General features: G+C 64.8%; 49 protein-coding genes and 1 riboswitch (2 of these 50 running past the window's edge). Of the genes, 26 read left to right on the top strand and 23 right to left on the bottom strand.

The features are described from left to right. The 5 genes from bioB to cyoE form a co-directional block, all read left to right on the top strand. A protein-coding gene (gene bioB / locus SALB1_RS01990; RefSeq protein ID WP_109992336.1) for a biotin synthase BioB crosses the window boundary here: on the top strand, positions 1-803 show its 3' portion. It extends 235 nt beyond the left edge of the window; only the last 803 of its 1038 coding nucleotides appear in the window; the start codon falls outside the window, past its left edge; the stop codon is at positions 801-803. An 18-nt stretch (positions 804-821) separates the two neighbouring features. Next, positions 822-2018, top strand: coding sequence for an 8-amino-7-oxononanoate synthase (bioF, locus tag SALB1_RS01985; protein ID WP_109992335.1), 1197 nt, complete (start codon positions 822-824; stop codon positions 2016-2018). A gap of 44 nt (positions 2019-2062) precedes the next feature. Further along, on the top strand, positions 2063-2755 hold the full coding sequence (gene bioD / locus SALB1_RS01980) for a dethiobiotin synthase (RefSeq protein WP_109992334.1): 693 nt from the start codon (positions 2063-2065) through the stop codon (positions 2753-2755). Positions 2756-2973: 218 nt separating this feature from the next. After that, on the top strand, positions 2974-3717 hold the full coding sequence (locus tag SALB1_RS01975) for an SURF1 family protein (protein ID WP_109992333.1): 744 nt from the start codon (positions 2974-2976) through the stop codon (positions 3715-3717). Positions 3718-4177: 460 nt separating this feature from the next. Next, positions 4178-5092 (top strand): heme o synthase, encoded by a 915-nt coding sequence (gene cyoE / locus SALB1_RS01965; RefSeq protein ID WP_109992331.1) that lies wholly within the window; start codon positions 4178-4180, stop codon positions 5090-5092. Positions 5093-5115: 23 nt separating this feature from the next. Here cyoE and SALB1_RS01960 read toward each other — a convergent pair whose 3' ends face one another. After that, entirely contained in the window at positions 5116-5475 is a 360-nt protein-coding gene (locus SALB1_RS01960; protein ID WP_109992330.1) for a YqcC family protein, read from the bottom strand. A gap of 50 nt (positions 5476-5525) precedes the next feature. Beyond that, positions 5526-6134, bottom strand: coding sequence for a hypothetical protein (locus SALB1_RS01955; protein WP_109992329.1), 609 nt, complete (start codon positions 6132-6134; stop codon positions 5526-5528). Between the two features lie 190 nt (positions 6135-6324). Between SALB1_RS01955 and SALB1_RS01950 the strand changes: the two genes are divergently transcribed. From SALB1_RS01950 to SALB1_RS01940, 3 genes are all read left to right on the top strand, one after another. Next, positions 6325-8154: an assimilatory sulfite reductase (NADPH) flavoprotein subunit gene (locus tag SALB1_RS01950; RefSeq protein ID WP_109992328.1), complete on the top strand. Its 1830-nt coding sequence runs from the start codon at positions 6325-6327 to the stop codon at positions 8152-8154. 63 nt (positions 8155-8217) lie between these two features. After that, complete coding sequence (locus SALB1_RS01945; protein WP_109992327.1) at positions 8218-9972, top strand: NADPH-dependent assimilatory sulfite reductase hemoprotein subunit; 1755 nt, start codon at positions 8218-8220, stop codon at positions 9970-9972. Continuing rightward, the gene (locus SALB1_RS01940) at positions 9941-10558 is read left to right on the top strand and encodes a DUF2059 domain-containing protein (RefSeq protein WP_109992326.1); all 618 of its coding nucleotides are present in this window, start codon (positions 9941-9943) and stop codon (positions 10556-10558) included. The genes SALB1_RS01945 and SALB1_RS01940 overlap by 32 nt, the downstream gene beginning before the upstream one ends. Here the strand turns inward: SALB1_RS01940 and SALB1_RS01935 are convergent. Next, positions 10555-11256, bottom strand: a complete 702-nt coding sequence (locus SALB1_RS01935) for a TetR family transcriptional regulator (protein ID WP_255414476.1) — start codon at positions 11254-11256, stop codon at positions 10555-10557. The two genes, SALB1_RS01940 and SALB1_RS01935, sit on opposite strands and share 4 nt — an antisense overlap. Before the next feature lie 344 nt (positions 11257-11600). Here SALB1_RS01935 and SALB1_RS01930 point away from each other — a divergent pair, with 344 nt between their 5' ends. After that, the gene (locus SALB1_RS01930) at positions 11601-15080 is read left to right on the top strand and encodes a mechanosensitive ion channel domain-containing protein (protein ID WP_109992324.1); all 3480 of its coding nucleotides are present in this window, start codon (positions 11601-11603) and stop codon (positions 15078-15080) included. Positions 15081-15386: 306 nt separating this feature from the next. Next, on the top strand, positions 15387-16370 hold the full coding sequence (locus tag SALB1_RS01925; RefSeq protein WP_109992323.1) for an IS110 family transposase: 984 nt from the start codon (positions 15387-15389) through the stop codon (positions 16368-16370). A 31-nt stretch (positions 16371-16401) separates the two neighbouring features. Here the strand turns inward: SALB1_RS01925 and SALB1_RS01920 are convergent, their stop codons facing one another. From SALB1_RS01920 to SALB1_RS01875, 10 genes are all read right to left on the bottom strand, one after another. Further along, positions 16402-17991 carry a glucan biosynthesis protein gene (locus SALB1_RS01920; RefSeq protein WP_109992322.1) on the bottom strand — a complete coding sequence of 530 codons (1590 nt, stop codon included), beginning with the start codon at positions 17989-17991 and terminating at the stop codon, positions 16402-16404. Between the two features lie 37 nt (positions 17992-18028). After that, entirely contained in the window at positions 18029-18904 is an 876-nt protein-coding gene (gene rpoH / locus SALB1_RS01915) for an RNA polymerase sigma factor RpoH (protein ID WP_304572135.1), read from the bottom strand. Positions 18905-19040: 136 nt separating this feature from the next. Further along, positions 19041-20024 carry a permease-like cell division protein FtsX gene (gene ftsX, locus SALB1_RS01910; protein ID WP_109992321.1) on the bottom strand — a complete coding sequence of 328 codons (984 nt, stop codon included), beginning with the start codon at positions 20022-20024 and terminating at the stop codon, positions 19041-19043. A 2-nt stretch (positions 20025-20026) separates the two neighbouring features. After that, entirely contained in the window at positions 20027-20692 is a 666-nt protein-coding gene (ftsE, locus tag SALB1_RS01905; protein WP_109992320.1) for a cell division ATP-binding protein FtsE, read from the bottom strand. Between the two features lie 70 nt (positions 20693-20762). Next, positions 20763-21725 carry a signal recognition particle-docking protein FtsY gene (gene ftsY / locus SALB1_RS01900; RefSeq protein ID WP_109992319.1) on the bottom strand — a complete coding sequence of 321 codons (963 nt, stop codon included), beginning with the start codon at positions 21723-21725 and terminating at the stop codon, positions 20763-20765. Between the two features lie 339 nt (positions 21726-22064). Next, positions 22065-24116: an LssY C-terminal domain-containing protein gene (locus SALB1_RS01895; protein WP_109992318.1), complete on the bottom strand. Its 2052-nt coding sequence runs from the start codon at positions 24114-24116 to the stop codon at positions 22065-22067. Between the two features lie 18 nt (positions 24117-24134). Next, positions 24135-25451, bottom strand: coding sequence for a glutamate-1-semialdehyde 2,1-aminomutase (hemL, locus tag SALB1_RS01890; RefSeq protein WP_109992317.1), 1317 nt, complete (start codon positions 25449-25451; stop codon positions 24135-24137). Positions 25452-25561: 110 nt separating this feature from the next. Then, positions 25562-26191: a thiamine phosphate synthase gene (gene thiE / locus SALB1_RS01885; protein ID WP_109992316.1), complete on the bottom strand. Its 630-nt coding sequence runs from the start codon at positions 26189-26191 to the stop codon at positions 25562-25564. After that, entirely contained in the window at positions 26188-26970 is a 783-nt protein-coding gene (locus SALB1_RS01880; RefSeq protein WP_109992315.1) for a hydroxymethylpyrimidine/phosphomethylpyrimidine kinase, read from the bottom strand. Before SALB1_RS01880 ends, thiE begins: the two co-directional genes overlap by 4 nt. 641 nt (positions 26971-27611) lie before the next feature. Next, the gene (locus SALB1_RS01875) at positions 27612-28373 is read right to left on the bottom strand and encodes a metallophosphoesterase (RefSeq protein ID WP_109992314.1); all 762 of its coding nucleotides are present in this window, start codon (positions 28371-28373) and stop codon (positions 27612-27614) included. Between the two features lie 41 nt (positions 28374-28414). Here SALB1_RS01875 and SALB1_RS01870 point away from each other — a divergent pair, with 41 nt between their 5' ends. Together SALB1_RS01870 and SALB1_RS01865 are read left to right on the top strand one after the other, a co-directional pair. After that, positions 28415-29083, top strand: coding sequence for an O-methyltransferase (locus tag SALB1_RS01870; protein WP_109992313.1), 669 nt, complete (start codon positions 28415-28417; stop codon positions 29081-29083). After that, complete coding sequence (locus SALB1_RS01865; RefSeq protein ID WP_109992312.1) at positions 29080-29691, top strand: DUF938 domain-containing protein; 612 nt, start codon at positions 29080-29082, stop codon at positions 29689-29691. The genes SALB1_RS01870 and SALB1_RS01865 overlap by 4 nt, the downstream gene beginning before the upstream one ends. A 64-nt stretch (positions 29692-29755) precedes the next feature. Here SALB1_RS01865 and SALB1_RS01860 read toward each other — a convergent pair whose 3' ends face one another. After that, on the bottom strand, positions 29756-30709 hold the full coding sequence (locus tag SALB1_RS01860; RefSeq protein WP_109992311.1) for a D-2-hydroxyacid dehydrogenase: 954 nt from the start codon (positions 30707-30709) through the stop codon (positions 29756-29758). Between the two features lie 163 nt (positions 30710-30872). Here SALB1_RS01860 and SALB1_RS01855 point away from each other — a divergent pair, with 163 nt between their 5' ends. Next, entirely contained in the window at positions 30873-31364 is a 492-nt protein-coding gene (locus tag SALB1_RS01855; RefSeq protein ID WP_109992310.1) for a MarR family winged helix-turn-helix transcriptional regulator, read from the top strand. A gap of 223 nt (positions 31365-31587) precedes the next feature. Here SALB1_RS01855 and metF read toward each other — a convergent pair whose 3' ends face one another. The 3 genes from metF to metK form a co-directional block, all read right to left on the bottom strand. Next, on the bottom strand, positions 31588-32460 hold the full coding sequence (gene metF / locus SALB1_RS01850) for a methylenetetrahydrofolate reductase [NAD(P)H] (RefSeq protein ID WP_109992309.1): 873 nt from the start codon (positions 32458-32460) through the stop codon (positions 31588-31590). 119 nt (positions 32461-32579) lie between these two features. Further along, complete coding sequence (ahcY, locus tag SALB1_RS01845; RefSeq protein WP_109992308.1) at positions 32580-34001, bottom strand: adenosylhomocysteinase; 1422 nt, start codon at positions 33999-34001, stop codon at positions 32580-32582. Positions 34002-34100: 99 nt separating this feature from the next. Continuing rightward, the gene (gene metK / locus SALB1_RS01840) at positions 34101-35270 is read right to left on the bottom strand and encodes a methionine adenosyltransferase (RefSeq protein WP_109992307.1); all 1170 of its coding nucleotides are present in this window, start codon (positions 35268-35270) and stop codon (positions 34101-34103) included. Positions 35271-35444: 174 nt separating this feature from the next. Here metK and SALB1_RS01835 point away from each other — a divergent pair, with 174 nt between their 5' ends. Both SALB1_RS01835 and SALB1_RS01830 read left to right on the top strand, forming a co-directional pair. Beyond that, on the top strand, positions 35445-36008 hold the full coding sequence (locus SALB1_RS01835; protein WP_109992306.1) for a thioredoxin family protein: 564 nt from the start codon (positions 35445-35447) through the stop codon (positions 36006-36008). 125 nt (positions 36009-36133) lie between these two features. Beyond that, positions 36134-36787, top strand: a complete 654-nt coding sequence (locus SALB1_RS01830; RefSeq protein ID WP_109992305.1) for a TetR/AcrR family transcriptional regulator — start codon at positions 36134-36136, stop codon at positions 36785-36787. Between the two features lie 35 nt (positions 36788-36822). On the opposite strand, the gene SALB1_RS19390 is transcribed toward SALB1_RS01830, so the two are convergent. The 5 genes from SALB1_RS19390 to ribB form a co-directional block, all read right to left on the bottom strand. Further along, positions 36823-36951: a hypothetical protein gene (locus tag SALB1_RS19390; RefSeq protein ID WP_255414475.1), complete on the bottom strand. Its 129-nt coding sequence runs from the start codon at positions 36949-36951 to the stop codon at positions 36823-36825. Positions 36952-36960: 9 nt separating this feature from the next. Beyond that, on the bottom strand, positions 36961-37722 hold the full coding sequence (locus tag SALB1_RS01825; RefSeq protein ID WP_255414474.1) for a metal-dependent hydrolase: 762 nt from the start codon (positions 37720-37722) through the stop codon (positions 36961-36963). A 17-nt stretch (positions 37723-37739) separates the two neighbouring features. After that, complete coding sequence (locus tag SALB1_RS01820; RefSeq protein ID WP_158590585.1) at positions 37740-38666, bottom strand: alpha/beta fold hydrolase; 927 nt, start codon at positions 38664-38666, stop codon at positions 37740-37742. Positions 38667-38808: 142 nt separating this feature from the next. After that, a complete protein-coding gene (locus SALB1_RS01815; protein ID WP_109992303.1) occupies positions 38809-39603 on the bottom strand; it encodes a MerR family transcriptional regulator in 795 nt (264 codons plus the stop codon). 96 nt (positions 39604-39699) lie between these two features. Further along, the gene (ribB, locus tag SALB1_RS01810; protein ID WP_109992302.1) at positions 39700-40356 is read right to left on the bottom strand and encodes a 3,4-dihydroxy-2-butanone-4-phosphate synthase; all 657 of its coding nucleotides are present in this window, start codon (positions 40354-40356) and stop codon (positions 39700-39702) included. A gap of 85 nt (positions 40357-40441) precedes the next feature. Continuing rightward, a riboswitch (FMN riboswitch) is annotated at positions 40442-40592 on the bottom strand. Positions 40593-41541: 949 nt separating this feature from the next. On the opposite strand from ribB, the gene tkt reads away from it, so the two are divergent. The 6 genes from tkt (at position 41542) to SALB1_RS01780 (ending at position 49166) form a co-directional block, all read left to right on the top strand. Next, positions 41542-43542: a transketolase gene (gene tkt, locus SALB1_RS01805; protein ID WP_109992301.1), complete on the top strand. Its 2001-nt coding sequence runs from the start codon at positions 41542-41544 to the stop codon at positions 43540-43542. Between the two features lie 45 nt (positions 43543-43587). Beyond that, on the top strand, positions 43588-44598 hold the full coding sequence (gap, locus tag SALB1_RS01800) for a type I glyceraldehyde-3-phosphate dehydrogenase (RefSeq protein ID WP_109992300.1): 1011 nt from the start codon (positions 43588-43590) through the stop codon (positions 44596-44598). 329 nt (positions 44599-44927) lie between these two features. Beyond that, positions 44928-46106, top strand: a complete 1179-nt coding sequence (locus tag SALB1_RS01795; RefSeq protein WP_109992299.1) for a phosphoglycerate kinase — start codon at positions 44928-44930, stop codon at positions 46104-46106. 9 nt (positions 46107-46115) lie between these two features. Next, positions 46116-46964 (top strand): MoxR family ATPase, encoded by an 849-nt coding sequence (locus tag SALB1_RS01790; RefSeq protein WP_109992298.1) that lies wholly within the window; start codon positions 46116-46118, stop codon positions 46962-46964. 20 nt (positions 46965-46984) lie between these two features. Further along, positions 46985-48169 (top strand): VWA domain-containing protein, encoded by a 1185-nt coding sequence (locus SALB1_RS01785; RefSeq protein WP_109992297.1) that lies wholly within the window; start codon positions 46985-46987, stop codon positions 48167-48169. Positions 48170-48458: 289 nt separating this feature from the next. Then, the gene (locus SALB1_RS01780; protein ID WP_109992296.1) at positions 48459-49166 is read left to right on the top strand and encodes a vancomycin high temperature exclusion protein; all 708 of its coding nucleotides are present in this window, start codon (positions 48459-48461) and stop codon (positions 49164-49166) included. Between the two features lie 8 nt (positions 49167-49174). Here the strand turns inward: SALB1_RS01780 and SALB1_RS18930 are convergent, their stop codons facing one another. Continuing rightward, complete coding sequence (locus SALB1_RS18930; protein WP_158590584.1) at positions 49175-49822, bottom strand: TetR family transcriptional regulator; 648 nt, start codon at positions 49820-49822, stop codon at positions 49175-49177. A 114-nt stretch (positions 49823-49936) separates the two neighbouring features. Between SALB1_RS18930 and SALB1_RS01770 the strand changes: the two genes are divergently transcribed. The 5 genes from SALB1_RS01770 to SALB1_RS01750 form a co-directional block, all read left to right on the top strand. Next, positions 49937-51163, top strand: a complete 1227-nt coding sequence (locus SALB1_RS01770) for an efflux RND transporter periplasmic adaptor subunit (RefSeq protein ID WP_158590583.1) — start codon at positions 49937-49939, stop codon at positions 51161-51163. 6 nt (positions 51164-51169) lie between these two features. Next, positions 51170-54391, top strand: coding sequence for an efflux RND transporter permease subunit (locus SALB1_RS01765; RefSeq protein WP_370453239.1), 3222 nt, complete (start codon positions 51170-51172; stop codon positions 54389-54391). Then, positions 54384-55919, top strand: coding sequence for an efflux transporter outer membrane subunit (locus SALB1_RS01760; protein WP_109992293.1), 1536 nt, complete (start codon positions 54384-54386; stop codon positions 55917-55919). The genes SALB1_RS01765 and SALB1_RS01760 overlap by 8 nt, the downstream gene beginning before the upstream one ends. A 116-nt stretch (positions 55920-56035) precedes the next feature. Beyond that, positions 56036-57154 (top strand): ABC transporter permease, encoded by a 1119-nt coding sequence (locus SALB1_RS01755; protein WP_109992292.1) that lies wholly within the window; start codon positions 56036-56038, stop codon positions 57152-57154. A gap of 46 nt (positions 57155-57200) precedes the next feature. Further along, positions 57201-57671: the 5' portion of an ABC transporter ATP-binding protein gene (locus SALB1_RS01750; protein ID WP_109992291.1), read on the top strand. It continues 330 nt past the right edge of the window; only the first 471 of its 801 coding nucleotides appear in the window; the start codon lies at positions 57201-57203; its stop codon lies off the right edge, out of view.

The raw sequence follows: 57671 nt of genomic DNA, 5'->3' as shown, positions 1-57671 counted from the left end.
GCGAGGCCTTGCTGCCGACCGAGCAAGTGGTGGATGCCGCCAAGCGGGCCAAGGCGGCCGGCGCGACGCGTTTCTGCATGGGCGCGGCCTGGCGCAGCCCGAAGGACAAGGATCTGGCGAAGGTCATCGAGATGGTCGAGGCGGTCAAGGCCGAAGGACTGGAGACCTGCGTCACGCTGGGCATGCTCAAGGCGCGTCAGGCCGAAGCGCTGGCGGCGGCCGGTCTCGACTACTACAACCACAATCTCGATACTTCGCCCGAGTACTACGAGCAGATCATCTCCACGCGCACCTATCAGGACCGGCTCGATACGCTGGACCATGTGCGCGACGCCGGCCTCAAGGTCTGCTGCGGCGGTATTGTCGGCATGGGCGAGCAGCCGGGTGATCGTGCCGAGATGCTGCGCCAACTCGCCAATCTGCCCGCGCACCCGCAGAGTGTGCCGATCAACAACCTGGTCCAGGTCGAGGGCACGCCGTTGCACGGGACCGACGCCATCGATGCGCTGGATTTCGTGCGCACGATTGCGGTGGCCCGGATCATGATGCCGGCGTCCTATGTTCGCCTGGCGGCGGGCCGCGAGGAGATGTCGGAAGCGGTGCAAACACTGTGTTTTCTGGCCGGTGCCAATTCCATCTTCTATGGCGAGGAACTGCTGACCACGGCCAACCCCGCGCACCGCGCCGACCTGGCCCTGCTGGACAAGCTCGGCATGCGGCCCGAGGCAAGCCCTAAGTACACCGAACTGGAACCGGGGCAGGCCCCCTGCGCCGACCGGTCGCCCCAGGCCGCGCGCGCCTGAGGCGCGGGCGGGCGCACGATGACAGGATCCCTGCACCGGGTCTGCCGGCAACGTCTGGCAGCCATCGACGCCGCCGGCCGCCGGCGACGCCGGCGTGTGATCGACGGCGGACACGGCGTGCAGGTGTGCGTCGACGGACGGCGCGCGCTCAATTTCTGCAGCAACGATTATCTCGGGCTGGCCACGGATCCGCGGCTGGCTGCCGCGCTGAGTGCTTCGGCCCGCGTTGTCGGCGCCGGTTCCGGCGCCTCGCAGCTCGTGACCGGCTATAACACCGAGCACGCGGCACTCGAAGCCGATCTGGCCGACTGGCTCGGGCGCGAGCGTGCGCTCGTGTTCTCGACCGGGTACGGCGCCAATGTCGGCGTGATCGCGGCCCTGTTGGGCAAGGGCGACCATATCGTCGCCGATGCGCTCAATCATGCCTCGTTGATCGATGGCAGCCGGTTGTCGGGGGCGGCCAAGCACATCTATGCGCATGGCGACGCCGCGGCGGCGGATGCCGCACTCGCCGGCGCGCGCGACGGCCATCGGCTGCTGGTCACGGATGCGGTGTTCTCCATGGACGGGGATACCGCGCCGCTGGTCGAGCTGGCGCAAGTAGCCCGGGCCCGCGATGGCTGGCTGATGGTCGACGATGCGCATGGGATCGGCGTGTTTGGCCCGGACGGCGCCGGGCGTGTCGCCGAGGCGGGGCTGGACAGCGGCGCGGTGCCGCTGCTCACGGGCACGCTCGGCAAGTCGATCGGTGCGGCCGGCGCCTTCGTGGCCGGCGACGATGACATTATCGAAGCCATTCTGCAGACCGCACGCTCGCTGATCTTTTCCACCGCCATGCCGGCCGCCGTCGCCGCCGCGGCCCGGAGCGGGCTGTCGATCATTCGCGCGGAACCGGAGCGGCGCGCGCATCTGCATGCGCTGGTCGCGCGTTTTCGCACCCGCGCCGCCGACACCGGGTTGTCGATTGCCGCATCCGACAGTCCGATCCAGCCCGTGATCGTGGGCGAGGAACGCAAGGCGCTGGCGCTCAGCGACGCCTTGCTGGCACGCGGTTATCTGGTGGGTGCGATCCGCCCGCCGACGGTCGCGCCCGGCACCTCGCGCCTGCGCATCACATTGAGCGCGGCGCACGACTTGTCCGATGTTGACGGCCTGATCGACGCGCTCGCCGAGTCCTGGCAGGCGTTGTCGGGGGCCGTCGGTGTCTCGCCATGAACACGCCGCGCCGTTGGCGCGCCTCCATGAGCCACGCTTGACCCATGACCGCACGCACGCTTTTCGTCACCGGCACGGATACTGAAATCGGCAAGACACGAATCGCGACCGCCGTACTGCGCGGGCTGGTCGCGGCCGGGCACCGGGCGGTGGGCTACAAGCCCGTGGCCAGCGGTTGCACCGTCACGCCGGACGGTTTGCGCAACGACGACGCGCTGGCGCTGATGGCGGCGGGCTCGCCGGGATTCACCTACCGGGAAATCAATCCTTGCGCGTTCGAGCCGGCGATCGCACCGCATATCGCGGCCGCCGACGCCGGCACGCCGATCGCGCGCGCCACGCTGGATGCCAGCCACGCGCATCTGGCCGGGCGCGCGGACTGGGTGGTGGTCGAGGGTGCCGGTGGCTGGCATGTCCCGCTCGGCGACGACTGGGATTTCGCCGACTGGGTTGCCGGTCACGGCTGGCCGACAGTGCTGGTGGTCGGCATGCGGCTGGGCTGCGTGAACCACGCGATACTGTCCGCCCGCGCGATTGCGACGCGGACGCGGTTGCTCGGCTGGGTGGCGAATACGCTGCCGCCACGCCAGCCGCGACTGGACCAGAACCTGTCCTGGCTGGCGTCCGCCATGCCGGCGCCGTGTCTCGCCCGGGTGCCCATGCAGCCGCCGGCCGACCACGCGATCGACCCGGGTGCCTGGGTCGACCGGGCAGAACAGGCACTGTCGATGGATTGAGGCACAATGGCTGTGCTGAGGTGCGCGTCGCTTCGACCGGCCGCGCAGCAACCTGACGACTGCGGCGACTCCATGTCTTCAATATCTCGTCATTCCATGCCCGGCCCGCCGGCGTGCGGCACCGCCTGCGGTGGGCGGCTGGGCTGCGTCTCAGGGCCATTGCGGCAGGCCGACACGGACCGCGGCCGGGGCATGAGACGGGCCGGGTCGAGATCGACATGAATATTGGATCCTTTCGCTTTGCGCCGCCTTGGTGGGGCGTCGCGATCACGGTGGTGGGGATGGCGATTCTGTCGGCGCTCGGCGTCTGGCAGATCGAGCGCGCGCATTACAAGGAGCGCCTGGTGGCCGAGCATGCGGCGGCCCGCCGCGCCGGCCCCCAGCACCTGCGGCTCGACGCCGCCGCTGTGGACAGCGGGCGCGGGCCACGCCATGGCTATCGTTATATCGTCAGCGGTCATTACGATGCGGCGCATCAGCTGTTGCTGTCGGATCAGGTCCAGGGCACACGGAGCGGCTATCGCGTGTGGACGCCGCTGGTGCTGGACTCGGGTGTGCGCGTCATGGTCGATCGGGGTTGGGTGCCAAAGACCGGCGACCGCAGTGCGCCGAAACCGAATCCGCAGGCGCCGGCCGGGCGGGTGACCGTCCGCGGGTACTGGCAAGGGTTTCCGCAGCCGGGTCTGCGCCTGGGCCACGATCGTCAGTGCAGTCTGACCGGCTGGCCGCGGGCCCTCAATTATCCGCCGGCGGCCACCGTGCGTTGCCAGTACGGGGCGCCGGTGGCGAACGGGTTGTTGTTACTCAACCCGAAGGCGCCGGGTGGCTTCCTGCGGGATTGGGACGAGGACGCCATCGGCCTGCGGCCCTGGGCGCATTATGTGTATGCCTCGCAGTGGTTCCTGATGGCGGTGATCGCGTTGATCATCCTCGTTGTCGTCAATACGCGGCGCCGTGCTTGAACACAGCGCGTCTGGCGCGGGCGTCGCGGTGCTTCGCCGCTGGCCGCTGCGCCGGCTGCATGATTTGGGCAATAATAAGAAATTGTGAATGTCGTCGGGCAACCGGATATGGTGAATTGCCGTATGTGATTGATGTCGGCGATTGGGATCGGCTGGCCCCGGCGGTGCCCGCTGGCGGTCATTCGCGGCGATTGACGCCAGAGTCGCCTGGCATGGTCGATCGAGCGGGGGCTGCCCAGCTCGCCCCGCATCGGGGCCGCCTGCGCTGATAACCCTATGTGACACGCCATGATGATTCGCCCGCCATACGATCCGAACCGGCGCTGGTCGGTGGTATCGCTTTCGATGCTATCGCCGGCCATGGCATCGATGCGGGCGGATAAATCCGGCAGGGCGGCAGCCGCCTTGTTAACATGGGCGCCGGCCGCCATCGCCTATGTCCAATGGAGTGCGCGCGATCATGTCTAGCTCTTCCTCCGCCGTTTACCAGCCGACGCTGTCGCAGCGGATCACGGATTATTACGAGCTGTGTAAGCCTCGGGTCGTGCTGCTGATCGTGTTTACGGCGATGGTCGGCATGTTCCTGGCTACGCCCGGCATGGTCCCGATCAGCGCGCTGGTGTTCGGTACCCTCGGTATCGGCCTGATGGCGGCGTCGGCCGCCGCCGTGAACCAGATGATCGATGTGCAGGCCGATTCGCGCATGAAGCGCACGCGCAAGCGGCCGCTGGTCACCGGGCATCTGGACACACGCCAGTCGGCGATCTTTGCCTTCGCCATCGGCATGGCGGGCATGGTGATTCTGCTCACGCTGGTGAATGCGTTGACGGCCTGGCTGACGTTGTTCGCCTTGGTCGGCTATGCCGGCATCTACACGCTGTACCTCAAGCGCGCCACGCCGCAGAACATCGTGATTGGCGGGGCCGCCGGGGCCGCACCGCCGATTCTCGGCTGGGCCGCGGTCACCAACTCGGTGACCGCGCATTCGCTGGTTCTATTCCTGATCATCTTCATCTGGACGCCGCCGCATTTCTGGGCGCTGGCGATCGAGCGGGCCAAGGAATACGCCGAAGTCGATATTCCCATGCTGCCGGTCACGCACGGCATCGAGCACACCCGTACCCAGATTCTGGTCTACACGGTGATCCTGTTCGCCGTGTCGCTGCTGCCGTTCGCCACCGGCATGAGCGGCTGGCTGTATCTGTTCTGTGCGATTGCCTTGTCCGGCTGGTTCCTGGTCTATGCCGTACGCCTGAAATGGTGGCCGAAGCCGGGCCTCGGCATGAAGACATTCGGCTATTCCATTGTCTATCTGATGGCGTTGTTCACCGCGCTGCTGGTGGATCACTATATTCCGGCGATCATCGGTTCGTAGGCTCTCGGCCGGCGCGGGCGGACTCAGTTCGCTTCGCGCGCGACCAGACGATCGAACGCCGCCAACACCTCGATGACGTGCCGCTCGGCGTCGGCGGGGCTGGCGCCAGTGAGTTTGGCTTCTGCCATCACGGCGATGCCGCTGGCGGCCGGCAGCGGCCCGCCGGCCTCGATCAGGTCACGCATGCGCGGCACGAAGATGAACTGCAGCCACTGGGTGAAGGTCAGGGTATCGGCGCAGAAAGGTGTTCGGCTGGCCATGGCGGCCGGGGCCGGGGCCGGTACCTCGTCATGCCACAGTCGGCCGTCCCTCATGGCCTGCTCGAGGGCCAACACGCAGTCGGCCGCCTGGGAGAGTGCGTGCGAATCGGTGGGCGATGTCATCTTGAAAACCGATCGAATCAAATAGGGGCCCGGCGCGTATCGTGAAGGCCCTAGAAGGGCCACCACCAGTGGCCCGGATGCTCGAGCTCGGAGCGGCAACCCGCCAACTGGCGGCCGTAACGATGGGCTCGGCTCTGTACGCGCCTGGCGGTACGCATCAGCCACGGCTTGTGCCGATAGACGCCCCGACGATAACCGCCCGCGCCCACGTAATAGGCCAGGTATTGGCTGTAGGCGTCCGATTTGGAGATGCCCAGAATCCGATGGCTCTGCTCGACATACCAGCCGACGAAATCCGTGGCATCGCCAAAATCGTCGCGGTCGGCGAACGGGTGCCCGGTTTGCGACTTGTAGTGGTTCCAGGTGGAATCCAGTGCCTGGGTATAGCCGTACGCTGAACTGATATGCGTCCACGGTATAATCCAGAACAGATGGTTGCGCGGCGGGCGAGCGTCCCCAATGTACCGGGATTCCTGGTAGATGATCGACATCTGCACCGGGATCGGTGCGCCCCAGCGTTTGTAGGCGTGGTCGGCGTCCTGGTACCAGCCGTGCTTTTGCTTGAACACACGGCACAGATTGGACGGGTTGCTTGGCGGCGCCGTCACACAACCGGTGAGTACGAGGACGGGCAGGCACAACAATAGAAGCACTCGCATGGCGGGGAGCCTAGCAGAGCCATTTGCGCCTGGGTATGACGCCCGGTGCCGCAACCCGTGCTGGCGCACTCCCGAACTGCACAGAATATATTTTTAAGTTATATAAAAATATAAAAACAAAGGTTTTAATTTTTAGGCGGTCGCGATAGCCTTTGCCTCCGCCTCCGGCTACGCGGTATTCGAAATGGCAATGAATGCAGTGACTATCGATGAACACAGCAGCCCGCTGAACGCTCAGCAGGCGGCTCAGCTGACGTCGCTCATCCAGAGCCTGAGCCCGGCGCAGGCGACCTGGATCAGCGGCTATCTGGCGGGGCTGAACGCGACGGCCACCGTCGGCGAGGTGGCGCAGCCCCAACCGGGCGCGCCCGCCGCTGCGAGCGCCGAGCCGTTGACGGTGCTTTACGGCTCGCAGACGGGCAATGCCGAGGATATCGCCGAGCAGCTCGTTGCCCGCGCCGAAGCGGCCGGGCTCAGCGCGAAGGCCGTCGACATGCTCGACTACAAGCCGCGTGACCTGAAGAAGGAAAAGAACCTCGTCATCTGTGTGTCCACCCACGGCGAGGGTGACCCGCCGGACAATGCCGAGGAACTGCATGAATTCGTTCATGGCAAGAAGGCGCCGAAGCTGGCGGGCGTGAATTTCTCCGTGCTGGCCTTCGGCGACTCGAGCTACGAGCATTTCTGCCAGACCGGCCGCGATTTCGACGCCCAGCTGGAAAAACTCGGTGCGACCCGCGTGGTTGACCGCATGGATCTGGATGTCGATTTCGACGAGGCGGCGGAAGCCTGGATCGGCGATGTGGTGGCCAGGTTCAAGGAAGAAATGGGCGGCGCCGAGGCGCCCGGCGGTCACAGCAATGTCACGGTCATGCCGGGTGCGAGCGAGCAGCCGGCGGTGAGCCAGTGGAGCCGCAAGAATCCGTATTCGGCCGAGTTGCTCACCAATGTCGTGCTCAATGGCCGCGGCTCCGAAAAGGAAGTGCACCACATCGAACTGGATACCGAGGATTCCGGGCTGATCTGGGAACCGGGCGACTCGCTGGGCGTGATCCCGTCCAACGATCCGCAGGTGGTGGCCGAGTTGATCGGGGCGCTCGGCGCGAACGCCGACGATGAAGTGACCGGCCTGGACGGTGAGGTCACCCTCGAGCATGCGCTGACGCACCAGTACGAGATCACGACGCTGACGCGGCCGTTCATCGAGAAATACGCCGAGCGTGCGGCGAATGACGAGCTCAACGCCTTGCTCGCCGAGGACGCCCGTGCACAGCTGGCCGAATACGTGGACGGCCGTTTCATCATCGACCTGGTAGAGGACTACCCGGTGGCGGACATGACCGGCGCCGACTTCGTGCGGCTGCTGCGCAAGCTGCCGCCGCGGCTGTACTCGATCGCCTCCAGCCATGCCGCGAACCCGGACGAGATCCATCTCACCGTGGCCGCGGTGCGCTACCGGGCCCATGGGCGCGAACGCCACGGCGTGGCCTCGGTTCATCTGGCCGATCGCAGCGAAGACGCCAAGTTGCCGATCTATATCGATCACAACAAGAACTTCAAGCTGCCGGCCGACGATGCGCCGATCATCATGATCGGCCCGGGCACCGGCATTGCGCCGTTCCGCGCCTTTATGGAAGAGCGTGAGGAGCGCGGCGCCACCGGCAAGAACTGGGTGTTCTTTGGCGCGCAGCATTTCCGCACCGACTTCTACTACCAGACCGACTGGCTGCGCTGGCGCGACGACGGTGTGCTGACGCGCATGGATGTGGCGTTCTCGCGCGACCAGGCGGAAAAGATCTATGTCCAGCACAAACTGCGCGCGGCCGGCGCCGAGGTGTTCGACTGGATCGAATCCGGTGCGTCCGTCTATGTTTGTGGCGATGCCAATGCGATGGCGGCGGATGTGCACGATGCGCTGATCGACATCATCGCCGAGTATGGCAATCTGGATGCCGAAGGCGCGGCCGGGTATCTCAAGACCCTGCAGAAGGAAAAGCGCTATCAGCGCGATGTCTACTGATCGACCCGGTCAGCCGATATCCGAGCCTCGAAGAGCGCCGATTTGCAATAGCGAGTGAACGCCATGAGCGACACCAGGAACCTGTCCCCCGTCGAACACATCAAGCTGGCCAGCAACTATCTGCGCGGCACCATTGCCGATGGCCTGGCCGATGAGCTGACCGCCTCGATCGCCGAGGACGACACCCAGCTGACCAAGTTCTATGGCTTCTACCAGCAGGACGATCGCGACATCCGCGCCGAGCGCAAGGCCTCGAAACTGGAACCGCACTACCAGTTCATGCTGCGTCTGCGCCTGCCGGCCGGTGTGGTCACCGGCGCGCAGTATCTGGAAATCGACCGCCTGGCGCATGAGTATGCCAATGGCACGTTGCGGCTGACCACGCGTCAGACCTTCCAGTTCCATCATGTGGCCAAGAAGCATCTGCGACCGCTGCTGCAGGATGCCTACAAGATCGGGGTGGACGCCCGAGGCGCCTGTGGCGACGTCAATCGCAACGTGATGGCATCGGCGTTTCCGGAGAAATCGGCGGTGCATGCGGCGATTCACGAATGGTCGACCCGGCTGTCCGAGCATCTGGCCTGGAAATCCCGGGCCTACGAAGAGATCTTTCTCGAGCAGCCGCCGTCCGGCGAAGCGGACCACGAGCCGATTTACGGCAAGTCCTACCTGCCGCGCAAGTTCAAGATCGCCATCGCCGTGCCGCCGGAGAATGACGTCGATGTGTTCGCCAACGACATCGGCCTGATCGCGATCATCGAGAACGGCGAGTTGATCGGTTTCAATGTCGCCATCGGCGGCGGCATGGGCACCACCCATGGCGAGACGGCGACCTATCCGCGGCTGGGTACGGTGATCGGTTTCGCCGGCCTGGATGATGTGCTGAAGACGGTCGAAACGCTGGTCACGATTCAGCGCGACTACGGCGATCGCGAGAACCGCAAGCATGCGCGCTTCAAGTACACGATCGACGATCATGGCCTCGATTTCATCCATGCGCAGCTGGCAGAGCGCGCCGGTATCGAGCTCGAGGATGCGCGCGATTATCATTTCGAGCGCAACGGCGATCCGCTGGGCTGGCAGCAGTCCGACGATGGCGCCTGGCATCTGACGCTGTTCATCGAGAATGGCCGTATCGCCGATTTCGACGACAGTGGCCGGGCTCATCATGGCCAGTATCACGGCCGGCCCGGCTACAAACTGATGACCGCGCTGCGCGAGCTGGCCAGGATACACAAGGGCACGATCCGACTGACCGGCAACCACAATATCGTGTTCGCCGGCATCGAAGAGGCCGACAAGCCGGCGATCGAGGCCTTGGTCGCCCACTATGGCCTCGACGACGGACGCGAGCGGTCGCCGTTGCGCCATGCCTCGATGTCCTGCGTGGCGTTCCCGACCTGTGGCCTGGCCATGGCCGAGTCCGAGCGTTATCTGCCCGAACTGGTCGACAAGCTGCAGGGGGTGATGACGGACGCCGGTGTAGGCGAGGTGCCGATCGTCATCCGCATGACCGGTTGCCCGAACGGTTGCGCCCGTCCCTTTCTCGGCGAGATCGGATTCGTCGGCAAGGCGCCGGGCAAGTACAACCTGTATCTCGGCGCGGCCTTCGACGGTTCACGTCTGAATAAGCTTTATCGCGAGAATATCGGTGAGGACGAGATTCTCGCCGAGTTGACCCCGTTGATCGAGCGCTTTGCCGCCGAACGCGAGGACGGTGAGCATTTCGGCGATTTCGTGATCCGCAGCGGCGTCATCGCCGCGACCACCGAGGGGCGCAACTTTCATGACAACGTGGGTCCTGCCCGGGCGGCCTGACCGCCGTAGGCATTTGCAGCGGGCCAGCGCCATTGCGCTGCTGGCCGCCATCATGGTGTCGGCAGCGGCTCACGCCGGCACGGGATCGGATGTCCCGCCCCGCGCGGCGGCTGTCGGCTCGCCCCCGGCGCACGCCGCAGGCAGCGACGCGCGCAAGGAACAGCTGATTCGGACGCTGGTCGAGCTGACCGATACGCCGGAAGTACAGGCGCTGTTCTCGCAGGAACTGGTTGATCGTGTGTCGCGTGCGATCGCCATGTTCGGGCCGACGCTCAACCCGCGGACGATGGGCGTGATCCAGCAGCAGACCCGGGCGGTGGTGTCCGAGCATATTCGGGACGGCGACGCGCTTTATTCCGTACTGGCCCCGGTCTACGAAAAGCACTTCAACCTGATCGAACTGAGCCAGCTGGTGCGGTTCTATCGCTCGCCGCTGGGCCAGAAGCTGGTCGACACCTCGCCCGAGCTCATGGCGGAGACGATGGATCTCGGTTCGCAATGGGGCTTGTCGCTGGTGCCGGAGATCGTGCAGCGCGTGCGCGCACAGCTTGACGATTCGGCCGCCCGGCCCCGCGGCGGCGACTAGCGTTCGCGCGCGACCCGCGGCGTCTCCGGGGTTGGCGTGCGACGCGTGTCCCGGCTGTTCCAGCGGCCCACGCCGAGGAAGATCAGGCGAAGCTGTTTTTCGGCCCGCAGCATGAGCGCGTCGTCCGCGGCGGCGTCCGGCGACACATCCAGGATTCGCTCGGAGACCGCGATGATCGCGTTGACCACGAGTTCGGCAATCATGCGCAGATCGTCGATATCGATATGGCCGAATTCATCGAACTGCGCCAAATCATCGGCGAGTTCGTCGATCAGCGCGCTGATATGTCCGTGGATGGCGGCGCGCATTGCCGCGCTGCCGGCGTAACGCTCCTTGATCAGGAACTGAAACAGCAGTCGATGATCGCGAACGTGTGACGCAAACAGCTGGACCGAATAACGCGTCAAGCCATCAACGGGCATCGACGGCAGGTCGGCATCGCCGAGCATGCGTCGCAGCTCGGCGAAGGTATCCTCCACCAGTGCCATGCCGAGTGCGTCCATGTCCTGGAAATGCCGATAGAACGCCGTGGGCACGACGCCGGCCCGACGTGCGATCCGGCGCAGGGACAACGCGGAGAAGTTGCTTTCGCTGGCCACGAGTTCCAGTGCGGCCTCCATCAGGGCAGCACGCGCCTCGCCCCGGCGCGGCGGGGTGCGAACGGCGACGGTGGGGGGGTTGGAATCGTAGCGAGCCATGGACGTGTTTGTAACAGATTCGACAGCAAAACCCCATGTCGCGATGGGCCCGGGCCGAGCCCCGCGGCGCGACACGGCCGTATTGTGCATTGCAGCAATCGGCGCCCACAAGCCAGCGGGCGACGGTCATTGTCTGCCCACAGTCACCATGTAAGCGGTCCGCAGGCGATGAAAGCGCGACAGTATTCGGGCGCCACCCGTGTCCGCTTGTATCCCTTTAAATTTCGTATCGCTCGCGAGCGGGACAGGCCGTAGACTATGTTGCTTTGAATCGTACCGAGCGAGTCAATAGCGCTGTGTTGCATTGCCGTCATTTTCAGCATGGCCCCCGGGTGGGAGTCGTCATGTTGCTGTGCTGGGTCGTCCTGGTGTTCGGGCTGGCCGCGTCCGCGGCGGCCGTGGCGGCCGCCGGTAGTGGTGACAAACCCAAGGATTACGCCAGCCAGATCCAGCATCTCAAGGCACAGATCAAAACAGCGAAATCGCGCAAGGATCTGTCGGAAGGTGTCCGCGCCCACGCGGTGCAAACCTACCAGGACGCGATCTCGGCGCTGCAATCGGCCGAGGCGGATCGCAAGCAGGCAGCGAAGCTGCGCCAGGACGCGGCCCAGGCACCGAAAAAGATCGAGCAGGCACACCAGGCGCTGGCCGATCTGCAGAAGCCGGCGCCGCTGGATCAGCTCAGCAATCTTTCGCTGGACGAACTGTCGTCGCGCGCCGACAAGCTGCGTACCGAGCTGTCGGATGCCCAGGCCGATCTGTCGGATCTGCGGGATAAATTGACGCGTGCCGCTCAGCGGCCGGAGTCGGCGCGCCAGTCGCTGGCCGAAGCGCGCAACAAGCTGCAGTCGCTGGCGAGCGCTAACGCCGGTGGCCCGAGTCCGGGCCCGAAGGCCAGTGTGCTCGCCCAGGCCCAGAGCGAGCTGAATGCGGCGCGTCGGGATGCGCTCAATGCCAAAATCGAGCGCCTGCATGAGGAGCTGACCGGCCTCGACAACCATGAGCAGCTGCTCGAGGCGCGCCGCTCATTGGCAGAAGCCAAAGTCGCCCATCTCAACGAGTCGCTGGCCCGGATCCAGACCGCGCTGAGCCGTAAGCAGAATGCCTCGGCGCAATCGCTGCAGAATGCCAGCGAGGATAAGTTGAGCGAACTGCGGAGTTCGCTGGCGCCGATCACCAAGGCGGCCCAGCGCAATGTCGAGCTGACCCACAAGCTTGCCAAGATCACCCGGGAAACCCAGGAGCTCAGCCAGCGCCAGAGCAACCAGCGCGCCCGGGTGGAGAATCTGGAGCGCCGTTTGAACCTCGTTCAGCGCCAGCTCGAGATCGGCGGCGGTTCGGTCGCGCTGGGCGATGTGTTGCGCAACCAGCGGCGCCGTCTGGCGAATCCTACGCTGCCATTCCTGTCCGGCTCGGGGTCGTCGAATCAGCCGGATATCTCATCGGCCGAATTGAAGCGCTTCCAGCTGCAGCAGGATCGCGCGGAACTCGACAATCCCGATGCCATGGCCAACCGGATGGCGGAGAAGGCGGGCGTCAAGCTCAGCGCCGGCCAGCGCGAGTCGCTGGTCAATCTGCTCAAGCAGCGGCGTTCGATTGTCGACATGCTCATCGATGCCCAGGGCCGATTCGTGAACATCGGTCGCGATCTGAAGAGCCTGTCGCAGCAGTACCAGAGCACGTTGTCCTCGTTCAATCGCCTGCTCGACGAGCGTCTATTCTGGCTGCCGTCGTTTCATGCCATTCGGCTCGACTGGCCGGCGCGGGTGGCGGCCGGCATGCCCTGGCTGATCGATCCGGGCAGCTGGAAGCAGACGGTGTCGGCGCTTGCGGCCGGTGTGATCGCCCAGCCGATCTGGGCGGGTCTGGGTGCGCTGGTGATCGCGCTGTTGATTGCGATTCGCCGGCCGCTGCGGTACCGGTTGCAGCGGCTCGGCGAGCCGGTCGGCAACGTCAGCCACGACACCATGTGGCTGACGTTGCGGGCGACCTTGATCACCGTGCTGTTGTCGCTGCCGAGCATGCTGATCTTCTTTCTGGTCGCGTTTCTGTTGCGGCATGCCCCCGAGGCGTCGAAGTTCAGCCAGGCGGTGGCCGCGGCCGTCTTCCAGCTCGGTTTCTTGCTTGTTTTCATTGAACCGTTCGCCAACGTCTGCCGCGAGAACGGCTTGGCGGACCGCCATTTCCACTGGCCGGGCAGCGCCCGCCGCGGACTGTATCGCAATCTGCGCTGGGTGATGATTGCGCTGATCGCGCCGGTGGTCATCATCAGCATGACCGAGGCCTTCGACGACGATGTCAAGCGCGAGACGCTGGGCCGGGCGGCCTTCATGTTCGGCGAACTGTCGATCGCCATCTTCGCATGGCGGGTGTTGCACCCAATGCGTGGTGCGTTGGCCGATGTGATGACCGCCGACGACGGCAGTGCCTGGCGGCTGGGTTATTTCTGGCTGCCGTTGGCGACTGGCGTGCCGCTGGCCCTGTGCGGTTTGGCCGGGCTGGGCTACTACTACACGGCATTGCAGCTGCAGTCGCGCTTTTTCTATTCCATCGCCGCGCTGGGCGGCTCGGTGGTCGTCTACAGCCTGATCGTGCGCTGGCTGACCGTGGTTGAGCGGCGCCTGGCGCTGGCCCGGGCGCTGCGCAAGCGCGAAGAGGCCCGCGAAGCCCGTGCGACGCGCGAGGCCGCGGCGGTGTCCGGTGAGGGTGCACCGGAGACCCTCGAGAGTCTCGAGATCGATCTGGTCCAGATCAGTGAACAGACCCGTGGCCTGATCAAGGTGGTGATTACGCTCATGATCGGCACCGGCTTGTGGCTGATCTGGTCCGGCACCCTGCCTGCGTTGCAGCTGCTCGATAACATCAATCTCTGGCAGCATGCGACGCATGTCGGCGGCCAGACCCAGGTCACCAACGTCACGCTGGGCGCATTGCTGCTGGCGGTGGCGGTGGCGGTGGTCACGGCGCTGGCCGGGCGCAATTTGCCGGGCTTTCTGGAAATCACCGTCCTGCGCCGGTTATCGATGGATGCGGGCAGCCGCTACGCGATGGCCACGCTGTTCCAGTACGCCATCGTAATCTTCGGCGTACTGGTGGCGGTCAATCTCATCGGCCTGCACTGGTCCTCCATCCAGTGGCTGATTGCGGCCATCGGTGTCGGTCTTGGCTTCGGTCTGCAGGAAATCTTCGCCAATTTCGTCTCGGGTCTCGTGATTCTGTTCGAGCGCCCGGTCCGCGTCGGCGATACGGTGACCGTGGGCACGCTCACCGGCACCGTTTCGCGCATCCGTATCCGGGCCACCACGATCACCGATTGGGACAACAAGGAACTGGTGATCCCGAACAAGACGTTCATCACCGAGACCGTGATCAACTGGACGCTTACCGACGATATCACCCGCCTGATCATCAAGGTGGGCGTGTCCTACGATGCCGATGCCGATCTGGTCGAGAAGCTGATCTACGAGGCGATCCGGGCGGAGCCGGTGGCGCTGGAGACGCCGGCGCCCTCGGTGTTCATGGTCGGCTATGGGGATAGCGCTGTCCTGTTCGAGGCGCGCGTGTTCTATCACGATCTTTTCAATCTGCTGCCGCTACAGCACGCGCTGTATCGACGCATCCATGAGTTGTTCGATGCCAACGGCATCGAGATCGTGTTCCCGCAGCGGGATCTGCACATTCGCTCGATCGACGAGACCGTCACGCGTCAGTTCGCGGGCGGCCGGCGTCCGCGCAAGCGTCTGGCGCCGGCCGAGACGCGCCCGCGCGATGCGGGAGAAGCGGATGCGGGTGACGCGCCGGACGGCGGCGTGCCGGAGGCCTAGCCGCAAACCCGCGTTTCAGCGCGCTCGCGCAGACTCACTACGCCGCACTCGTGGCGCTGTCTTGCGGCAAAACAGCGCCGCTTGGCGTGGACTCGCACGAAACGGCAACAGACCCTTGTGTCTTGCCGAAGCTGACTGATTAGCTACCAGTCAGCGGTGCTCGGTCGGGTGAGCATCCACAGACCCTGAAGCTTATAGCTTGCGCGTTAGATCATGCCCCCGACCGATTTTTCATCTCGCAAACGTGAATGGGTTCCAAGTCCCCGCGGGCGCGGTGAGACTGCACGAACAAGGAGAAGGCACGAGATGACCGTCTACATCGGCATTGACGTCAGTAAACGCAAATTCGACTGTGCTTGGCTGCGGGATCCTGATCGGGTCAAGGTCAAGACCAAGGTCTTTGGCAACGACACCGCGGGGCACGCGGCTGTATTGGACTGGCTGGCGCAGCAGACCGGCACGCCGGCCGATCAAATCCACATCATCATGGAAGCGACCGGGATTTATCACGAAGCCTTGGCTCAGGCGCTTTATGAGGCCGGTTTGGGCGTGTCCGTGATGAACCCCGCGCAGGTCCGGGAGTTTGCCAAAAGCCTGGGAGTGCGCGGCAAGAACGACCGGAAAGACAGCGTCGTTCTGGCCCGCTATGGGGCGGCTCGTCGCCCGCGGCTGTGGCAACCCGAACCTGCGGCGGTGCGTGGACTCAAAGCGCGTCTCGCCCGTCTTGAGGCGCTCGATAAGGATATTCAACGCGAGCGCAATCGCCGGGAAAAGGCCGAGGTCGTTCAGGCCGAAGAGATCATCGCGTCGATCGATACGGTGCTCGACGCGCTACGGGCCGAACGCGATCGGTTGACGCGCGATATTGACGATCATATCGATCGCCATCCCGCGCTGAAAAAAGATCGCGCTTTATTAGAGTCGGTGCCCGGCATTGGCCCCACCGTATCGCGGCGCCTGCTGGCCACACTGCGAAGCCGCGACTTCACCAGTGCCCGCCAAGCCGCGGCCTTCATCGGCGTCATCCCGGTGCCGTGGGATTCGGGAAGTTCGGTCCATGGACCGCCGCGTCTATCCAAGGCCGGTAATCCTAAACTGCGACAACTGCTCTATATGGCCGCCATCGTCAGCACCAAACACAACCCGGATATCGCGGCCCAGTATCAACGCTTAACAGCACGCGGTAAAAGCGATATGAGCGCCCTCGGCGGCGCCATGCGCAAGCTCGTCCATCTCGCGTATGGCGTGCTTAAGCACCAGACGCCCTATCAACCCCAAGGCGCTACATGAGCCCCTTGGTGCGGAGGCGGCAAGATGGTATCTAGCTCAGCAGCGGGCGCGGGTAGTACGAGTACACCCAGGTCTCGGTCAGCGGCGTATCGCCGCGCATCAGGCGGCAGCGTAGGACCGCGGCTTCCGCCGGGCCGGGCGGCTTGTCGCCGAGCCAGTCGATGAACACGCGCCAGCCGGGCTCGTTCGCGCCGATGGCGACAACGTAGGGGTTGTCGATGCGGCCCCGGCTGGCTGAGGCATCGATGTGGATATCGTTGCCCGGCTTGCCGGCAATCGGGCCGCCGATGAAATCGATCACGAACTTGCGATCGACGGGACTTCGATCGCGGTACGTGCCGGGGCGGCCGGCACGGCCGGTACGCGTGGCACGGACATGCGCCAGATCGCGCGGAAACGGTGCCTGGTCGGTCCACGACAGTTTGTAGTCGAGCGCCCAGCGCGCATTGGCGGTGGCCGGCTGGTCCGGAATCCAGAAGGCATTGATGTTGTCGTTGATCTCGTCGTGGGTCGGGAGTTCGAACAGGGCGACATGCCCCGCGCCCCAGTGGCCGGCCGGCTCGATCCACGCGCTCGGCCGCCGCTCGAAGGCGACGCCCGAGTCCTGGTAATGATCGAAGTCCCGGTCACGCTGCAGCAGGCCGAAGCCGCACGGATTTTCATCGGCAAACAGCGAGATATCGGGCCGCGGCGGGTTGTTCAGGGCGCGCCAGATGCGTTCGCCCCGGCCGGTGGCGATCGCCAGTCCGTCGCTGTCGTGCACCTCCGGACGCCAATCGGCGCCGCGCCGGGCATTGGTTTCGGAGAACCAGAACATGCTGGTCAACGGTGCAATGCCGAGCCGGTCAATGGCCTTGCGCTGGAACAGCCGGCTGCGGATATCCATGATCACGTCGCCCGGCCGCCGGCAACGCATCTCATAGGCGCCGGTGAGGTGTTCGCCTTCCAGCAGGGCCCAGATCGTGATCTCGTCGTCACCCGGCGCAGGGCGTTGGAGCCAGAAGCGGGTGAAATCCGGAAACGATTCGGGCCCGGGCTCGCCGCTGTTGACGGCTACGCCGCGCGCCGACAGGCCGTACTGGTTCTCGGTCCCGGGGCTGCGGAAATAGCTCGCCCCCTTGAACGCCAACCATTCGCGATGATCGCTGCGGGCGTCATGCAGGCGGAATCCCGCGTAGCCGAGATCGTCGGGCATACGCCGCGCCATGGTGGGGTCGGGATAGGCGAACATGCGGGGATCGTAGTCGAGGTGGCGGGCGCGACCGTCGCTGACGATATTGATGTCGACCGGCACGCGCGTGCCGTCGTCGAGATGAAAGAATTCGACCGTGAACGGCAGATCGGTGTCTGCCCACAGCTGGTGACCTTTGCGGGTCTCGATGCCCATGAAGGTCTGGTAGCCGATTTCGGACAGCAGCTTGCCGTAGCGCGGTCGCGGCGGCACATAGGGCAGGGTGGCCAGATGGCCGGCGTGGTTGATCAGTCGCTGGAAGGAGAAAGGCGTGCCGCCAGACAGCGGCGCCCCCGACGCGGTGGCCCACGCCACCGGCAGGCGGCCGATCGAGCCGGCGCCCGCCCAGGCCGCCGTGGCCTGCAGCAGGCGGCGTCGACGCCGGTCCATGCGAAAACTATAAGCGTGGCCGCGGGAAAGCCGGCCGTTACGCCTCGGCCATGGCGTTGCGCAGCTTCTTGATTGCCGCGACCTCGAGCTGACGAATGCGTTCGGCGGACACTTGATACTTGTCGCCGAGTTCCTGCAGCCCGATCTTGCCGTCCTCGCGCAGCCAGCGGGACTCGAGAATATCGCGGCTGCGTTCATCCAGATCGGTCATCGCCCGTTCGAGATTGGCATGCTGATAGGTCTGCCAGTTGTCGTTCTCGATATCGGAGGCTGGATCGTCACCGTCGTCGGAGGACAGATAGTCTTCCGGCGCATAGGCCGTTTCCTCGCCTGCGGATGGCAGAGCATTGAACGACTGGTCACCGCCGGACAGCCGGCGCTCCATTTGCAGCACGGTCTCCGGCTTCACGCCGAGATCGCCGGCCACGGCCTCGACCTCGGCATGATTCATCCAGCCGAGCCGCTTCTTCGAGCTGCGCAGGTTGAAGAACAACTTGCGCTGCGCCTTGGTCGTCGCCACCTTCACGATGCGCCAGTTGCGCAGGATATATTCGTGAATCTCGGCACGGATCCAGTGCACGGCAAACGAAATCAGGCGGACGCCGACATCGGGGTCGAAGCGTTTGACCGCCTTCATCAGGCCGATGTTGCCTTCCTGGACCAGGTCGGCCAGCGGCAGGCCATAGCCGGAATAGCCGCGGGCCACATGGACCACGAAGCGCAGGTTGGACAGAATCAACTTCTGGGCCGCCTGGATATCGCCGTCGTCGCGCAGACGCCGTGCCAGTTTCTGCTCATCCTCCTGATCGAGAACGGGAATACTGGATACTGCCTGAAGATAGGCTTCGATACTGGCCGACGATAGCGTCGGCAGGTTCATCTTCGCCGGAGACAGGGAAATATCGTTGGCCATGAATTTAGCCTCCTTGGGCCAATGGCATATACCCCCATTTTAGCAAATTCGGGGGCGCTCAGTGCATAATATTCAACTATGCGGTAAGACCCTGATCCGGCTTCGGGGTTCCCCGGATCCGGGGCAATCCGACGCGTTATTTCGGCTCGATCGCGGCCAGTTGCCGGTTGACGGTGATCGCGCAGCCCAGCCAGCCCAGCGCGATGCCGAGCACCAGCAGCCACAGGCTTTCACGCAGGCTCAGCCCCTTCAGATTGAGGCTGCCCTGATAGGACGCGGTGAGCGTGGACAATGGCCCGCCCAGTGCCAGATAACAGGCGGCGAGCACCACGAGCGCGACGAGCGCACCGAGCAGGCCATACCACACGCCGCTGTAGAGAAACGGCCGTCGGATGAAGGCGTTACTCGCGCCCAGAAGTTTCATCACCTCGATTTCCTGGCGCCGGTTCTCGATATCCAGGCGAATGGTATTGCCGACGATGAACAGCACGGCCGCCGACAACAGGGCGCCGATCACCCAGGAGGCGCGTGAAATCAGCGCGAGAATGGCGGTCAGCCGCCGCAGCCAGGCCTGATCGAGCGCCGCATGATCGACGTCCTTGCGCTGCGACAGTTGCGCCACCAACTGGCTGACCGCGGCCGGTGGCAGGGTGGCCTTCGGCGTGACCTCGATCACGCCGGGCAGAGGGTTGGAGCCCAGGGCATTCAGCGCGGCGCCGAAACCGCTGGCGCGCTTGAACTGGCGCAGCCCCTGCTTTGCAGAAATGAATCGGGTCGCTGTTATGCCGGCTTTGCCGGCCAGGTTGTCGGCCAGGTGCTGGCCGGCGTCGGCGGAGACATCCTGCTGCAGATACAGCGAGATGCGTACCGACTGATGCCAGTTCGAGGCCAGTGTGTCGAGATTCTTGACCAATACGTACAAGCCGGCCGGCAAGGCCAGCGCGATGCCGATGACCAGCACGGTGAGCAGACTGGCGACCCAGCGCCGGTGCAACCGGCCGAGACTTTCCAGCAGGCAACGGGCATGCGAGGCGGCCCAGCTGGCGAGCCGGCCGCTTCGGCGGCCGCGCGCAGCCGGGCCGCCACGGCGCGAACTGCTGCCGGGCTGCGACTCGGGCATGCTCAGCCGGCCTCCAGGTGGCCGTGTTCGAGGGCGATCCGCCGATAACCCATGTGTTCGACCAGGTCGATGGCGTGGGTGGCGATCATGATGCTGGTGCCGGTCTCGTTGAGTCGCGTGAACAGCCGCATGATGTCGGCCGACAGCTCCGGGTCGAGATTGCCGGTCGGCTCATCGGCCAGCAGCAGATGCGGCCGGTTGACCACGGCACGGGCGATGCCGACGCGCTGCTGCTCACCGCCGGACAGGGTGATCGGAAATTTTCTCTCGTGCGAGAGCAGGCCGACCGTGTCCAGCGCCGCCCGCACGCGCCGGGCGATCTCGCCATGCCCCACGCCGCGGATAACCAGCGGCAGTGCGACGTTGTCGAACACCGTGCGATCGTGCAGCAGGTTGTAGTTCTGGAAGATCAGCCCGACGCGCTGGCGATAACGCGGGATATGCACGCGCCGCACCCGGGCCAGATCCGTGCCGTTGATCACCACGCGCCCGCGTGTCGGGCGCTCGATCAGCCCGATCAGTTTCATCAGTGTGGACTTGCCGGCACCGGAGTGGCCGGTTAGAAACGCCATTTCGCCGCGCGCCAGGCGCAGCGAGACGCGATCCAGCGCGAGCTTGCCGCCGGGGTAGCGCTTCACCACGTTGTCGAAGGCGACGATATCGGTCATCGGAGAGGGGCCGTCGGTCGTGCCGCAATCCTCGGGCAGGCCCGCGTCTTTGGCAAGGCCGCGGGCGCGGCTACGCTTGCCGATCGAACAGTGCGTCCATGAAATGCTCGGCCTCGAATACGCCCAGATCGGCGACCGTTTCGCCCACGCCGATAAAGCGCAGCGGCAGTCCCAGTTTCTGGCAGATGGCGAACACTACGCCGCCGGAGGCCGAGCCGTCGAGCTTGGTCACCGTGATGCCGGTCAGCCCGACCGCGTCGTTGAAGGCCACGGCCTGCTGCAGTGCGTTGCCGCCGGTGGTGGCGTCGACCACCAGCATGATTTCGTGCGGCGCGTCGGCGTTCTGCTTGGCCAGCACGCGCTTGATCTTCTTGAGCTCCTCCATCAGGTGGCCCTGGGTATGCAGCCGCCCGGCCGTGTCCGCGATCAGCACGTCGACGCCGCGCGCGGTAGCGCGCGAATAGGCGTCAAAGACCACCGAGGCCGAATCGGCGCCGCTGCCCTGCGAGACCACGGGCACGTTGTTGCGCTCGCCCCACTCGGTGAGCTGTTCGACCGCCGCCGCGCGAAAGGTATCGCCGGCGGCGAGCATCACCGACTTGCCGGCATCCTGCAGTTTCTTCGACAGCTTGCCGATGGTCGTGGTCTTGCCGACGCCGTTCACGCCGACCATGAGGATCACATAGGGCTTGATGTCGTCCGGGATCGCCAACGGCGCCTCGCAGGGCGCCAGGATATTGCCCAGATGTTCGCGCAGCGACTTGCCGAGATCCTTGGATGTGCGCAGTTGGCCGCCGTCGTAGAGCGTCTGCAGCCGATGCATGACCTGGCCGGTGGCGTCCACGCCGACGTCGGCCAGCAGCAGCTGGGTCTCGAGTTCGTCGAGCGCGTCCTGGTCCACGGTCTCGCCGGGCAACAGGTTGCGCAGATCGTAGGTGAGCCACGAATTGCCCTTGTTCAGGCTGGCGCGCATGCGGGTCAAAAAACCCGGCTGCTTGAGCTTCGTGGTCTTCGGGGCGTCGGGCTTGGCCATGGTCGTCGCTATCTCGACTGCAATCGGTGGAAGGTGGATACGGCGGGCGTGGCGTGCCACGGCAACCGCCCCAGGGCCTGTTGCCGCTTCACACGGCACCGCGCCGGCGGCCATTTTTGCGCAAGACAAGGCGCAACGAGCGTAGTGTAGCCTCGCTACATGAGCGAGTTGCAACGCCGGATTGCGCAAAAATGGCCGCCGGCCCTTCGGGTTGTGGCCCCAAATCGCGCCATCCGGCGTTGCAGGGCTTGACCGCAGAATGACTGCGGCCGGCGCCCTGCGCCTTGGCTGACACGATTTGGCGCCGCAACGCGGCGTCGCGTGAAACGGCAACAGGCCCTAACGCGGCGCTACTGTAGCATCGCCCCCGGGGGCTGCGGCCCACATCAGGACCAGCGGGTCGTGGGCATGCGTTACCTGTCGGTAGCCAACCTCGTGTGCGGCGAGATTGGCGCTCATGAACGCAGCCGCCGCGGCGTAATCGGTTTCATCGCGGGCCGTGGTCAGCATCTGCAGTTCGTGGCCGACGCGCTGGCCATCGATCATGCCGACCCAGATCGGCGCGCCGTCGACGGCAGTGACCCGTGCGCTCGACCAGAGCCGCAGAACCCAGCGCCGGCCGGGGCTGCCCGCCACGGGATGGGTCACCACCAGCACCGGCCGGCGGCCGTCGTGTACCCGCGGCAGTACCGGCAGCGTATCGATCGGCGTGTCCGGGGCCAGGCTGCGGAGCGCGGTGTCGGCGCTGATCCGGGCCGGCGGGCGCCAGCCGGCATGCGCCAGCGCGGCGCGCAACGCGCCGATATGTCCGGCGGCCTGAAGATTCAGCGGCGCGCCGCCGCGCCCGCGGAGGGTCTGGATATGGGCGGGCAGGCAGCGATAGCCGCCCTCGGCCCAGTTGTCGACGTGCCGGGCCGGGCCGCTCAACGGCGGGCCGACGCGACCGGGCAGGTCGTGCAGGGCGCCGCCGGGCAGCAGTACCAGCAGCCCGGCGAACACGACACAGCTGACCAGTGCCATGAGTACCGGCCGCCCGCGGACCGGGCGCGGCCGCTGGCGCCGGAAGCCGATCATCAGCAGATTGAGCCACACGAACGCCACGCCCAGCCCGATCAGGCTGTCGCTGGCCCAGTCCAGGCCCAGATACAGCCGGGCCAGCGCGATCAGCACGATGCCGGCGACCGTGGCCGAGTCGTAATACGGCCGCAGGTCGATCGGCTGGCGCGTGCGCACGATCATGCCGGCCAGCCCGTAGACGGTGGCACAGAGCACCAGATCCTGGCCGCCGCCGGCGAGGTACAGCGGGTCCCCCGCGGCCAGCTGGAAGAATACGGCGGGCGGTGGAATCGCGAGTAGCCAGCGCAACAACAGCGTGGCGGCCGCGGAAAATGCGACCGCGACGATCCAGTGGGCCGCGGCCCGCCAGTTGCCCATCACCGACAGCGTGATCGCGATCAGGGTTGCGAACGGCAGATAGATCAGTGGTGAGCCCAGCTCGGCGACCCAACGCGCGAACGCATCGGTCGGTGTGTTGTGCAGGCTGCCGATCAGATAGAACGCCAGCGCATCGAACGTAGTCGGATAGCGCGGGCCGGCCCAGCCCCAGAGCGCCAGGTAGACCACGGCGATCGCGCCCATCAGCAGGGCCGCCGCCACGGCCAGTGCCGGGATCTCGGGCTGGCGCGGATCGGCCAGCGCGGGGCCGAGCAGGCCCAGTCGGCGATGCCGGCGGCTCCAGTTCATCAAGCGCTCGGCATAACGTCGGCCGGCGCTGCGCCCGGCCACGACCGCAAGGCGCGCAAGGCTGGTTGCCACCCAAACGATCGCCGAGGCGCCGACCAGCAGAATCGCCAGCCGGGTCGCGACCTGGGCTGCCAGGTCGAGCGAAGCACCGAACACCACGCCCGGGCCGATATAGATCGGCGCCCAAAGCGCGGTAGCGACCACTTCCATGATCGCGAATCGGGTCACCGACAACCCCGCCGCGCCCGCCACTGTGGGCATGACCGGGCGCAGGGCGCCGATGAGCCGGCCGAGCACGATGCCCTTGCCGCCGTGCCGGGCGAAGAATGCCTCGCCGCGGGCGACGCCGCCGGGAATGCGCGCCAGGCCGGGCAGGTCGTGCAGCCGGCCACGATAACGCCGACCCAGCGCATAGCTCGCACTGTCGCCGGCCAGTGTGCCGGCGATGGCGGCGGCGAAGGTGGCCGTGGCCGACAGGGCCTGACTGCCGATCAGTGCCCCGAAGGTGAACATGAAGATGGCGCCGGGAATCAGGAGACCGAACAGGAACAGCGACTCGGCGACGGCCACGGTGAAGACCACCGCCAGAGCCAGCGTCGGATGGGCCGCGACCCAGGCCAGGATCGCGGTGATGAGGGCATGGGCCACGCGGGCGGGTCCGCGGGCTTAGCCAGCGGCCACGGCGGCGAACGCCTTGTCCGCGGCGGCCAGCGTCGCCTCGAGCGCCGCGTCATCATGGGCGCGCGAGACAAACGCGGCTTCGAAGGCCGCCGGTGCCAGATAGACGCCGTTGTCGAGCATGCCGTGGAAGAAGCGCGTGAACGCGTCCAGATCGCAGGCGGCGACTTCGTCGAAACGCGTGACCCGTTCGGCCGCGGTGAAGAACATGCCGAACATGGCGCCGGCGGCCTGGGTCATGAATGGCACGCCGTGCTGCTTCGCGCGCGCTTCCAGGCCCGCACGCAGCGCCGCCACTCTGGGCTCGATGGCGGCATGCACCGAACCGTCGCGAATCTGCGAGAGCGTGGCGATACCGGCGGCCATGCCCAGGGGGTGGCCGCTCAATGTGCCGGCCTGGTATACCGGCCCGCTCGGCGCCAGCGTTTCCATCACCGCGGCCGGCCCACCGACCGCGCCCACCGGCATGCCGCCGCCCACGATCTTGCCGAGCGCGGTGACGTCCGGGGTGACGCCGTAATACGCCTGCGCGCAGCCGGGATGAACACGAAAGCCGGTCATCACCTCGTCGAAGATCAGCAGTGCGCCGTGCGCATCGCAAAGATCGCGCAGGCCTGCCAAAAACCCGTCGACCGGCGGCACGCAGTTCATGTTGCCGGCCACGGGTTCGACCATGATCGCGGCGATCTCGCTGCCGTGTTCGGCGAACGCCGTCTCGACCGATGCCAGGTCGTTGTAGGTGGCCACGAGCGTGTCCTCGACCACCGAGGCCGGCACCCCGGGCGAGCCCGGAATGCCGAGCGTCAGCGGCCCGGACCCGGCGTTGACCAGTAGGGCATCGACATGGCCGTGGTAGTTGCCGGCGAACTTGAGGATCTTGTTGCGTCCGGTATACCCGCGGGCCAGGCGGATGGCGGTCATCGCCGCCTCGGTGCCCGAATTGACCATGCGCACCGACTCGATCGAGGCCACCATCTCGCTGATCAGCTCGGCCAGTTCGACCTCCAGCCCGGTCGGCGCGCCGAAGGACAGGCCCTTGGCGGCCTGCTTCTGCACGGCCTCGACCACGGCCGGGTCGGCATGGCCGAGAATCATCGGACCGAACGAGCCGACGTAGTCGACATAGTCGTTGCCGTCGACATCGGTGATCCAGGCGCCCTTCGCGCGATCGATGAACACCGGCGCGCCGCCGCCGACGCCGTTGAAGGCGCGGGCCGGCGAATTGACACCGCCGGGCGTGACACGTCGGGCGCGATCGAACAGTTCGACCGAACGGGGGCCGGGGCGGGCGTGCTGAGAGCTCATCGAATACTCCAAATAACGGATCCTGCGATCATTCTAGAACCTGTTGCGGTTTGCGCCGAGACCGGGGCGCCAGGACCGCGCGGCGCGGGCCGGGCAACGCATGCCCGGGGTCAGCGATTGGGCGGCTGCGGCGCGAACAGATGCGCCAGTTCGGCGGCCGCGGCGCCCGGATCGGCGGCCTCGAACAGGCCGGCGGAAACGGCGATCAGGTCGGCGCCGGCCGCGATCAGGGCGGGTGCATTGCCGGCGTGAATCCCGCCGATGGCGACCACCGGCACGCCGAGTTCGCGGGCGGCGGTCAGCACGCGTGTTTCAGCCGGTGGCGCATCCGGTTTGGTGGTGGAGGCAAAAAAACGGCCGAAGCTGATATAGCTGGCGCCGGCGGCAATGCCCGCCCGGGCGCGCGTGATTCGATCCTGGCAGCTGATGCCGACGATCGCCCGTGGCCCGAGCGCGGCCCGCGCCTGACTGACGCTGCCGTCGGTCTGGCCCAGATGGACACCGTCCGCGCCGGTTTCCACGGCCAGCCGCCAGTCGTCGTTAATGATCAGCTTCGCCCCGTGGGCACGGGTCAGAGCGGCCAGTTCGGTCATCAGGCCACGATCCGGCGCGTGCGGGCGCTTGTCGCGATACTGCAGCCAGATCGCGCCCGCCGCGAGTACCGCATCCACGGCGTCGAGCCGGTCGCCGTCGAGCCCGGCGCGATTGTAAATGGCATACAGGCCGCGGGTGGCGCTCATCGGTCGCCTCCTGGCCAGCGCCCCGGAATCGACTGGCCGGAACCGGCGCTGAAGCTCCGCGCCAGGGCGCGCTCGGTGTAGGCCTGGGCATTGGCCACGGCATCGCCGAGTGATTCTCCCAGCGCCAGCCGCGCCGCCAGACTCGCGGCCAGCGTGCAGCCGGAGCCATGGAAGCGACCCGCCAGGCGCGGCCAGGTATAGCGCTCGATCGCCCCGCCGGGCGTGTACAGGCGGTTAACGACTTCGGCCTCGTCGCCGTCATCGCCGCCGGTGATCAGCACATGACAGCCGGCCGCCACCAGCATCGCGCCGCAACGGTCGATATCGGTTTCGCCCGCGCACAGGCGGCGCGCCTCATCGCCGTTCGGCGTGATGAGGGTCGCCTGCGCGAACAACGCATCGCACATGGCCCGACCCACCGGGTCACCGGCGAGTTCGCCGCCGCCGGCCGCGACCAGAACCGGATCGACCACCAACGGCACGCCGGGCAGGCGGGCTGCCAGCTCGGCGACGATCCGAACCTGGCTGGCCGTGACCAGCACGCCGGTCTTGATTGCGGCGAATGGCATGTCGTCGAGCAGCGTATCGATACAGGCGGCGAAGAAATCTTCGGCCACCGGCGCGACGCCGTAGACGTTGCGTGTGTCCTGGCGGGTGAGCGCCGTGATCACGGCGGCGCCGTGCGCGCCCTGCGCGGCCACCGCTTCGATGTCGGCGTGCAGGCCGGCGCCGCCACTCGGATCATGGCCGGAGAGAATGAGAACGTTGGGACGAGTCATGGGCGCAGTGTAGAGCCTTGCGTTGGATCGCCCGTATTCTGCCGGATGTCGGAACGCCTGTGCGCGCCCGGTACGACAAGTGCACGGGCATTCCTGAAGAACGGGCCGTGCCGAGCGAGTGCGGTCGCGCTGAATGCCACGAAAAAAACCGCGACAAGGCCGGATGCCCGCGCGGAATTTCGAAGTTACATGGCGCGGGCCCGGCCCCGGGCCGCTGGACTACGCGACGGATGGTTTGTTATGCACAATCTTCGAGCGCCCATTCGACGTCGGTCGTATATTTTTCCCCGGCCGGCCCGCCAGACGGTCAGGTCTCTGTAAGTCACTGTTTTACCGTGCGTGTGTCGCACTGGTTACAAAATCGCCGCTTTGTCTAATTCGCCGCATTGACGCCCTCGCAGCCGGTCGCGCCCGGGTATTTCCACAGAGTTATCCACAGGTTTTGTGAATGCATACGCTTTCGCGTTCCGACTCAAGCGTTTAGACCGTCAACGGGGGTACTCGGCGAGGTACGGATCGCCATTCGGGGTCGCTGTCAAGCCGTTGTTCATCGTCCAAAGGTCTGATAGTGCAGCCGAATCCGCGGCGACGCGCGGCAAGTCGTTATTGCGCATCGGTTTTGTGCCGGTGCTACTTTGGGATTAGGTCCGAGTCGCGGGCACGCGGTGCACCGTGGTGGTGATTTTGCCGTCCGCGCCGAGCTGCAGGCAGCGATAGCCCGGGGCGCGCGCGCTGTCTTCGGCGAAGGTCGGACTGCCGGGGCGGAACTGGCGCATTGTCGAGGGCGTGGTCCAGACCGGATAGCCGTCGAGCCGGTATTCGCCGGCCTGATGGACATGACCGCAAACGACGCCGCGAACCTGGGGATGCCGGGCCAGGGTGGCACGCAAGGCATCGCGGTCGATCAGCCCGATGGCGTCGATCCAGGCACTGCCGACATCAAGCGGGGGGTGATGGACACAGATCAGCGTGGGTGCCGGGTCGGCCTGGAGCGCGCGATCCAGGCCCGCGAGGGCCCGTGGGCCGATCCGGCCCGCGTCACTGCCCGGTGCGTGGCTGTCGAGGCCGATCAGGCGCCAGCCGCCGACGCCGAGGGCGTCGTGCACGACCGCCGATTTCAAATGCCGGCGCATGGCAGCGGGATCGTCGTGGTTGCCGGCGACGGCCAGCACGGGGCGTTGCAGCGCGGCGAGCCGGGCGTCGAGCCAACGGTATCCGGCCGAGCTCTCGTCGTCCACCAGGTCGCCGCCGAGAATGATCGCATCCGCCAGGGGATAGGCTGTCATGGCCGCGTCCAGGCTTCGTTGGAAGGCCGCAGCCACGTGCCAGCCGTGCAGCCTGGCATCGGCTCGGGCCCGCAGGTGGGGGTCGGTGAGGTGCAACAGCGTGATATCGCCGGGCATACGGTTCCCGCCGAGGCGGCGTTTGGCGTAACCTGCCCATCATGGCAGACGAAGCAGAATCGGCGGCGGTCGATGCACGACTGCGCGCCTATATCGATGGCATCGGCGACCGCGAGCCGGCGCATCTGGCGGCCAACCGGGGCGTGACCGCGGCTTCCGGCGCCGCGCAGCTACAGGTCAGCCCGCGCCAGGGCCAGCTCATGGCGTTGCTGGTGGCGTTGGCCGAGGCCCGGCGCGGTATCGAACTCGGCGTCTATGCCGGCTATTCGACACTGTGGCTGGCCGAGGCGATCGGCCCGGGCGGGCGCATTCTCGCCTGCGACCGCGATCCCGACATCACCGCGCGAGCGCGCGCCGACTGGGCGGCGGCCGGTGTGGCCGAACGTATCGAGCTGCGTCTCGGCGATGCCCTGGCGACGCTCGACGCCGAGGTCGCGGCCGGCATGCTCGGGGCCTACGATTTCGCCTTCATCGATGCGGACAAATCGCGCTACATCGACTACTACGAGCGCTGTCTGGCGCTGGTGCGCTCGGGTGGCCTGATCATGGCCGACAATACGCTGTGGTACACGCGCGTGGCCGATCCGGCCTGCGACGACCGCGAAACCGAAGCGATCCGTGCGTTCAATCGACATCTGGCGGATGACGAGCGCATCGACCTGTCCGTGCTCGTGCTGGGCGACGGCCTGACGCTGGCGCGCAAGCGATGAGCGGCATTGGCGATCTGTCGGCGGCCGAGCGCAACAAGCGGCCGATCTTCGACGCGCTGGCCGAGTGGCTGGCCGGCGCCCGGACCGTGCTGGAGATCGGGGGCGGCGACGGCACACACGCGCGTTATGCCCGCCAGCGTCTGCCGCATGTCCGGTGGCAGACCAGCGAAGCGCCGGCGCATCTGCGGCGTCTGACCGCGGCGCTGGTCGATGCGCATGACGACGAGCGGCTGCCGCCGCCGCTGGCGCTGGATGTGCGCGCGGCCTGGCCCTCGGCGCAGTACGACGCAATCTACGCGGCGAACGTCGCCCACATCATGAGCGAGGAGGCTGTGGCGGCCTTGTTCGCCGGGGCGGCCCGCCGATTGACGGCGGACGGTCTGTTGTGTCTGTACGGGCCGTTCTTCGATACTGAGGAGGTCCCCGGCGAGGGCAATCTGGCTTTTGACCGAGCGCTGCGCGCCCGCGATGCCAGCATGGGGATTCGGCGGCGCGAAGCCCTGGATGCCCTGGCCGCCGATCACGGGCTGCGCCGGATCGCCCGATTGAAAATGCCCAGCGACAACCGCCTGTTGATCTGGCGCAAAGACGGCGCCAACACCTGTTGAGCGGCGTTCCACGCCCGGCGCGCAGGCACAACTGAACCGCCGTGGGCCGGTACTGCTGACCGGGTTAATTCACCCGCCCGGAATCGTCACCGGCACGAAACGCCATGATGTTGGCGGCCACGCCGTCGATCGCGCGCTGGCGCGCCGCGCGGCTGGCCCAGGCCGTATGCGGGGTGATGATCAGATTCGCCGGCTTGTGCTCGATCAGCGGATGGCCGTCGCGCGGCGGCTCGTTGTCCAGCACGTCGACCGCCGCCCCGGCGATCACGCCGTTGTCGAGGGCATCGATCAGGGCGCGCGAATCGATCACGCCGCCGCGGGCCGTGTTGATGACCACGGCGGTGGGCTTCATCCGGGCCAGGGCGGCGGCATCGATCAGGCCCCGGGTACGCTCGGTCAGTGGGCAGTGCAGGGTGAGGTAGTCGCTGGCGGCCAGCACATCCTCGAACGCCAGCCGGTGCTCGCGCACCTGATCCGCGCCCGGGCGTTCCGCGATCAGCACCCGCATGCCGAACGCCTCGGCCAGTCGCGCCACTGCGGCGCCGAGTTCGCCGTAGCCGACGACGCCGAGCGTCGCGCCGGCCAGTTCTTCGATCGGGTAATCGTGCATGGCGAAGAACTCGGCGCGCTGCCAGGCGCCGCGAGCCACGGCGGCGTCGTAGTCGTGCCAGTGGGTTGCGAACGCGAGCATTAGAGCCAGCACGTGCTGCGACACGGCGGCGGTGGCATAGCCGGTGACGTTGATCACCGGAATGCCGCGCTCAGCTGCAGCCGCCACGTCGATATTGTTGGTGCCGGTGGCGGTCAGGCAGATCAGCTTGAGCGCGGGCGCCGCCTCGATTGCCCGGCGGTCGATCACGACCTTGTTCGTGACGATCACATCGACATCGCGGATGCGCTCGTCGACCTGCTCTGGCGTGGTAGCGTGATGCCAGCGCCACGCATCGGCGGCCCCTTCGAGTCGGGACCAGTCCAGACGGGCACCGACCGAGCCGGCGTCGAGAAAACAGGCGCGCATCTACATCTCCCTCGCTGCGCCGCTGTCGAGGCAGCGGTACGAGATTGGAAAAATCTCACGATAATCTACGACTATAGTTTTTCAATACAGTCGCTCACGTTAAGCTACGCTCAATACTTGCATCTCTATAGTATTCATTTCGAGGGACAAGGAACATCAGTCGATGAAACGTCGATCCGAACAGAAAGACCCTTCGTTGGGCAATCATCTGCCGGCTACATGCCCGTCGGCTGAAGCGCTCGAATATGAACTGGCCTTTCTCGTGCGCCGGATGGAGGCACTGCGGCGGCGGTTCCACTACGGCCTGGAGCGGGCGCACTACCTCCTGCTGATCCTGCTCGAGCGCAACGACCGCCAGTCGGTGGGGGCGCTGGCGGATCAGGTGAATCTCGACGCCTCGACGGTGACGCGTCAGGTTGCAGCGATGAAAAACGCGGGATTGGTGGAAAAACACGACAATCCGGACGATCGCCGGGGCGGCTTCGTCACGATTACCGAAGCCGGCCGGGATGCCGCGGCCGAGGTGCGCGGACGGCGCCTGGAGCGGGTGGAAGAGGGCTTCAAGAACTGGTCCGAGGAGGACCGGCGGGAGTTCGCGCGCTTGACTGCGCGTTACAACGACCAGCTGCGCGACATGCTCAACGCGGAAGACTAGGGGCGTGTCCTGGCCGCCGCACCGACCGCCGTCATCTGGCGGTCAAACCCCTAGCGCCGGATGGGCCCGCCCGTGCCATTGCTGAGGCAGGCGCGCCCCGTGAGAATCCGCCGGCTTCCGGCGCGCCGCGAAACCGCAACCGGCGCTGACGCCAACACCTCTCTCGCGAATGAAAAAAACCCGGCTTCGGCCGGGTTTTTTCAGGTGCCGTCGCTGGCGCGGTTCAGGCGGCGTGGTGCGCACCCGGGCCGGGCAGTTTGAGATCGTGCCATAGTGTGACCGTCGGCTCGGCCTTGTTGAGCGCGTAGAAGTGCAGCCCGGGCGCGCCGCCCGCGAGCAGACGCTCGCACAGCCGGCCGATCAGATCGCGGCTGAAGGCCTGGACCGACGCGGTGTCGTCGCCGTAGGACTCCATCTTCTGGCGGACCCAGCGTGGGATGTCGGCGCCGCACATGGCCGAGAAGCGCGAGATCTGGCCGAAATCGTTGATCGGCATGATGCCGGGCACGATCGGGATATCGACGCCCTTGGCCGCCACCTCGTCGCAGAAGTTGAAATAGGCGTCGGCGTTGAAGAAGTACTGCGTGATTGCCGAGTCGGCGCCGGCCCGGACCTTGCGCACGAAGTTGTCGACATCCTCGGCCGGCGAGGGCGCGGCCGGATGATATTCCGGATAGGCGCCGACCTCGAGATGGAAATCGTCGCCGTGGCGCTGCTTGATGAAGGCCACCAGTTCGTTGGCGTGATGAAACACGCCGGGTTTGTCCATGCCGTCAGGCAGATCGCCGCGCAGCGCGACGATGCGCTTCACACCGGCGGCCTTGTAGTTGTCCAGCAGTTCGCCGATCGACGCCTTCGTGCCTTCGATGCAGGACAGATGCGGGGCGGCCGGCCGGCCGGTGATCTGCATGGCCTTCTTGACCGTGTCCAGCGTGCCGGAGCGGGTAGTGCCGCCGGCGCCGAAGGTCACGGAGAAAAAGGCGGGGTGCAGTTCGGCGAGCGATTCCAGCGCTTGCTCAAGTCGTGCCTCACCCTTCGGCCCCTTGGGCGGGAACAGCTCGATGGAGAAATCGTTGTGCGAGACATCATGGCTCATGGCGTCTCCCCCTGTTGTCTGTGGCGCGGTGGCGCCGATCATGGTGCACATAAAAAACCCGGCCCACGCGGGCCGCGGGCCGGGTCTTCCAGACCTAGATACGGCCTTCGATCACGCGCTTAGTAGCGGTAGTGATCCGGCTTGTACGGGCCCTCGACCGGCACGCCGAGGTAGTCGGCCTGATCCTTCGTGAGCCGGGTCAGCTTGGCGTTGACGCGCGCCAGATGCAGCGCCGCGACCTTCTCGTCCAGATGCTTGGGCAGCACGTACACGTCGTTGTTGTAGCGATCGCGATGGTTCCAGAGCTCGATCTGGGCCAGCACCTGGTTGGTGAACGAGTTCGACATCACGTAGCTCGGATGGCCCGTGGCGCAACCCAGATTCACCAGGCGGCCTTCGGCCAGCAGGATGATCTTCTTGCCATCGGGAAAGGTGATGTGGTCCACCTGCGGCTTGATCTCTTCCCACTCGTACTGACGCAGCGCGGCGACGTCGATCTCGTTGTCGAAGTGACCGATGTTGCACACGATCGCTTCGTTCTTCATGCGCTTGAGGTGATCGTGGTTGATCACGTGATAGTTGCCGGTGGCGGTCACGAAGATATCGGCCTGCTCAACCACGCCCGGGTCTTCCAGGTCCACCACACGCAGGCCTTCCATGGCTGCCTGCAGCGCGTTGATCGGATCGATTTCGGTCACGCACACGGTCGCGCCCAGCCCGCGCAGCGACTGCACGCTGCCCTTGCCGACATCGCCGTAGCCGCAGACGATGGCGACCTTGCCGGCGACCATGACGTCGGTAGCGCGCTTGATGCCGTCGACCAGCGATTCACGACAGCCGTAGAGGTTGTCGAACTTGGACTTGGTGACCGAGTCGTTGACGTTGATCGCCGGGAAGGTGAGCCCGCCCTGCTTGGCGAGGTGATACAGCCGGTGTACGCCGGTGGTGGTCTCTTCGGAGACGCCGGTGATGGCCTTGCCGAGCTTCTTGTAGAAGTCGGGCTGTTCGGCCAGGCGCTTCTTCATCACCTTGAACAGCGCTTTTTCCTCGTCCGAACTCGGGTTATCGAGCAGGGACGGGTCATCGGTGGCCTTCACGCCGAAGGTAGCCAGCGTGGTGGCATCGCCGCCGTCGTCCAGGATCAGGTTGGGCAGGCCGCCATCATGCCAGTCCATGATGGCATGGCAATATTCCCAGTATTCCTCGGCCGTCTCGCCCTTGTAGGCATAGACCGGGACGCCGGATTCGGCGATCGCCGCCGCGGCATGGTCCTGGGTCGAGAACACGTTGCAGGAGGCCCAGCGTACCTCGGCACCGAGGGCCACGAGGGTTTCGATCAGCACGGCCGTCTGGATGGTCATGTGCAGCGAGCCGGCGATGCGCGCGCCCTTGAGCGGCTGATCCTTGCCGTATTCCTCGCGCAGGGCGACCAGGCCCGGCATTTCGGTTTCGGCGATGTCGATCTCGCGACGGCCCCACGGGGCCAGGCTGATATCGGCAATCTTGTAATCTTCGTTGAGCTGTTCGGCAGGGCTACTCATCGATTCGTTCCTGTCGTTGAAATCGGTTCGTGGCGTCGGTCGGCAATCCCGCCGGCCGACGGGCGCGAAAAATTCGCGCGGATTGGAGTCGAGGGAATACTAGGCCGCCTGAATGCCGGCATCGTCGGCCAGTGCAGCCGCCTTGTCGGTACGCTCCCAGGGCAGATCCAGATCCGCGCGGCCGAAGTGACCGTAGGCGGCCGTCGGCGCATAGATCGGGCGCTGCAGATCCAGCATCTTGAGGATGCCGTAGGGGCGCAGGTCGAAATGATTGCGAATGAGCTGGGTCATCTTCTCGTCGTCGACCTTGCCGGTGCCGAAGGTCTCGACCCAGATCGAGGTCGGCTCGGCCACGCCGATGGCATACGACAGCGCGACTTCGCACTTGGAGGCCAGGCCGGCGGCGACCACGTTCTTGGCCACGTAGCGCGCGGCATAGGCGGCGCTACGGTCGACCTTGGACGGATCCTTGCCGGAGAAGGCGCCGCCGCCGTGACGGGCCATGCCGCCGTAGGTGTCGACGATGATCTTGCGCCCGGTCAGGCCGGCGTCGCCCAGCGGACCGCCGGTGACGAAGTTGCCGGTCGGGTTGATGTGCACGGTCGGGTTGTCGGTGAGCATGTTGCCGATCACCGGCTTGATGATGTGCTCGTGCACCGCTTCCTTGAGATCGGCCTGCGAGATCTCCGGATTATGCTGGGTCGACAGCACCACGGCGTTGATCGCGCTCGGCTTGCCATCCTCGTATTCGAAGGTGACCTGCGATTTGGCGTCGGGACGCAGCCAGGGCAATGTGCCGTCGGCCAGCAGTTCGGACTGCTTGCGTACCAGACGATGGGCATAGGTGATCGGCGCCGGCATGAGGACGTCGGTTTCGTCGCAGGCATAACCGAACATCAGGCCCTGGTCGCCCGCGCCCTGTTCTTCCGGAGCGGCCCGCTCCACGCCCTGATTGATGTCGGCCGACTGCTCGCCGAGCACATTCATGACGGCACAGGTGTCGGCGTCGAAGCCCATCTCCGAGCTGGTGTAGCCGATCTTGCGGATCGTGTCGCGCACGATGCTCTCGACCGGAATGCTGACCGGCCGGGATGTCTTGATCTCGCCAAAGACCATGACGAAGCCGGTCTTGGTTGCGGTTTCGCAGGCGACCTTGGCGGTCGGGTCCTGCGCTAGATAGGCGTCGAGAATGGCGTCGGAGACCTGATCCGACAGTTTGTCGGGATGGCCGCCGGTGACCGATTCGGAAGTAAACAGGGTACGGCTCATAGGACTACATCTCTCCATCCGGATATGCGGATGGACTATACGTCATCTATGATCGGGATGCTAATGCTGTCGGCGTAGCCCGGCGTACAGCGTTGCGGGCCGCAGCGTGGCGTCGCGTGGAACGGCAACAGGCCCTAGACTGGCGGCATTCATTCCCCGACTGAAAGGCCGACCATGGCATTGACCGACTCCAACATGATGCCGCTGGGCACCCGCGCGCCGGACTTCGCGTTGCCGGATGCCGTCTCGGGCAAGACGCTGACGTTCGCCGATGTGGCCGGCGAGCGCGGCACGCTGGTGATGTTCATATGCAATCATTGCCCGTACGTGATTCATATCGCGCGCGAGCTCGCCGCAGTGGCCGCCGAATACGACCCCAGGAGCATCGGTTTCGTGGCGATTTCGTCCAACGATGTGAACGAGCGCCCGGAGGACGGGCCGGCGTACATGCGCGAGTTCGCCGACCAATACAACTTCATCTTCCCGTATCTTTACGACGAGACGCAGGAAGTGGCCCGCGCCTACGACGCCGTCTGCACGCCTGACTTCTTCCTGTTCGATGCCGATGGGAAGTGTGCCTATCGCGGCCAGTTCGATGCCTCGCGCCCGAAATCGGCCGAGCCGGTGACCGGCGCCGACATGCGCGCCTCGCTGGACGCGGTGCTGGAAGGCGACCCGATTCCCGAGGAGGCCCAGGTGCCGAGCCAGGGCTGTTCCATCAAGTGGAAGACGGCCTGAGGCCAGCCATGGGCGACCGGCATGGTTTCCAGCGGCCCCGCGCATTGTTGCCCACGGCATTCGCGGCCAGCGACATTTGCCCCAGCGCCTGAGGGGCTGACAACCGACCGTGCCAGAATAGACGTATGAGTGCTGTCAACTCTGCCAAGATGGGCCGCGGCCGGGCCTATGCTGGCCGCAGCTCCGCCGAGCGTCGCGAGGCCCGCCGGGCGGCGTTGATCGCGGCCGGCGTCGAGGTGTTCGGTCGCGATGGATTCCGCGGTGCCACGGTCAAGGCGATCTGCCGTGAGGCGGGGCTCACCGAGCGCTACTTCTATGAGTCGTTCGCCAACAGCGAGGCATTGTTTGCGGCAGTCTACAAATCGCTGATCGCCGCCGTCGAGGCCGAAATGATCGCCGCGATCGAGGCCGCGCCGGCCGAGGCTGAGGCGACCGCGCGCGCCGGCCTGCGCGTCTATTTCCGGCATATGGCCGATCCACGGATTGCGCGCATCGTGCTGATCGAGATCTTCGGCATCAGTGCCGATATCGATCGGACCTATCGCGCGGTCACGCTGAACTTCGCGCGTCTGACCGAGGACCTCACGGCACGCCTGTTCGACGTGGCGGCGATCACGGCCGGCGCCGACAGCCGGCTGCTGTCCATGGGGCTGGTCGGCTCGACCATCCATATCGCCATGTACTGGCACCTGAACGGCTATCGCGAGTCGTTCGAGACCGTGGTCGAGTCGGCGCTGCGGCTGTATCTGGCGATGGCGGGCAACGCTCCGGCCGGCTGATGGGGCGGCCGCGGCGGGGGCGGCCCGCGCCGTCGTCAGTGATGGGTGGTGCGGGCTGCCTGGACGTCGTTCACCAGTGTGTCCAGTTCGGCCAGCAGGTGGGCATTGTTCTGCTGCCAGAGATGAAAGCTGTATTTGAAGTAAGACAGCCACTCCGGAATCATCCGGCGGAGCTAGCCGGGCCGGCCGAACGTGAAGTTGAGCATTTTGAGATGCCCGCGCCATCCTGCAGCGCGGCATTTCGGGTCGGCTCGGCTCATCTGCCAGTAGAAGGCGAACACGATCGGCCAGAACAGGCCGGTGGCGACGATCATGGCGCCACTGCGTTCCAGCCAGTTGCGCGGGCCACGGCCGATGCATTGCTCGTACACGTCGTAAGCCACGGCCTTGTGCTCGATTTCCTCGAGCGCATGCCAGCGCCACATGCGAGCGTAGTCTTCCTGAGAGCCGGCCAACTGCTCGGGATGGCGCAGCAGCATGTCGCCCATCAGCGCGGTGTAGTGCTCCCGCGCGATGGTTGCTGCCAGCGGCGTGGACTTCGGCGTTTTGTGCTGGATGATGTCGAGCGGGTCCCAGGTGAACGTGTCGAGTTTGTTGGCGGGCAGACCGGCCTCTTCCATCAACTGGTTATATCCGATGTGTTCGCGCGAATGCATCGCTTCCTGGCCGATGAAGGCGGTGGCCGCCTTTTTCAGGTCGGGGTCGGGGATATCGTCGCGATAGCTGCGCACGGCGTCGATGAACATGCGCTCGCCGGCCGGGAACAACAGCGACAGGGCGTTCATGAACTGAGTCGCGTTCGGGCCCGCGACATGCCAGTCGCCGATGCGACCGGCCGGGGGCAGGAAATGCAGGTCGCGCCGTTGTGGCATGACCGGGCCATGGTGCCCGGATGAATCGCGGTCGAATCGATAGTCGTTGGCAGGTGTACTCATGGCGGACTCCTTGCGAATCAGCTTGCGATGTCTGTCGCCGCGGCCTGGCGCGCCTGCGGGGCGATGTACGCGTCGATCAGCCGGGCCACCTGCGGCGCACGGGTGGCTATCGCCCAGTGACCGGCATCAATCTCGTCGATCATGAGATCGTCCACCCAGGCCGGCATGCTCTCCACCAGGCCGCGGCCGATGAAGGGATCTCGACGTGGCACGATGACCTGTACCGGCACGGTCGCCGGTCGTTGTCGCGGCCGGACCAGCCGCGGCCCAATATTGGCGCGATAAAGCTTGATGCCGTGCCGGCCGTCCTCGCGCCACGTGGGCGCGACGGGTAGGGGTTCGCCTTCGAGGCGCGCCAGCGTGGCCGGCCAGCGTTCGGCCAGCAGATGGCGCCAGGCCAGCGACGCGAGCAGGGGCCATTGGAACAGGCCGATGTACCAGGAACGTCTGATCTGGCGCAGCAGGGCGCTGCGATCGCGACGCCACTGCACGCGCAGGTCGTGACCGACATGATCGAGACAGGGCCCGGAGATCGAGGTGAAGCTGGCCAGCCGATCGGCCACGGCCGGATCGGTAGCTGCCTCCCAACCCTGAATCGAGCCCCAGTCGTGGCCGATCAGATGCACCGGTGTCGCCGGCGAGGCCCAGTCGATCACCGCTGCAAGATCGCGCTCCAGGTTGGCCAGTTCGTAGGCAGAAACCGCGCCCGGCCGGTCCGAACGACCCGCGCCGCGGACGTCGTAGCGCACGCAGTGGTAGCGATCGGCCAGCTGCGCGATGAGGCGGTCCCATACGCCGGCCGTGTCCGGATAGCCATGCACAAACATCAGGGTCGGCCGGCTCGGATCGCCATCGCTATAGCAGGCCAGGCGCACGCCCGCGCCGGTGACCACCGCGTCCGGGGCGCGGTGTTGGCGCGTGATTTCAGCACTCTTTCCGAGCATGACTTCGATTGATGTAATAGTTACATTGGAAGATGTCATAAAGGCCAGGCGCGCGCAACGCTTCATTGCGCGCCGGGCGGCGTCGCCTGTCCGATGATCAGCGGGTCACGCATGCGGGCCGCCGGTGCCGGCGGCCCATGGGCTATTCGGCGTCGTGCAGGTGATCGAGCACCTGGGCGAGGCGGTCGCCCAGATGTTGATCTGCGGCTTTCGCCATGGCGCGGGCGACTTCCGGCAGCACGGCCATTTCCACCAGCGGCCGCAGGCGCCAGATCAGATCGGCGAGTTCCGGCATGTCGTCGCTCGGCGGGAGCTGGCCTTCGCCGTAGCGGTCGAAGACATGATGGGCGACCAGGCGGACCATGGCGTCTGAGGCCTGCTCGACGTTTTCGCGCAGCTGGGCGACCACGTCGAGCATGTCCTCGAGCGGGATGCCGGCCGCGACCAGTTCCGCACCGGCGTGCAGCATGCGGGGGCTGGGCACGCGGTAGCGCATCCCCTCCGGACGGATCACGTCGAGGGCGACCGCCTTGTCCAGCGCCCGTTTGGAGAACTGGCCGCCGAATTTGCGCAGCAGCTGCGGCATGGTCAGATAGTCGGGCAGTTCGTCCGTCCACGGGCTGGCGACCGCGGTTTCCAGGCCCAGCAAATGACCGATGTCGTTACCCGATTCCCAGCTTTCGATCAGTTCGCCGATGTTCGACAGCGTGTAGCCGCGTTCCAGCAGCCGGTTGATGATACGCAGCCGCGACAGATGGGCGTCGTTATAGATGCCGCGGCGGCCACGTCGTTCCGGCGGCGGCAGCAGGCCGCGGTCCTGGTAGGCGCGGATATTGCGTACCGTCGAACCGGTTTCGCGTGCCAGCGCATCGATCGAGAATTCCTGCGGTGTCTCGTTCGGGCTGTTGCTGTCTGGGGCGCTCGAGGGGCTGTTCATCCTGACAAGGATAGTCCTCAGCCCGGATCGCGTCATCCGCGGTCGCGCCGTCGTCGGCCGCGGATGCGCGACATGGTGTTCAGATCGGCGGCAGGATCAGGCGCATTCGCTGCTCCGCGCCAGCCGGGTCTCGCGGTAGCGTGCGATCTCGTCGATGGTCAGGACCGGCATATCGTGGCGTCCGGCATAGCGTTCGATCTCGGCGTTTCCGGCCATGGTGCCGTCATCGTTCATCAGCTCGCAGAGCACGGCGGCGGGACGCATGCCGGCGAGAATCGCGAGATCCAGCGACCCCTCGGTATGCCCGCGACGCGCCAGCACACCTTCATCCACCGCCCGCAGTGGAAAGACGTGGCCGGGGCTGACGATGGCGCCGTGATCGCCGTCGAGTGCTTCCAGCGAGGCGGCGATCGTGCGCACGCGGTCGGCGGCCGACACACCGGTCGTCACGCCGCTGGCCGCTTCTATGCTCACGGTAAAGCCGGTGCGGTTTTTCGACTGGTTGTTGTTGACCATCTGGGGCAGGCCGAGCGCATCGATTTCGGCGCCGGGAAAACACAGGCAGACGATGCCGGAGCCGTCGCGGATCATCTTGACCATGGTGTCGACCGACAGATTCTCGGCCGCGGCCACGATGTCGGCCTCGTTCTCGCGATCGCTGTCGTCGAGCAGAAGAACAGGGCGTCCGGCGCGATAGGCCTCGATGGCGGTGGCCAGCCGCGGGAAGCCGTGGAATTCGTTGGATGCTGACATGAAACGTCCTCTTGTCATGGAGTCAACGTTTCAGGGCTAGGCGAGAAGGCTCACGCCGACGCACCGATTGCGCCGGACTGCCGCCACGCGTCTTCTTTCATCCGGACTGTGACCGTCGGCTCTGGATTCTGACCAGATCTGCTGACCTTCCAACGGGAGTCGGAAGCGCTCGTGGGCTCGACTGCCTGTGCAGCCCTACCACCGGTGGGGAATTGCACCCCGCCCTGAAGACAACTGCAGCATAGCCGATCGCGCGGGCGGCGAACAGGGTGTGTCTCGTTCGTCCGGGCCAACCGTTAGCATCGCAAAGCCACGGCAGGCACCGGGGCCTTCAGTGGGGCGGCGGGTTCCTGGATGTCGGCATGTCTTTTTTCCATGATATTTCTTCCTGTGTTGGCTCGGGCGTGCGGGCATCCAGGGGCCGAATCGAAGCCCGGCCGTTCGGACGCTTTTTTGTCTGCGGAAAGTGGGGGACGCTGCAGACGCAACAAGCAACTACGCGAATTCCGGAAAAAGATGCTTATCTAAAGAGGGTGTAGACAAATTAACTGCCGGTGATAAACGCAATACCAGACAGTTGCGTAAGTCGGATCAGGGCTTGCACCGTAATCCGACAGCCGAGCCTCGGAACTCGCCGATTGAGCGTCGGATTACGCGCTGCGCGCTAATCCGACCTACCGTCAAGGCATTGTTTTTAAATTCGGTAGGCGGAATAGGGGCTTGTCTACACCCTCAAAGAAATGGCCGAAAAATTCCTTGAATTGGCACACAGGAAGGGTTTGGCGGGCAGTTGACGGCGTTTGGTTATAAATAAAAACTAAATCCAGGGCGTGTCGAATAGGCTGCCCCTTGATCTGGCGCAGTGCTCAGTCAACGAGTTGACGACGCGATTGCTTGCGCACCCGAAGCAGCAGTGTCTTGATATGCCTTCGTTTTGCGCTCATTCGCGCGCATGGGGGCAAAATGCTTTTGCTTATTCGGCCGGCTGCGTGTCGTACACAACCCAGGACCTGGTTGCGCAGACCGGCTTGAATGGCGGGATCGTGCCGCCTTCGAACGGGCGGGCTTTCGATAAGGCCGCGCACCTTGCCCACGACTCTGTGCGCCCATTGTCAATGTTGCCGATTCGGTCGTCTTTAATGGACAATGACCAACCTTTGTCAAGCCGTACTCGGGATGGTTGCAATGCCCTCACGACGAGATCTCGCCAACGCGATTCGTATTCTGGCCATGGACGCCGTCCAGAAAGCCAACATCGGACACCCCGGTATGCCGATGGGCATGGCCGACATCGCGGAAGTGCTGTTCAACGATCATCTGAAGTTCAATCCGACCAATCCGGACTGGGCTGATCGCGACCGTTTCCTGCTGTCCAACGGCCACGGCTCGATGCTGCAGTACGCCGCGCTGCATCTGACCGGCTACGATATGTCGCTCGACGACATCAAGAACTTCCGCCAACTGCATTCCCGGACGCCGGGCCATCCCGAGAACACCGAAACGCCGGGTGTGGAGACCACCACCGGCCCGTTGGGCCAGGGGCTGGCCAACGCGGTCGGCATGGCGCTGGGCGAAGCGGTGCTGGCGTCCCAATTCAACACCGCCGAGCACCGGGTGATCGATCACCGCACCTACTGCTTTGCCGGTGACGGCTGCCTGATGGAGGGCATCTCGCACGAGGCCTGTTCGCTGGCCGGTACGCTGGGCCTCGGCAAGTTGATTGTATTCTATGACGACAACGGCATTTCCATCGACGGTGAGGTCAAGGGCTGGTTCACCGACGACACGCCGGCCCGCTTCGAAGCCTATGGTTGGCAGGTGGTGCGCAACGTCGACGGCCACGACGCCGGTGAAATCAACACCGCGATCGAGACCGCCAAGAAGGAAACTGCCAAGCCCACGCTGATCTGCTGCAAGACCGTGATCGGTTACGGCGCCCCGACGATGAAGGGCACGGCCAAGGTTCACGGCGCACCGCTGGGCGACGACGAAGTCGCCGCGACCCGCAAGGCGCTGGGCTGGGCCGACGAGACGCCGTTCCATGTGCCGGACAACATCTATGCCGCCTGGGATCATCGCGACGCCGGCGCCGCCGCCGAGAAATCCTGGAAGGATGTGCACGACGCCTACGTGAAGGCGAACCCGGAATTGGCCGCCGAGCTGGATCGTCGCCTGTCCGGCAAAATGCCCGCCGATTGGGAAGCAGGCATCACCAAGTTGATCGACGCGATGCAGTCGGATGGCAAGCGCACGGCGACCCGCAAATCCTCCAAGGCCGTGCTGGGCGCGGTATGGAATCTGTTGCCCGATCTGTTCGGCGGTTCGGCCGATCTGTCCGGCTCCAACGGCACCGATTTCGACGGTCACAAGGCCGTCACGGCCGCTGATTACAACGGCAATTATGTTTACTACGGTGTGCGCGAATTCGGCATGTCGGCGATCACCAACGGCCTGAGTCTGCACGGCGGCTTCGTGCCGTTCGGCGCGACCTTCCTGACGTTCTCCGACTACGCGCGCAACGCGGTGCGCATGGCCGCGCTGATGAAGTCGCGCAATGTCTTTGTCTACACCCACGACTCCATCGGTCTGGGCGAGGACGGCCCGACGCATCAGCCGGTCGAGCATCTGGCCTCGTTGCGCCTGATCCCGAATCTGCACGTCTGGCGCCCCGGTGACGACGTCGAGGTGGCCGTCGCCTGGAAGATCGCTATCGAGCGCGAGGCTGGCCCCTGTGCACTGGCGTTATCGCGCCAGGATGTCGATCATCAGGATCGTGATGCCGATACGGTCGCCGCCATCGCCCGGGGCGGCTACGTGCTGCGCGATACCGACGGCGCCCCGGATGCTATCGTCATGGCCACCGGCTCCGAGCTGGAGCTGGCCGTGGCCGCGGCCGACAAGCTGGCTGGCGAGATCGCGGTTCGGGTTGTCTCCATGCCCTGCGTGGATCTGTTTCGCGAACAGCCGGCGGCATATCGTGATAGCGTTCTCGATCCTGCGGTCACGGCCCGCGTGGCGGTCGAAGCCGGCGTCTCCGATGGCTGGATCGGCTATGTCGGCCCGACTGGCCAGGTGGTGGGTGTCGACCAGTTCGGTCTTTCGGCACCGGGGCCTGAGGTCTACAAGGAACTCGGCGTGACCGTCGAAGGCGTTGTCGAAGCGCTTCGGAATCAGGTCAAGGCCTGATTTTGAGCGCACTCTAAAGTTCAATTCCAAGTTCGAGGAGCGAACATGGCAGTCAAGATTGGTATCAACGGCTACGGTCGCATCGGCCGCAACGTGCTGCGTGCCCTGTATGAGAGCAAGCGCACCGGCGAGATCGAGATTGTGGCGATCAACGACCTCGGCGACGCCAAGATGAACGCGCACCTGACCCAGTACGACACCGCCCACGGGACGTTCCCGGGCGAAGTCAAGGCCGAGGGTGAGGATCTGGTCGTCAATGGCGACCGGATCAAGGTGCTGTCCGAGCGCGATCCGGCCCAGTTGCCCTGGGGCGATCTGGGCGTGGACGTGGTGCTGGAGTGCACCGGTCTGTTCGCCAGCAAGGACAAGGCCAGCGCGCACCTGAAGGGCGGCGCCAAGAAAGTGCTTATTTCCGCACCCGCTGGTAGCGACCTCAAGACCATCGTCTACGGCGTCAACCACGAGACGCTGACCCCGGATGACAAGGTCGTCTCCAACGCCTCCTGCACGACCAACTGCCTGGCGCCGCTGGTCAAGCCCCTGCACGAAGCCTTCGGCATCGAGTTCGGGTTGATGAACACCATCCACTCGTACACCAACGACCAGGTGCTGTCGGACGTCTATCACAAGGACATCCGCCGGGCGCGCAGTGCGACCCAGAACATGATCCCGACCAAGACCGGCGCGGCCGCCGCGGTCGGCCTGGTGCTGCCGGATCTCAACGGCAAGCTGGATGGCTTCGCCGTGCGCGTGCCGACCATCAACGTCTCCTTCGTCGATCTGTCGGCCAACGTATCCAGGGATGTAACGGTCGAGGAGGTCAACAACGTGCTCAAGACCGCCGCCAACGGCGAGCTCAAGGGCGTGCTGGCCTACACCGAGGAAGAACTGGTCTCACAGGACTACAACCACACTTCGGTGTCGTCCACGGTCGATTCCAAGCTGACCAAGGTTGCCGGCTCGCGCCTGATCAAGGTCTGCTCCTGGTACGACAACGAATGGGGTTTTTCCAACCGCATGCTGGATACCGCGCTGGCCATGGCCAACGTCGGCTGATCGAAAGACGATCGTCAGCACTCGAAAAGACCGGACCAAGTCCGGTCTTTTTTTGGCAAAACGGTCCGCAAATAAACGCAAATAGAGTCGCTAAGCATGCCGCAGCGCATTGAACATACTATAGCGTGTTCGCTGAGTATCAACGCCCACGGCCTGTGTTCAATTCTTCATTTGCGTCCATTGGCGTTCATTTGCGGGCTGTGCTTTTGCGAACGCGATCGTGAAGTCGAACAAGGCGGCTTTGTATTCGAGCGTGGTGACCGTTAGATTCCTGACCCTGACGAGGTTGCCCGACGGCGCAACGCCCAATTTCTGAACGAGGACACTATATGACCATGCTCTCGATGGACGACGTCGATCTTGCCGGCAAGCGCGTGCTGATCCGCGAGGATCTGAACGTGCCGGTGAAAAACGGCCAGGTGACTTCCGCCGCGCGCCTGCGGGCCTCACTACCCACGATGAAAAAGGCCATGGCGGGCGGCGCCAAGGTCATGGTCATGGCCCATCTCGGTCGGCCGACCGAAGGCGAGCCGTCGGCAGAGGACAGCCTGGCGCCGGTCGCCAAATGGCTGTCCGAGGAACTCGGCCGCGACGTGCCACTGGTCAGCGACTGGCTGGACGGCGATGTCGAAGTCTCGGATGGCGAAATGGTGGTCTGCGAGAACGTGCGCTTCAATGTCGGCGAGAAAGCCAACGACGAAGCGCTGGCACGGAAAATGGCCGCCCTGTGCGACGTGTTCGTCATGGACGCCTTCGGCACCGCCCACCGCGCCCAGGCTTCGACCGAGGGCGTGGCGCGCTTCGCGCCGGTGGCCTGCGCCGGGCCGCTGCTCATGGCTGAGGTCGAGGCGCTCAGAGCCGCGATGAACGATCCGAAGCGCCCATTGGTGGTCATCGTCGGCGGCTCCAAGGTGTCGTCCAAGCTCGAGCTTTTGAAATCGCTGGCCACCCTGGCGGATCAGCTCATCGTCGGCGGCGGCATCGCCAATACATTCCTGGCGGCGGCCGGGCACGATGTCGGTGGCTCGCTCTATGAAGCCGATCTGGTCGATTCGGCGAAATCGATTCTCGCGGACATCCGTTCGCGCGGCGGCGATATCCCGTTGCCCGAGGACGTGGTCGTGGCCACCGAGTTCTCCGAATCTGCCGCGGCGGTGACGCGCGACATTGCCGATGTCGCCGACAACGAGATGATTCTCGACATCGGGCCCAAGGCGCGGGCGCAGATGGCGGCCATTCTCAAGAACGCCGGCACCATCGTCTGGAACGGTCCCGTCGGCGTGTTCGAGATCGATCAGTTCGGCGGCGGTACCGAGGCGCTGGCCCAGGCCATCGCCGAAAGCGACAGCTTCTCGATCGCCGGCGGTGGCGATACCCTGGCCGCCATCGAGAAATATGGCATCGGCGAGAAAGTGTCCTATATTTCGACCGGCGGCGGCGCCTTCCTGGAATTCCTCGAGGGCAAGACGCTGCCCGCGATCGCGGCGCTCGAAGCGCGCAGCAAGTAGGCAAGTGTGATGAGCCACCAGTTCGAGGGCACCGAACGCTACGTCGCGACCGACGATCTCAAGCTGGCCGTGAACGCGGCCGTGACGTTGACGCGGCCGCTGCTCATCAAGGGCGAACCCGGCACCGGCAAGACCATGCTCGCCGAAGAGGTCGCCGCCGGGCTGGGCAAACCGCTGTATCAGTGGCATATCAAGTCCACCACCAAGGCAGCGCAGGGGCTGTACGAATACGACGCGGTCTCGCGCTTGCGCGATTCGCAGCTCGGCGACGCAAAAGTGCACGATATTTCGAACTACATCGTGCCCGGCCCGTTGTGGGATTGCTTCACCGCCGACGAGCAGCCGGTACTGCTGATCGACGAGATCGACAAGGCCGATATCGAGTTCCCGAACGATCTGCTGCGTGAGCTGGATCGCATGGCCTTCGACGTTTACGAGACGCGTCAGACCATCGAAGCAAGGCACCGGCCGGTCATCATCATCACCTCCAACAACGAAAAGGAACTGCCGGACGCTTTCCTGCGCCGTTGCTTTTTCCACTTCATTTCGTTCCCGGACAAGGACACGATGAAGGCCATCGTCGACGTGCATTTCCCGGGCATCAAGGCGCGGCTGCTGTCGGATGCGCTGGATCTGTTCTTCGATATCCGCGACGTGCCCGGGATCAAGAAGAAACCGTCGACCTCGGAGCTGCTGGACTGGCTGAAGTTGCTGCTGGCCGAGGACATTCCCGCTGAAGCATTGCATGGCGACGCGGCCGAGGCGCTACCGCCCATGCACGGCGCGCTGCTCAAGAACGAACAGGATGTGCACCTGTTCGAGCGGCTTGCCTTCATGAGCCGGCGGGCCCGGCGCTAGGCAGGGCCTGAGCCGACCTCATGCTGGTCGAATTCTTCTATGAGTTGCGCGAAGCCGGGCTGAATCCCTCGGTGACCGAGTTCCTCACGTTGCTCGAGGCGCTCGATGCGCATGTTGCCGGCCTGAGCGTCACCCAGTTCTACTATCTGGCGCGGGCGTCGCTGATCAAGGACGAGACCCTGTTCGATCGTTTCGATCAGGCCTTCGCGCATTATTTCGAAGGCATCGCGGCGTTGCCGCTCGACCCGGAAACGGCTATTCCCCAGGAATGGCTGGACAAGCGTGGCGAACTGGAACTCAGCGAGGAACAAAAAGCCGAGATCGAAGCGCTGGGCGGCTGGGACACGCTCATGGAGACGCTCAAGCAGCGTCTGGAAGAGCAGGGCGAGCGCCACCAGGGCGGCAACAAGTGGATTGGCACGGCCGGGCGCTCGCCATTCGGCGCCTTCGGCTACAACCCGGAGGGTGTGCGCATCGGTCAGGATCGTTCCCGGCACCGTCGCGCGGTCAAGGTCTGGGACCGGCGCGCGTTCGCCGATCTGGACGGCGATCGCGAGATCGGCACCCGCAACATCAAGATGGCGCTGCGCCGGTTACGGCGCTTTGCGCGCGAAGGGGCGGCCGATGAGCTGGATCTGGACGCTACCATCCGGGGTACGGCGAACAATGCCGGGCATCTCGATCTGGTGATGCGGCCCGAGCGGCGCAATGCCGTCAAGCTGCTGGTGTTCTTCGATGTCGGCGGCTCGATGGATGATCATGTCGCCGTGTGTGAAAACCTGTTCTCGGCGGTGCGCGCCGAGTTCCAGCATCTTGAGTATTTCTACTTCCATAATTTTCCCTACGAAAGCTTGTGGCGCGACAACGCCCGTCGCCGTAGTGAACGTTTCGACACCCGTGACATCTGTCGGACCTTCGATGCCGAGTACAAGGCGATATTCGTCGGCGATGCGACCATGAGCCCGTATGAAATCGCCTATCCGGGCGGTTCCGTCGAGCACTGGAATGACGAACCCGGTGAAGTGTGGCTGCAGCGATTGCTCGAGGCGTTTCCACAGGCGGTGTGGCTCAATCCCGAGCCGCGCCGGCGCTGGGATCACACACCGTCCATACAGATGACGCGGGAATTGATGGCCGGGCGGATGTACGAGCTGACGCCGAACGGGCTGGACGAAGCCGTGGCGGCGTTGTCGCGCGCGCGTTGACAGCCTCTCGCGCTTGCCCGATTCTCGCGACAGATTCGTTGGCTGTGGAGCATGGCGTGTCCGTAAGCCGAGAAACGAGCCGGACGATGGCGCAGGGTCGGGTGTTGTGGGCCCCGGCCGGGCGGGCAATGCCCGGCGCGTACACGCCGGGCGAGCCGCTCGCGATCACGCATCGCGGCGGGCGTGACAGCCCCGTCGGCGCGGCTGCCGTCGCCCTGTCGCTTCGAGATGAGCCGTTGCCGTGAAGACACGCAACGGGCTTCGGTCAGCGGCAGATCGGATACCCGCTTTGGCCGGCGGCGCCCTGTGGCGTCGGCTTGGGTCGGTTCTGCGCTGGACGGCGATGGCCGTCGGCAGCCTGTTGCTGCTGGGCGTTGCGGCCAATGCCTGGGTATTGGGGAGTACGCGGGATCGCATCTACGACGATGCGGCACGCCTGCCAGTCTACGATTTCGCCGTGGTGCTGGGCACTAGCCCTTACACCCATACGGGTAATCCCAACGCCCTGTTCAGCAACCGCATGAAAGCGGCGGCTCGGTTGTATCACGACGGGCATGTTCGGCATCTGCTGGTTTCCGGCGCCAATCCAAGCCGGGCCTACAACGAACCACGCAAGATGTATCAGTCCCTGCGCCGCCGCGGCGTGCCCGATTCGACGATCACCCTGGACTATGCCGGGTTTCGCACCCTGGACTCGATCGTGCGGGCCCGGCAAATATTCGGTTTGCGCGCCTTCGTGATCGTGTCGCAGCGATATCACGAGTATCGGGCGCTGTTTCTGGCCCAGCACGAGGGGATCGAGGCGGTCGGCTATACCTGGCCCGCGGAGGACCGGCGGCAGCCGTTGCGCACCGAGGCGCGCGAGTATTTCGCTCGGATCAAGGCCGTGCTCGATCTGTACGTACTGCATACGCGGCCGCGCTTCCTCGGGCCCGCGCGGCCAATCGATCTCGGCCCGTCCTCGGCAGGGGGCTATATCGCACGCGCTGCCCGATGAGCTTGCCGTCAGCTGGAGGGTTCAGGCCGGCTCCGGGTCGTCACGAACAGGCCGTCGAGCACGGCATCGACCTTGGCTTCCATGCTGTGTTCGATGGAATAAAGCCCGGGGTGGCGCAGGCTGCATTCATACAGGCCGACCATGAAGGCGATGAGAACGTCGGCGGCATCCTCGGCAGTGAGCGGCTCACGCAGGGCGCAGACCGTGGCGATCTCGCCGCACAGCGACACCAGTACCTCGCGGCTGTCCTCGAACATGACGCTCAGCAGATGGCCGGTGGCATGTCCTCGTTCTGTCATCTCGCAACGATGAAATACGATATGACAGACCCGCCGGTGCTGTTCATCATTGGCTAGACGTGATATCCCATGGAGCAGCATTTCGCGCATCAGCCGCATGGGTTCGTTGCCCGGGATGTGTTGTCCGAGGCACTGGCGCAGATCGCGCAACGGCATCGCGGTGCGTTGAACCATGGCTTCGAGCAGCGCCGTCTTGTCCGCGAAATGCCAATAAATGGCACCACGCGTGACATCGGCCCGGCGAGCGATGCGCTCGAGCGACGTCTGCGTGACGCCACGTTCGAGCATCTCGGTTTCAGCCGCATCCAGAATGCGTGCGCGCGTTTGGGCGGATTCCGTTTTTGTCTTGCGTGCCATGTGCCAGTCCATCCATGCCGCGTTTTTGGAATGCGACACCCTTCATCTTACATACATACACGGATGTATGTATCATGCGAACAATCAGGGAACCCCAGCTCAGGATCCGGCGGTATGCGTAATAATGACTACGACGCGCCCAAAGGCGCGTGGGCGCTGCGGGCGCTGATCATTCTGGTAAGCACGCTTGCGGTCACCGCATGCGGCAGCAGCAGCGGTGAAAGTCAGGCCCAGGGGCAGCAGCCGCCACCCACGCCGGTGCAGGCATTGACCGTCAAGCCGCATGCGGTGGACGTCTATGGTGAATATCCAGGGCGGGTGCAGGGCAAACAAACGGCCAAGGTCATCGGCCAGGTGACCGGCGTGTTGCAGGCCAAGCACTATCGCGAAGGGGCGGTCGTGCAAAAAGGCGACCCCTTGTTCACGATTGATCCCAAGCCGTACCAAGCGACTGTGAACCAGCGAAAGGCCCAGCTGGCCAGTGCCAAGGCCGCGCTGGCCAACGCCACCCGCGTATGGCACCGCACCCGCAAGCTGTATAAAGAGAACGCGGTGAGTCAGGCGACGCGCGACCAGGATCTGTCGACCTACCAGTCGGACAAGGCTGCAGTCCAGCAGGCCAAGGCCAATCTGCAGTCGGCCCGAATCAATCTCGATTACACCCATGTCGAGGCGCCCATCAGCGGCGTGACCAGCCTGCGCGATGTTGATCTGGGGTCGCTGGTGACCGCGAACCAGACCCAGTTGACCACCATCACCCAGATCAATCCGGTCTATGTTTTGTTCGCGCTACCGGAAAATGACGCCTTTGCCCGCCAGAAAGCACTGCACGCGAGAGGCAAGGACAGCAACAGCGCGTCGATGCGGCAGGCGACGATCATTCTGGGTAACGGCAAGGACTATTCACACAAGGGTGAGGTTGACTTTACCCAGAGCACGATTGATCCGCAGACGGGCACGGTGAGTATGCGTGCGACGGTGAAAAATCCGGACAACCGACTGATGCCCGGTCTGTACGTCAGGGTTCGGGTGCGAATCGCAACGCTTTCGAAGGGCATCGTGGTACCAGAAAAAGCTGTCTTCACCGGGCAGTCGCGCACCTATGTGTATGTGGTCGATAACGGCAAGGCCAAAAAACGATTCGTGAAGCTCGGGCCAAGCGTTGCCGATGGGAGGGTAATCAGCAAAGGTCTGTCCGGCGGCGATCAAGTGATCGTCTCTGGCCTCGGTGCAATCAAGCCGGGCGCGCCGGTCAAGGTCAAAACAAAGTCGAACGACAAAAGCGGTAAGGAGCAAGCGAGCGCTAACCCGGGTCAGACTGACATGCGCGAGGCGAGCTAGCCCATGATTTCCCGTTTTTTCATCGATCGGCCGATATTTGCCACCGTCATATCGATCATCATTGCGCTCGCGGGCATTATCAGTATCCGGGTGCTGCCAATCTCGCAGTATCCGGCGGTGGTGCCGCCGCAAGTCTCGGTACAGGCGAGTTATCCCGGCGCCAGCGCCGAGACGATTGCCAATACGGTAGCGGCACCGCTGGAACAGGCGATTAACGGCACGCCCGACATGATCTACCTGTCGTCGACCTCTTCGGACTCGGGACAGGCGAATATCACGGTCACGTTTGCGATCGGCAGCGACCCGGATCAGGACACGATTAACGTCAACAATCGCGTTCAGACCGCGACATCGCAGCTGCCGTCAACCGTTACTGCGACCGGGCTCAAGGTACGCAAGAAGTCCAGCAGCATTCTGCAGGTCGTGGTGCTGTACTCGCCGCATCAGACGTTTGATCCAACCTATATCGCCAACTACGGGCTGGTGAATGTCATCAGCGCGCTCAAACGTGTGAACGGCGTCGGGCAGGTGCAGCTGTTTTCGCAGCAGAATTACTCGATGCGCATCTGGCTCGATCCGGCCAAGATGGCGCGCTATAACCTCACCACAACCGATATCAAGAATGCGATCCGCGATCAGAATTCGCAGTTCGCAGCGGGCAAGTTTGGCGCTCGGCCTTACGGCGGCGCCGATATCGCGTTCACATTCAAGGCGTCGGCACAAGGGCGATTCAAGACCGTCAAGCAGTTCAAGAACATCATTCTGCGCGCGCAGTCCGGGGGCAAGGTGCTGCGCCTGAAGGATGTGGCGCGCGTGCAACTGGGTGCCGAGAGTTATGCCACCAGCCATAGCTTGAACAACAAGCCGGCGGTGCCGATGGCGATCTATCTTGAGCCCGGCGCAAACGCGCTGGCCACCGCGCAGCGCGTTCGCGCCCGGATGGCCCAGCTCGGGTCGAATATGCCCGAGGGTCTGACCTACAAGATTCCGTTCAACACCACGAAGTTCGTCCAGGCGTCGATCCACGAAGTCTTTTTCACCTTGCTGATCTCGATGATGCTGGTGATGGCGGTGATCTTCATCTTCCTGCAGAACGTGCGGGCGACGCTCATCCCCATGGCAGCCGTGCCGGTCGCCTTGCTGGGCACGGTCGGCGGCATTTATATCCTGGGATTCTCGATCAATCTGTTGACGCTGTTCGGCATGATTCTGGCCATCGGCATGGTGGTCGATGATGCGATCGTGGTGATCGAGAACTGCGAACGACACATGAGCGAGGAGGGGCTGCCAGCCCGGGATGCCGCAATTCAGGCCATGAAAGAGGTCACCGGGCCGGTGATTGCGGTGGTCTTAGCGTTGGACGCTGTTTTCGTGCCCGTGGGCTTTCTAGGGGGCCTCGCCGGGCGCATGTATACGCAGTTCGCGATCACGATCGCGATCTCGATTACGATTTCCGGCTTCGTCGCGCTGACGCTGACGCCGGCGCTGTGCGCGACGTTCCTGAAACCACGCCAGAGCAAGCCGCTATTGCCGTTTCGCTTGTTCAACCGGGGCTTTGCGGTACTGACCGACGCGTATCTCTGGGGCGTGAATTTTCTGCTCCGCTATGCGCTTGTCGGCGTGTTGCTGTTCTGCAGCGTGATCGGCGCGACCTGGGTGCTTTCGCAGCAGGTGCCATCCGGGCTGATACCGCAAGAGGACCAAGGCTATATTTTCGCCTTGTATACCTTGCCGCCGGCGTCGTCCCTGCAACGTACGGCCAAGGTCGGCCATGAGTTGACTGCAAAGCAGCTCAAGCAGATGCCGGGCGTTGCCAACGTCGTCGACGTGCCGGGCTTTGATTTCCTGGCCGGTGCAACGCGGACTTTCGCGGGTGTCGAGTTTCTGACGCTCAAGGATTGGGGCGATCGCAACGCCTCCTCGTTCCAGGATGTCAAGAAGGTGTTTGGTATCGGTGCCGGGGTGACGTCGGCCAAGGTGCTGGCCTTCAATCCGCCGCCGATCCTCGGGCTGTCGACCACGGGCGGCTTTACCGGCTATCTGCAGAACGTCGCCGGGGGCAGTTACAAGGACATCAAGAAAGAGGCCGATAAACTGGTCGCAGCCGCCAACAAGAATCCCGCCCTCAACGGCGTGGCCACGACGCTGACAACCGATGTGCCACGTTATGATGTCAAACTGGACCGCGCGAAAGCCAAGTCCCTTGGCGTGCCGATCAGCAATGTTTTTGATACGTTGCAGGCCACTTTCGGGCAGTTGTTTGTCAATTATTTCAGCAAACTCGGCCGTAACTTCCAGGTCAACATTCAGTCCGACGCCCAGTACCGCATGAAGCCTGGAGATCTGGCCGGTGTGTACGTGCAGTCGACCACCACGCAAAAGATGATCCCGATCAGTTCTCTGGTCAGTTTTCACCGTACGACCTCGGCGGATATCGTGGAGCGTTATAACGTCTTCCCCGCCGCCAAGATTCGTGGCAACCCTGCCCCGGGCTATAGTTCGGGCCAGGCAAACGCGGCAATGAAGCAGGTGGCCAACAAGGTGCTGGGCCAGAATTATCGGTTCCAGTTTACGGGCACGGCTTACCAAGCCGAGAAAGTCGGCAGTTCGTCGCTTCTTGCGCTCGGTTTCGGTGTCGTCATGGTCTTTTTGATTCTGGCAGCACTGTATGAGCAGTGGACGCTGCCGCTCGCGGTGCTCACGGCGGTTCCGTTTGCCGCGCTGGGCGCTTTCGTCGCCGTATGGCTGCAGGGAATCAACAACAATATTTATTTCACGGTCGGCATGCTGGTGTTGATTGGGTTGGCCGCGAAAAACGCGATTCTCATCGTCGAGTTCGCGGTTATCGAGCATAACGGCGGACGAACGCCGGCCGATGCGGCGCGTGCAGCGGCGCGACTTCGCTTCCGGCCGATCATCATGACGTCATTGACCTTCATTCTGGCGAGTGTGCCGTTGATTACCGCCAGCGGCGCGTCCTCCAACAGCCGGATCGCGCTGGGAACCTGTGTTATCGGCGGCATGCTATCGGCCACGGCGTTTGCCATTCTGTTCGTGCCGCTGGCCTACGACCTGTTTCAGCGCGGTAGCGATCGTTTTTCGCGAAAGTCCGGACGGCCGACCTCCGAGACACGAACGCCCGCGGATCAGGAAAAGCAGTTGACCGAGGATGACCGTGCGCATCAGCTGACGGATCAGCGGGACGACGGAGACAACACTAATGCGTAACGCACTCGTCCTGATTGTCGTCATATTGTTGGCCGGGTGTACGGTCGGCCCCGACTACCACCGGCCGAACCTCGACCTGCCGAAGTCGGCCCTCGACTCGACGCTGTTGTCCAAGCACCAGCAGAAGTCGCTGGCTTACTGGTGGACCCGGTACAAGAACCCGACGCTTAACAAGCTGATCGACCAGGCCCTGGACTCGAATCTCAACATCGCACTCCAGGCGCAGAAAGTGCGCCAGGCGCGTGCAGCGCTCGGCTATCAGAATGCGCAGCTCTATCCGTCGATTTCAGGCCAGGCGAAGGGCATGCGCGAGCGCGTTGGCGATAGCGCGGCCAGCAGTAGCGGGGCCGGGTCCACGAGCAGCTCATCGGGGGGCGGCTCGCATGGCTTCAACTATTTTTCCGTAGCCGGCAGCCTGAGCTACGAACTGGATCTGTGGGGCGCGTTGCGCCGTTCCGACCAACAAGCGCGCGCGCAGCTGTTGTCCTCGGCCTATACCCAGGATTCGATTCGTCTGCAGACGGTTGCGGATGTGGTGACGAACTACATGTCGCTGCGCTCTTATCAACGCCAGATCCGGGTAACGAGGAAAACCATCAAAACCCGGGAGCAAGCGCTGTCGCTGGATAAGAAACGCTACCAGTACGGTGCGATCGACAAGCTTACGCTGCTGCAGACCCGGTCGTCGCTGCAATCGGCCCGCGCTCAATTGCCACCGCTCGAGCAGCAGGAGGCGAAGCTGCGGACATCGCTGGCGATTCTGACCGGCAAGACGCCGCGCCAGATCATGGCCGCGACCAAGCTGCCCAAAGGCAATTTCTCGGATATCACCCTGCCCAAGGGGCTGCCGGCCGTGTTGCCCTCCACGCTGGTCAACCGTCGGCCCGACGTGCGGGCGGCTGAAGCCAGCCTGATTGCCGCCAACGCCAACGTCGGCGTGGCCAAGGCCCGGTTCTTCCCGACCTTCAATCTGTCGGCGATGATCGGGACCCAGGCGTTCAAGGTGGACAACTTGTTCGAGCCCTACACCAAGGTCGAGCAGGCCGGCGGATCGATCACCGCCCCGATTCTCGATTTCGGCCGCATCAACGCGCAGTACCGTAGCGCCAAGGCACAGAAGGCGGAAGCGGAAATCCAGTATCGCCAGACCGTGCGCCAGGCGTTCCAGGACGTGCGCAATGCGCTGGACGAAGTCAAGTACACGCGCGAGCGGCTCAAGCAGGTTCGGCAGGAGGTCGATTCGTACCGCCAGACACTCAAACTGGCGAAGCTGCGGTACCACGTCGGGCGTACCAACTATTTCGATGTACTCAATGCACAGCGCAATCTGTTGTCAAGCCAGTTGAATCTGGCCCAGGCGATCGCGAGTCGGTTTACGGCTACTGCCGATCTGTACAAGGCGCTGGGCGGCGGCTGGACCGACGACAGCGATTCGCTGACGCCCGCGATGCAGCAGGTTGCCAATCACTATGCACCGGGCAAGGGCGGCAAGGATGGCGCAGATGCGGCGGCGAGCCAAAATCCCTGAAGCGATGGCGAGCCGAATACCGGGATGCGGCATCCCGGGATCCCGAAGGCCGGCTTCGACAGGGTAGAATGCCGCATGCTCTGGTTTAGACGACTGCGCGCCCAGGCGAGCCGTACATGAGTGGCTCGACTGCGCTGTACAGCCTCGACAGCGGATCCGGTGAATCCGTGCTCCGGCTCGCGGGTGACTGGGGCGAGGCGGCGCGTCTGCCGGCTGCTGCCGAGGTGCAACGCGATATCGGCCATCCCGACCGCGTAGTGATCGACGGCAGCCGGCTGGCCAGTGGCCACCCGCGGGTGGCGGCCTTTGTGCATGCCTTGAAACAGGCGCTGGTCGAAGCCGATGTGGCGGTGACGGCGCGCGCGCTGCCCCGGGATGTCGAAGCCCTCATGGCGCTTGCCAGTGAGCCGCCCCCGAAAACGCCGGGTGGCCACGGGCGGCCGCATCCGCTGGCGCGACTCGGCGCGCGCTTCCAGCGTCGTCTCGAGATCGGCCGGGATACGGCCGCGTTGGTGGGCCAGGCGTTGGCACGTACACCGGCACTCGCAACCGGGCGGGCGCAGACGCGTTGGCGCGATTTCATTGAGCTCGTGCAGGAGACCGGTGCCGCGTCGCTGCCCGTGGTGACCGTGGTCAACCTGCTCATCGGCGCCGTGCTCGGCTTCATCGGGGCCGTGCAGCTGGCCACCTTCGGTGCCGGCATGTATCTGGCCGATCTGGTCGGCATCGCGTCGGCGCGCGAGATGGCGGCCATCATGACGGCGTTCATCATGGCCGGGCGGATCGGTGCGACCTTCGCCGCGCATCTGGCGACCATGGAGTCCAACGAGGAGGTCGATGCCCTGCGAATGATCGGCGTCTCGCCGTTCGAGTTTCTGGCGCTGCCGAGATTGGCGGCGCTGACCTTGATGATGCCGTTGCTTTATCTGTACGGCACGGCACTGTCGATCGTCGGGGGCATGGTGGTGGCGCATATCGTGCTCGGCACACCGCCGATGGCATTCATCGAGCGCTTGCAGGATGCTGTGGCGGCTCGGCAATTCGTCATCGGCTTGATCAAGTCGGTCGCTTTCGGTGTACTGATCGCGCTGACCAGTTGCTACATCGGGCTGCACGCCGGGCGCAATGCCGCCGAAGTGGGGCGGGCCGCGACCCGCACGGTGGTCGTCTGTATCATCGGCGTTATTTCCATCGATGCGGTGGCCGCGCTGTGCACGAACGCGCTGGGAATCTGATGGCCTTCGGCGGCGCTCGTCCGGGTACCACGACAAGGCGTCGCCGATGGCCGAGTTGAATCCGAATGCTGCGATCCCCGAACGTGGCCTGACTGTACGCAACCTGCGGCTGGCCTTCGGCGACACGGTCGTTCAGCACGACATCTTTTTTCACGTCGCGCCGGCGAATATCTTCGTCATCATGGGCGTATCGGGCTGCGGCAAGAGTACGCTGCTGCGCCATATCATCGATCTGCAGCGTTCCGAGGTCGGTGATATCTGTTTCGATGGACAGCGGTTGATCGGCGACGACCCGCACGAGCGGGCCGCGTTGCAGCGACGGATCGGCGTGCTGTTCCAGTCGACCGCGTTGTGGAGCTCGATGACGGTTGGTGAGAATGTGGCGTTGCCGATGCAGCTGCACACCCGCCTGCGCCCGCCCGAGATCCGCGATCAGGTCGCGTTCAAGCTCGCGCTGGTGGGGCTTGCCGGACAGGAGTCGCGCATGCCGAGCGAACTGTCCGGCGGCATGCAGAAG

This window comes from Salinisphaera sp. LB1 (assembly GCF_003177035.1).
In the GTDB taxonomy this organism is placed as follows: Bacteria; Pseudomonadota; Gammaproteobacteria; order Nevskiales; family Salinisphaeraceae; genus Salinisphaera.
This window is presented reverse-complemented; position numbering and strand designations above follow the sequence as displayed.

What these genes read in the sequence shown, in the direction of transcription:
- ftsY (WP_109992319.1), bottom strand. Translation starts at nt 21,725, where the DNA reads ATGGCCAAGCCCGACGCCCCGAAGACCACGAAGCTCAAGCAGCCGGGT.
- SALB1_RS01835 (WP_109992306.1), top strand. Translation starts at nt 35,445, where the DNA reads ATGGCATTGACCGACTCCAACATGATGCCGCTGGGCACCCGCGCGCCG.
- rpoH (WP_304572135.1), bottom strand. Translation starts at nt 18,904, where the DNA reads ATGGCCAACGATATTTCCCTGTCTCCGGCGAAGATGAACCTGCCGACG.
- SALB1_RS01935 (WP_255414476.1), bottom strand. Translation starts at nt 11,256, where the DNA reads ATGGCTCGCTACGATTCCAACCCCCCCACCGTCGCCGTTCGCACCCCG.
- SALB1_RS01790 (WP_109992298.1), top strand. Translation starts at nt 46,116, where the DNA reads ATGAGCCACCAGTTCGAGGGCACCGAACGCTACGTCGCGACCGACGAT.
- metK (WP_109992307.1), bottom strand. Translation starts at nt 35,270, where the DNA reads ATGAGCCGTACCCTGTTTACTTCCGAATCGGTCACCGGCGGCCATCCC.
- SALB1_RS01875 (WP_109992314.1), bottom strand. Translation starts at nt 28,373, where the DNA reads ATGCCCGGCGATATCACGCTGTTGCACCTCACCGACCCCCACCTGCGG.
- SALB1_RS01925 (WP_109992323.1), top strand. Translation starts at nt 15,387, where the DNA reads ATGACCGTCTACATCGGCATTGACGTCAGTAAACGCAAATTCGACTGT.
- tkt (WP_109992301.1), top strand. Translation starts at nt 41,542, where the DNA reads ATGCCCTCACGACGAGATCTCGCCAACGCGATTCGTATTCTGGCCATG.
- SALB1_RS01940 (WP_109992326.1), top strand. Translation starts at nt 9,941, where the DNA reads ATGACAACGTGGGTCCTGCCCGGGCGGCCTGACCGCCGTAGGCATTTG.
- ftsE (WP_109992320.1), bottom strand. Translation starts at nt 20,692, where the DNA reads ATGACCGATATCGTCGCCTTCGACAACGTGGTGAAGCGCTACCCCGGC.
- SALB1_RS01785 (WP_109992297.1), top strand. Translation starts at nt 46,985, where the DNA reads ATGCTGGTCGAATTCTTCTATGAGTTGCGCGAAGCCGGGCTGAATCCC.
- SALB1_RS01815 (WP_109992303.1), bottom strand. Translation starts at nt 39,603, where the DNA reads ATGAACAGCCCCTCGAGCGCCCCAGACAGCAACAGCCCGAACGAGACA.
- SALB1_RS01960 (WP_109992330.1), bottom strand. Translation starts at nt 5,475, where the DNA reads ATGACATCGCCCACCGATTCGCACGCACTCTCCCAGGCGGCCGACTGC.
- ribB (WP_109992302.1), bottom strand. Translation starts at nt 40,356, where the DNA reads ATGTCAGCATCCAACGAATTCCACGGCTTCCCGCGGCTGGCCACCGCC.
- SALB1_RS01820 (WP_158590585.1), bottom strand. Translation starts at nt 38,666, where the DNA reads ATGCTCGGAAAGAGTGCTGAAATCACGCGCCAACACCGCGCCCCGGAC.
- ahcY (WP_109992308.1), bottom strand. Translation starts at nt 34,001, where the DNA reads ATGAGTAGCCCTGCCGAACAGCTCAACGAAGATTACAAGATTGCCGAT.
- SALB1_RS01830 (WP_109992305.1), top strand. Translation starts at nt 36,134, where the DNA reads ATGAGTGCTGTCAACTCTGCCAAGATGGGCCGCGGCCGGGCCTATGCT.
- SALB1_RS01880 (WP_109992315.1), bottom strand. Translation starts at nt 26,970, where the DNA reads ATGACTCGTCCCAACGTTCTCATTCTCTCCGGCCATGATCCGAGTGGC.
- SALB1_RS01865 (WP_109992312.1), top strand. Translation starts at nt 29,080, where the DNA reads ATGAGCGGCATTGGCGATCTGTCGGCGGCCGAGCGCAACAAGCGGCCG.
- SALB1_RS19390 (WP_255414475.1), bottom strand. Translation starts at nt 36,951, where the DNA reads ATGATTCCGGAGTGGCTGTCTTACTTCAAATACAGCTTTCATCTCTGG.
- SALB1_RS01955 (WP_109992329.1), bottom strand. Translation starts at nt 6,134, where the DNA reads ATGCGAGTGCTTCTATTGTTGTGCCTGCCCGTCCTCGTACTCACCGGT.
- SALB1_RS01930 (WP_109992324.1), top strand. Translation starts at nt 11,601, where the DNA reads ATGTTGCTGTGCTGGGTCGTCCTGGTGTTCGGGCTGGCCGCGTCCGCG.
- SALB1_RS01825 (WP_255414474.1), bottom strand. Translation starts at nt 37,722, where the DNA reads ATGAGTACACCTGCCAACGACTATCGATTCGACCGCGATTCATCCGGG.
- SALB1_RS01760 (WP_109992293.1), top strand. Translation starts at nt 54,384, where the DNA reads ATGCGTAACGCACTCGTCCTGATTGTCGTCATATTGTTGGCCGGGTGT.
- SALB1_RS01860 (WP_109992311.1), bottom strand. Translation starts at nt 30,709, where the DNA reads ATGCGCGCCTGTTTTCTCGACGCCGGCTCGGTCGGTGCCCGTCTGGAC.
- SALB1_RS01945 (WP_109992327.1), top strand. Translation starts at nt 8,218, where the DNA reads ATGAGCGACACCAGGAACCTGTCCCCCGTCGAACACATCAAGCTGGCC.
- SALB1_RS01950 (WP_109992328.1), top strand. Translation starts at nt 6,325, where the DNA reads ATGAATGCAGTGACTATCGATGAACACAGCAGCCCGCTGAACGCTCAG.
- bioF (WP_109992335.1), top strand. Translation starts at nt 822, where the DNA reads ATGACAGGATCCCTGCACCGGGTCTGCCGGCAACGTCTGGCAGCCATC.
- SALB1_RS01855 (WP_109992310.1), top strand. Translation starts at nt 30,873, where the DNA reads ATGAAACGTCGATCCGAACAGAAAGACCCTTCGTTGGGCAATCATCTG.
- bioD (WP_109992334.1), top strand. Translation starts at nt 2,063, where the DNA reads ATGACCGCACGCACGCTTTTCGTCACCGGCACGGATACTGAAATCGGC.
- SALB1_RS01755 (WP_109992292.1), top strand. Translation starts at nt 56,036, where the DNA reads ATGAGTGGCTCGACTGCGCTGTACAGCCTCGACAGCGGATCCGGTGAA.
- metF (WP_109992309.1), bottom strand. Translation starts at nt 32,460, where the DNA reads ATGAGCCATGATGTCTCGCACAACGATTTCTCCATCGAGCTGTTCCCG.
- SALB1_RS01975 (WP_109992333.1), top strand. Translation starts at nt 2,974, where the DNA reads ATGAATATTGGATCCTTTCGCTTTGCGCCGCCTTGGTGGGGCGTCGCG.
- ftsX (WP_109992321.1), bottom strand. Translation starts at nt 20,024, where the DNA reads ATGCCCGAGTCGCAGCCCGGCAGCAGTTCGCGCCGTGGCGGCCCGGCT.
- SALB1_RS01795 (WP_109992299.1), top strand. Translation starts at nt 44,928, where the DNA reads ATGACCATGCTCTCGATGGACGACGTCGATCTTGCCGGCAAGCGCGTG.
- gap (WP_109992300.1), top strand. Translation starts at nt 43,588, where the DNA reads ATGGCAGTCAAGATTGGTATCAACGGCTACGGTCGCATCGGCCGCAAC.
- hemL (WP_109992317.1), bottom strand. Translation starts at nt 25,451, where the DNA reads ATGAGCTCTCAGCACGCCCGCCCCGGCCCCCGTTCGGTCGAACTGTTC.
- cyoE (WP_109992331.1), top strand. Translation starts at nt 4,178, where the DNA reads ATGTCTAGCTCTTCCTCCGCCGTTTACCAGCCGACGCTGTCGCAGCGG.
- SALB1_RS01870 (WP_109992313.1), top strand. Translation starts at nt 28,415, where the DNA reads ATGGCAGACGAAGCAGAATCGGCGGCGGTCGATGCACGACTGCGCGCC.
- SALB1_RS18930 (WP_158590584.1), bottom strand. Translation starts at nt 49,822, where the DNA reads ATGGCACGCAAGACAAAAACGGAATCCGCCCAAACGCGCGCACGCATT.
- SALB1_RS01920 (WP_109992322.1), bottom strand. Translation starts at nt 17,991, where the DNA reads ATGGACCGGCGTCGACGCCGCCTGCTGCAGGCCACGGCGGCCTGGGCG.
- thiE (WP_109992316.1), bottom strand. Translation starts at nt 26,191, where the DNA reads ATGAGCGCCACCCGCGGCCTGTATGCCATTTACAATCGCGCCGGGCTC.
- SALB1_RS01770 (WP_158590583.1), top strand. Translation starts at nt 49,937, where the DNA reads ATGCGTAATAATGACTACGACGCGCCCAAAGGCGCGTGGGCGCTGCGG.